General features: G+C 62.7%; 60 protein-coding genes and 1 pseudogene (2 of these 61 cut by a window edge). 39 read left to right on the forward strand and 22 right to left on the reverse strand.

Annotated elements, in window-relative coordinates; translation table 11 throughout:
• The 5 genes in view from AC0IX4_RS03535 to AC0IX4_RS03555 are tightly spaced (at most 40 nt apart) and all read left to right on the forward strand, a layout consistent with a single transcriptional unit that may run on beyond the window.
• A protein-coding gene (locus AC0IX4_RS03535) for an amidohydrolase family protein (protein ID WP_471828337.1) crosses the window boundary here: on the forward strand, nt 1-631 show its 3' portion. 401 nt of this gene lie to the left of the window's left edge; 631 of the gene's 1,032 nt are visible here — the last part of the coding sequence; its start codon lies off the left edge, out of view; its stop codon occupies nt 629-631.
• A gap of 40 nt (nt 632-671) precedes the next feature.
• Nucleotides 672-1,832 carry an amidohydrolase family protein gene (locus AC0IX4_RS03540; protein WP_471828066.1) on the forward strand — a complete coding sequence of 387 codons (1,161 nt, stop codon included), beginning with the start codon at nt 672-674 and terminating at the stop codon, nt 1,830-1,832.
• Nucleotides 1,832-2,233 (forward strand): Rieske (2Fe-2S) protein, encoded by a 402-nt coding sequence (locus AC0IX4_RS03545; RefSeq protein ID WP_471828067.1) that lies wholly within the window; start codon nt 1,832-1,834, stop codon nt 2,231-2,233. Before AC0IX4_RS03540 ends, AC0IX4_RS03545 begins: the two co-directional genes overlap by 1 nt.
• A 26-nt stretch (nt 2,234-2,259) precedes the next feature.
• Nucleotides 2,260-3,561 carry an NADH-ubiquinone oxidoreductase-F iron-sulfur binding region domain-containing protein gene (locus AC0IX4_RS03550; RefSeq protein WP_471828068.1) on the forward strand — a complete coding sequence of 434 codons (1,302 nt, stop codon included), beginning with the start codon at nt 2,260-2,262 and terminating at the stop codon, nt 3,559-3,561.
• Between the two features lie 11 nt (nt 3,562-3,572).
• Nucleotides 3,573-3,782, forward strand: a complete 210-nt coding sequence (locus AC0IX4_RS03555; RefSeq protein WP_471828069.1) for a ferredoxin — start codon at nt 3,573-3,575, stop codon at nt 3,780-3,782.
• An 89-nt stretch (nt 3,783-3,871) separates the two neighbouring features.
• Here AC0IX4_RS03555 and AC0IX4_RS03560 read toward each other — a convergent pair whose 3' ends face one another.
• Nucleotides 3,872-4,333 (reverse strand): hypothetical protein, encoded by a 462-nt coding sequence (locus AC0IX4_RS03560; RefSeq protein WP_471828070.1) that lies wholly within the window; start codon nt 4,331-4,333, stop codon nt 3,872-3,874.
• A 419-nt stretch (nt 4,334-4,752) separates the two neighbouring features.
• Here AC0IX4_RS03560 and AC0IX4_RS03565 point away from each other — a divergent pair, with 419 nt between their 5' ends.
• A complete protein-coding gene (locus tag AC0IX4_RS03565) occupies nt 4,753-6,336 on the forward strand; it encodes an MFS transporter (protein WP_471828071.1) in 1,584 nt (527 codons plus the stop codon).
• Between the two features lie 166 nt (nt 6,337-6,502).
• Nucleotides 6,503-7,423: a VOC family protein gene (locus AC0IX4_RS03570; RefSeq protein WP_471828072.1), complete on the forward strand. Its 921-nt coding sequence runs from the start codon at nt 6,503-6,505 to the stop codon at nt 7,421-7,423.
• Nucleotides 7,424-7,505: 82 nt separating this feature from the next.
• Here AC0IX4_RS03570 and AC0IX4_RS03575 read toward each other — a convergent pair whose 3' ends face one another.
• Nucleotides 7,506-7,631 (reverse strand): hypothetical protein, encoded by a 126-nt coding sequence (locus AC0IX4_RS03575; protein ID WP_471828073.1) that lies wholly within the window; start codon nt 7,629-7,631, stop codon nt 7,506-7,508.
• Between the two features lie 79 nt (nt 7,632-7,710).
• Between AC0IX4_RS03575 and AC0IX4_RS03580 the strand changes: the two genes are divergently transcribed.
• Both AC0IX4_RS03580 and AC0IX4_RS03585 read left to right on the forward strand, forming a co-directional pair.
• Nucleotides 7,711-7,941, forward strand: a complete 231-nt coding sequence (locus AC0IX4_RS03580; protein WP_471828074.1) for a hypothetical protein — start codon at nt 7,711-7,713, stop codon at nt 7,939-7,941.
• A complete protein-coding gene (locus AC0IX4_RS03585) occupies nt 7,941-8,726 on the forward strand; it encodes a 2-oxo acid dehydrogenase subunit E2 (RefSeq protein WP_471828075.1) in 786 nt (261 codons plus the stop codon). The genes AC0IX4_RS03580 and AC0IX4_RS03585 overlap by 1 nt, the downstream gene beginning before the upstream one ends.
• 79 nt (nt 8,727-8,805) lie before the next feature.
• Here AC0IX4_RS03585 and lpdA read toward each other — a convergent pair whose 3' ends face one another.
• The 9 genes and pseudogenes from lpdA to AC0IX4_RS03630 all read right to left on the reverse strand — a co-directional run bounded on the left by lpdA (nt 8,806) and on the right by AC0IX4_RS03630 (nt 15,646).
• The gene (lpdA, locus tag AC0IX4_RS03590) at nt 8,806-10,191 is read right to left on the reverse strand and encodes a dihydrolipoyl dehydrogenase (protein WP_471828076.1); all 1,386 of its coding nucleotides are present in this window, start codon (nt 10,189-10,191) and stop codon (nt 8,806-8,808) included.
• 172 nt (nt 10,192-10,363) lie between these two features.
• The gene (locus AC0IX4_RS03595; RefSeq protein ID WP_471828338.1) at nt 10,364-10,954 is read right to left on the reverse strand and encodes an SDR family NAD(P)-dependent oxidoreductase; all 591 of its coding nucleotides are present in this window, start codon (nt 10,952-10,954) and stop codon (nt 10,364-10,366) included.
• 14 nt (nt 10,955-10,968) lie between these two features.
• Nucleotides 10,969-11,286: pseudogene (locus tag AC0IX4_RS03600) on the reverse strand (hypothetical protein); the annotation flags it as partial.
• Nucleotides 11,186-11,797, reverse strand: a complete 612-nt coding sequence (locus AC0IX4_RS03605) for an MFS transporter (RefSeq protein WP_471828077.1) — start codon at nt 11,795-11,797, stop codon at nt 11,186-11,188. The pseudogene AC0IX4_RS03600 and the gene AC0IX4_RS03605, both read right to left, overlap by 101 nt.
• Before the next feature lie 11 nt (nt 11,798-11,808).
• Nucleotides 11,809-12,669, reverse strand: a complete 861-nt coding sequence (locus tag AC0IX4_RS03610) for an MFS transporter (RefSeq protein WP_471828078.1) — start codon at nt 12,667-12,669, stop codon at nt 11,809-11,811.
• A gap of 86 nt (nt 12,670-12,755) precedes the next feature.
• Nucleotides 12,756-13,253, reverse strand: coding sequence for a DoxX family protein (locus AC0IX4_RS03615; RefSeq protein WP_471828079.1), 498 nt, complete (start codon nt 13,251-13,253; stop codon nt 12,756-12,758).
• Nucleotides 13,250-13,576 (reverse strand): hypothetical protein, encoded by a 327-nt coding sequence (locus AC0IX4_RS03620; protein ID WP_471828080.1) that lies wholly within the window; start codon nt 13,574-13,576, stop codon nt 13,250-13,252. Before AC0IX4_RS03620 ends, AC0IX4_RS03615 begins: the two co-directional genes overlap by 4 nt.
• A gap of 58 nt (nt 13,577-13,634) precedes the next feature.
• A complete protein-coding gene (locus AC0IX4_RS03625; protein WP_471828081.1) occupies nt 13,635-14,402 on the reverse strand; it encodes an SDR family NAD(P)-dependent oxidoreductase in 768 nt (255 codons plus the stop codon).
• 77 nt (nt 14,403-14,479) lie between these two features.
• On the reverse strand, nt 14,480-15,646 hold the full coding sequence (locus AC0IX4_RS03630; RefSeq protein ID WP_471828082.1) for a thiolase family protein: 1,167 nt from the start codon (nt 15,644-15,646) through the stop codon (nt 14,480-14,482).
• Between the two features lie 105 nt (nt 15,647-15,751).
• Here AC0IX4_RS03630 and AC0IX4_RS03635 point away from each other — a divergent pair, with 105 nt between their 5' ends.
• The 12 genes from AC0IX4_RS03635 (at nt 15,752) to AC0IX4_RS03690 (ending at nt 27,945) form a co-directional block, all read left to right on the forward strand.
• A complete protein-coding gene (locus AC0IX4_RS03635; RefSeq protein WP_471828084.1) occupies nt 15,752-15,952 on the forward strand; it encodes a hypothetical protein in 201 nt (66 codons plus the stop codon).
• A gap of 426 nt (nt 15,953-16,378) precedes the next feature.
• Nucleotides 16,379-17,449 (forward strand): acyl-CoA dehydrogenase family protein, encoded by a 1,071-nt coding sequence (locus AC0IX4_RS03640; protein ID WP_471828085.1) that lies wholly within the window; start codon nt 16,379-16,381, stop codon nt 17,447-17,449.
• A 23-nt stretch (nt 17,450-17,472) separates the two neighbouring features.
• Nucleotides 17,473-18,642 (forward strand): acyl-CoA dehydrogenase family protein, encoded by a 1,170-nt coding sequence (locus AC0IX4_RS03645; protein ID WP_471828086.1) that lies wholly within the window; start codon nt 17,473-17,475, stop codon nt 18,640-18,642.
• Nucleotides 18,643-18,974: 332 nt separating this feature from the next.
• On the forward strand, nt 18,975-19,817 hold the full coding sequence (locus AC0IX4_RS03650) for an alpha/beta fold hydrolase (protein WP_471828087.1): 843 nt from the start codon (nt 18,975-18,977) through the stop codon (nt 19,815-19,817).
• On the forward strand, nt 19,810-20,118 hold the full coding sequence (locus AC0IX4_RS03655; RefSeq protein WP_471828088.1) for a hypothetical protein: 309 nt from the start codon (nt 19,810-19,812) through the stop codon (nt 20,116-20,118). Before AC0IX4_RS03650 ends, AC0IX4_RS03655 begins: the two co-directional genes overlap by 8 nt.
• A 68-nt stretch (nt 20,119-20,186) precedes the next feature.
• Nucleotides 20,187-21,629 carry a class I adenylate-forming enzyme family protein gene (locus AC0IX4_RS03660; RefSeq protein WP_471828089.1) on the forward strand — a complete coding sequence of 481 codons (1,443 nt, stop codon included), beginning with the start codon at nt 20,187-20,189 and terminating at the stop codon, nt 21,627-21,629.
• 27 nt (nt 21,630-21,656) lie between these two features.
• Nucleotides 21,657-23,330 (forward strand): thiolase C-terminal domain-containing protein, encoded by a 1,674-nt coding sequence (locus AC0IX4_RS03665; protein ID WP_471828090.1) that lies wholly within the window; start codon nt 21,657-21,659, stop codon nt 23,328-23,330.
• Between the two features lie 38 nt (nt 23,331-23,368).
• On the forward strand, nt 23,369-24,784 hold the full coding sequence (locus AC0IX4_RS03670; RefSeq protein ID WP_471828091.1) for a carboxyl transferase domain-containing protein: 1,416 nt from the start codon (nt 23,369-23,371) through the stop codon (nt 24,782-24,784).
• Nucleotides 24,785-24,945: 161 nt separating this feature from the next.
• Nucleotides 24,946-25,677 (forward strand): TetR/AcrR family transcriptional regulator, encoded by a 732-nt coding sequence (locus AC0IX4_RS03675; protein ID WP_471828092.1) that lies wholly within the window; start codon nt 24,946-24,948, stop codon nt 25,675-25,677.
• A 122-nt stretch (nt 25,678-25,799) separates the two neighbouring features.
• Nucleotides 25,800-26,690: an NAD(P)-dependent oxidoreductase gene (locus AC0IX4_RS03680; protein WP_471828093.1), complete on the forward strand. Its 891-nt coding sequence runs from the start codon at nt 25,800-25,802 to the stop codon at nt 26,688-26,690.
• 103 nt (nt 26,691-26,793) lie between these two features.
• A complete protein-coding gene (locus AC0IX4_RS03685; protein WP_471828094.1) occupies nt 26,794-27,576 on the forward strand; it encodes an NAD(P)-dependent oxidoreductase in 783 nt (260 codons plus the stop codon).
• Between the two features lie 144 nt (nt 27,577-27,720).
• The gene (locus AC0IX4_RS03690) at nt 27,721-27,945 is read left to right on the forward strand and encodes a DUF3263 domain-containing protein (protein ID WP_471828339.1); all 225 of its coding nucleotides are present in this window, start codon (nt 27,721-27,723) and stop codon (nt 27,943-27,945) included.
• A 13-nt stretch (nt 27,946-27,958) separates the two neighbouring features.
• On the opposite strand, the gene AC0IX4_RS03695 is transcribed toward AC0IX4_RS03690, so the two are convergent.
• A complete protein-coding gene (locus tag AC0IX4_RS03695; RefSeq protein WP_471828340.1) occupies nt 27,959-28,708 on the reverse strand; it encodes an SDR family NAD(P)-dependent oxidoreductase in 750 nt (249 codons plus the stop codon).
• A 278-nt stretch (nt 28,709-28,986) separates the two neighbouring features.
• Here AC0IX4_RS03695 and AC0IX4_RS03700 point away from each other — a divergent pair, with 278 nt between their 5' ends.
• Nucleotides 28,987-29,640 carry a TetR/AcrR family transcriptional regulator gene (locus AC0IX4_RS03700; RefSeq protein ID WP_471828095.1) on the forward strand — a complete coding sequence of 218 codons (654 nt, stop codon included), beginning with the start codon at nt 28,987-28,989 and terminating at the stop codon, nt 29,638-29,640.
• Nucleotides 29,641-29,691: 51 nt separating this feature from the next.
• Here the strand turns inward: AC0IX4_RS03700 and AC0IX4_RS03705 are convergent, their stop codons facing one another.
• Together AC0IX4_RS03705 and AC0IX4_RS03710 are read right to left on the reverse strand one after the other, a co-directional pair.
• Nucleotides 29,692-30,111, reverse strand: a complete 420-nt coding sequence (locus AC0IX4_RS03705; protein WP_471828096.1) for a hotdog family protein — start codon at nt 30,109-30,111, stop codon at nt 29,692-29,694.
• A gap of 14 nt (nt 30,112-30,125) precedes the next feature.
• Nucleotides 30,126-30,845 (reverse strand): FAS1-like dehydratase domain-containing protein, encoded by a 720-nt coding sequence (locus AC0IX4_RS03710; RefSeq protein ID WP_471828097.1) that lies wholly within the window; start codon nt 30,843-30,845, stop codon nt 30,126-30,128.
• Between the two features lie 68 nt (nt 30,846-30,913).
• On the opposite strand from AC0IX4_RS03710, the gene AC0IX4_RS03715 reads away from it, so the two are divergent.
• The 8 genes from AC0IX4_RS03715 (at nt 30,914) to AC0IX4_RS03750 (ending at nt 39,165) form a co-directional block, all read left to right on the forward strand.
• Entirely contained in the window at nt 30,914-32,143 is a 1,230-nt protein-coding gene (locus AC0IX4_RS03715) for a CaiB/BaiF CoA transferase family protein (RefSeq protein ID WP_471828098.1), read from the forward strand.
• 164 nt (nt 32,144-32,307) lie between these two features.
• Nucleotides 32,308-33,786, forward strand: a complete 1,479-nt coding sequence (locus AC0IX4_RS03720) for an aldehyde dehydrogenase family protein (protein WP_471828099.1) — start codon at nt 32,308-32,310, stop codon at nt 33,784-33,786.
• Nucleotides 33,787-33,825: 39 nt separating this feature from the next.
• Entirely contained in the window at nt 33,826-34,638 is an 813-nt protein-coding gene (locus AC0IX4_RS03725) for a mycofactocin-coupled SDR family oxidoreductase (RefSeq protein WP_471828100.1), read from the forward strand.
• Nucleotides 34,639-35,197: 559 nt separating this feature from the next.
• The gene (locus AC0IX4_RS03730; RefSeq protein ID WP_471828101.1) at nt 35,198-35,896 is read left to right on the forward strand and encodes a CoA transferase; all 699 of its coding nucleotides are present in this window, start codon (nt 35,198-35,200) and stop codon (nt 35,894-35,896) included.
• 137 nt (nt 35,897-36,033) lie between these two features.
• Nucleotides 36,034-37,506: an NAD-dependent succinate-semialdehyde dehydrogenase gene (locus AC0IX4_RS03735; protein WP_471828102.1), complete on the forward strand. Its 1,473-nt coding sequence runs from the start codon at nt 36,034-36,036 to the stop codon at nt 37,504-37,506.
• Nucleotides 37,507-38,055: 549 nt separating this feature from the next.
• Entirely contained in the window at nt 38,056-38,148 is a 93-nt protein-coding gene (locus AC0IX4_RS03740) for a hypothetical protein (protein WP_471828341.1), read from the forward strand.
• 239 nt (nt 38,149-38,387) lie between these two features.
• Nucleotides 38,388-38,834, forward strand: a complete 447-nt coding sequence (locus AC0IX4_RS03745; protein ID WP_471828342.1) for an ATP-binding cassette domain-containing protein — start codon at nt 38,388-38,390, stop codon at nt 38,832-38,834.
• 64 nt (nt 38,835-38,898) lie between these two features.
• On the forward strand, nt 38,899-39,165 hold the full coding sequence (locus AC0IX4_RS03750) for an oligopeptide/dipeptide ABC transporter ATP-binding protein (RefSeq protein WP_471828103.1): 267 nt from the start codon (nt 38,899-38,901) through the stop codon (nt 39,163-39,165).
• 122 nt (nt 39,166-39,287) lie between these two features.
• On the opposite strand, the gene AC0IX4_RS03755 is transcribed toward AC0IX4_RS03750, so the two are convergent.
• Complete coding sequence (locus AC0IX4_RS03755) at nt 39,288-40,733, reverse strand: amidohydrolase family protein (protein WP_471828104.1); 1,446 nt, start codon at nt 40,731-40,733, stop codon at nt 39,288-39,290.
• Nucleotides 40,734-40,767: 34 nt separating this feature from the next.
• Here AC0IX4_RS03755 and AC0IX4_RS03760 point away from each other — a divergent pair, with 34 nt between their 5' ends.
• The gene (locus AC0IX4_RS03760; protein WP_471828105.1) at nt 40,768-42,024 is read left to right on the forward strand and encodes a TetR/AcrR family transcriptional regulator; all 1,257 of its coding nucleotides are present in this window, start codon (nt 40,768-40,770) and stop codon (nt 42,022-42,024) included.
• Nucleotides 42,025-42,078: 54 nt separating this feature from the next.
• Here the strand turns inward: AC0IX4_RS03760 and AC0IX4_RS03765 are convergent, their stop codons facing one another.
• A complete protein-coding gene (locus AC0IX4_RS03765; protein ID WP_471828343.1) occupies nt 42,079-43,020 on the reverse strand; it encodes an enoyl-CoA hydratase/isomerase family protein in 942 nt (313 codons plus the stop codon).
• Nucleotides 43,021-43,205: 185 nt separating this feature from the next.
• Between AC0IX4_RS03765 and AC0IX4_RS03770 the strand changes: the two genes are divergently transcribed.
• The 6 genes from AC0IX4_RS03770 (at nt 43,206) to folE (ending at nt 49,819) form a co-directional block, all read left to right on the forward strand.
• A complete protein-coding gene (locus tag AC0IX4_RS03770; protein ID WP_471828106.1) occupies nt 43,206-44,075 on the forward strand; it encodes a TIGR03560 family F420-dependent LLM class oxidoreductase in 870 nt (289 codons plus the stop codon).
• A gap of 67 nt (nt 44,076-44,142) precedes the next feature.
• The gene (locus AC0IX4_RS03775) at nt 44,143-45,402 is read left to right on the forward strand and encodes an amidohydrolase family protein (protein WP_471828107.1); all 1,260 of its coding nucleotides are present in this window, start codon (nt 44,143-44,145) and stop codon (nt 45,400-45,402) included.
• A gap of 213 nt (nt 45,403-45,615) precedes the next feature.
• Nucleotides 45,616-47,097, forward strand: a complete 1,482-nt coding sequence (locus AC0IX4_RS03780; protein ID WP_471828108.1) for an MFS transporter — start codon at nt 45,616-45,618, stop codon at nt 47,095-47,097.
• Between the two features lie 132 nt (nt 47,098-47,229).
• Nucleotides 47,230-47,877, forward strand: coding sequence for a TetR/AcrR family transcriptional regulator (locus AC0IX4_RS03785; RefSeq protein ID WP_471828109.1), 648 nt, complete (start codon nt 47,230-47,232; stop codon nt 47,875-47,877).
• Nucleotides 47,878-47,947: 70 nt separating this feature from the next.
• Entirely contained in the window at nt 47,948-48,865 is a 918-nt protein-coding gene (locus AC0IX4_RS03790; RefSeq protein WP_471828110.1) for an LLM class flavin-dependent oxidoreductase, read from the forward strand.
• Between the two features lie 354 nt (nt 48,866-49,219).
• Nucleotides 49,220-49,819, forward strand: a complete 600-nt coding sequence (gene folE / locus AC0IX4_RS03795; RefSeq protein ID WP_471828344.1) for a GTP cyclohydrolase I FolE — start codon at nt 49,220-49,222, stop codon at nt 49,817-49,819.
• Between the two features lie 178 nt (nt 49,820-49,997).
• Here the strand turns inward: folE and AC0IX4_RS03800 are convergent, their stop codons facing one another.
• Nucleotides 49,998-50,420 carry an EAL domain-containing protein gene (locus AC0IX4_RS03800; RefSeq protein WP_471828112.1) on the reverse strand — a complete coding sequence of 141 codons (423 nt, stop codon included), beginning with the start codon at nt 50,418-50,420 and terminating at the stop codon, nt 49,998-50,000.
• 51 nt (nt 50,421-50,471) lie between these two features.
• Here AC0IX4_RS03800 and AC0IX4_RS03805 point away from each other — a divergent pair, with 51 nt between their 5' ends.
• Both AC0IX4_RS03805 and AC0IX4_RS03810 read left to right on the forward strand, forming a co-directional pair.
• Nucleotides 50,472-50,921 carry a zinc-binding dehydrogenase gene (locus AC0IX4_RS03805; protein ID WP_471828113.1) on the forward strand — a complete coding sequence of 150 codons (450 nt, stop codon included), beginning with the start codon at nt 50,472-50,474 and terminating at the stop codon, nt 50,919-50,921.
• A gap of 148 nt (nt 50,922-51,069) precedes the next feature.
• The gene (locus tag AC0IX4_RS03810; RefSeq protein ID WP_056071144.1) at nt 51,070-51,729 is read left to right on the forward strand and encodes a TetR/AcrR family transcriptional regulator; all 660 of its coding nucleotides are present in this window, start codon (nt 51,070-51,072) and stop codon (nt 51,727-51,729) included.
• Nucleotides 51,730-51,764: 35 nt separating this feature from the next.
• Here the strand turns inward: AC0IX4_RS03810 and AC0IX4_RS03815 are convergent, their stop codons facing one another.
• From AC0IX4_RS03815 to AC0IX4_RS03835, 5 genes are all read right to left on the reverse strand, one after another.
• Nucleotides 51,765-53,336, reverse strand: a complete 1,572-nt coding sequence (locus AC0IX4_RS03815) for an FAD-dependent monooxygenase (protein WP_056071140.1) — start codon at nt 53,334-53,336, stop codon at nt 51,765-51,767.
• Nucleotides 53,333-54,232: an alpha/beta fold hydrolase gene (locus tag AC0IX4_RS03820; RefSeq protein ID WP_056071137.1), complete on the reverse strand. Its 900-nt coding sequence runs from the start codon at nt 54,230-54,232 to the stop codon at nt 53,333-53,335. Before AC0IX4_RS03820 ends, AC0IX4_RS03815 begins: the two co-directional genes overlap by 4 nt.
• Entirely contained in the window at nt 54,229-55,086 is an 858-nt protein-coding gene (locus tag AC0IX4_RS03825) for an alpha/beta fold hydrolase (RefSeq protein ID WP_471828114.1), read from the reverse strand. The genes AC0IX4_RS03820 and AC0IX4_RS03825 overlap by 4 nt, the downstream gene beginning before the upstream one ends.
• 194 nt (nt 55,087-55,280) lie before the next feature.
• A complete protein-coding gene (locus AC0IX4_RS03830; protein ID WP_471828115.1) occupies nt 55,281-55,715 on the reverse strand; it encodes a nuclear transport factor 2 family protein in 435 nt (144 codons plus the stop codon).
• Nucleotides 55,712-55,860, reverse strand: partial view of a TetR/AcrR family transcriptional regulator gene (locus AC0IX4_RS03835; RefSeq protein ID WP_471828116.1) — the 3' end only. 532 nt of this gene lie beyond the right edge of the window; the window shows 149 of its 681 coding nt (coding positions 533-681); its start codon lies off the right edge, out of view; its stop codon occupies nt 55,712-55,714. Before AC0IX4_RS03835 ends, AC0IX4_RS03830 begins: the two co-directional genes overlap by 4 nt.

Here is a 55,860-nt window from a genome sequence, read left to right on the forward strand (position 1 = left end):
CCATCCGAAGATGGTGCAGATCGGGTTGCCGCTGCAGACGCAGGCACCATACGGTCGCCCCCACTACGCACCCCTCTGGCAGGCAGCCAGTGATGCCGGCCTGCCGGTGGCAGTGCACTGGGAGATGGGGCTCGGCATCACACATCCGCCGACACCGTCGGGCGTGGCGCGAACATACGCCCATCACGGGGCCTACGTCCCGATGACCTTCGTCTGGCACCTGCTCAACATGATCCCGGAGGGTGTGTTCGAGAGATTCCCGGACCTTCGAATGATCTGGGCAGATGGTGCCGCCGATTTGCTCACGCCGTTCATCTGGCGCATGGACACCTTCGGCAGGCCCCACCTGGAGCAGACCCCGTGGGCACCGCAGATGCCGAGCGATTACCTGCTGAACCGAAATTACTTCGTGCATTCGCTGATGGACGGTCCGGGCGACGCCGACTTCGGAGGCGAGTGGCTCCGCATGACCGGCAAGGAAGACATGGTGATGTTCGGGTCGAGTTACCCGGATTGGCAGCTTGTCTCACCCGAGGATCTGCCCTCCGCGTGGACCGACGAGCAACGCGCGAAGGTGCTCGGAGGAAATGCCCGGTCCGTATTCGGGCTCAACGAGTTCGCCACGGCCTGACACCGTCCGCCGTCCATCCGAACAGCGAAAGGACTAGATCATGACCATCGAATTACAGCGAGAAGAAGCAACGTTCGACGCAGCTACGACCGTTCCGGTCAGGATCGTGGACGGCGACGTCCACCCCGTGCCGAAGAATGGTGAACTGAACGAGTTCATCCCCGAGCCGTTCCGCGCCCGTTTCGAGGCTCGGGCCGAAGGTGCCGGAATGCCGGTGTACTACGACGCACCGGACTTCGCCCACTCCGGCGCGATGCGTACCGACAGCTTCCCGGTCGACGGTAATCCGGCCGGCTCCGATCCGGAATTGCTGTTTCAGCAGTTGATAATGGATGCGGGCACCGACATCGCGATCCTGGGCCCGGCGAATGGGTCGCCCGGTCAGACCGGCGAAGAGGTGCAGGCGCTTGCGGTCGCGACGAACCTGTGGCAGGAAGCATGCTGGCTCGACTCGAAGATCAACTGGCACAGACGGTTCCGTGCGTCAATCGTAGTGTCCATCGAGCAGCCCGAGGCGGCAGCGCGAGAGATCGAATACTGGGCGGAACACGAGTACTTCTCTCAAGTCCTGATCGATGCCGAGCCACGGCCGGCGTGGGGTGACCCCATCTACGATCCGGTATGGGCCGCGGCAGTCAAACACAACATCCCGGTTGCATGTCATCTCGGGCGCGGACGGCACGACCTGCTGCCGATGTCGCCGGTCGGCTTCATGACCTACAACCACGACCTGATGGTGAGCTACTCCATGCTCGCCGCCAATCAGGTCATGAGTTTGATCTTCGACGGTGTGTTCGACCGCTTCCCGACACTGCAGATCGTGTTCATCGAGCATGCGTTCAACTGGATTCTCCCCTTGATGTGGCGCATGGATGCGATGTACGCCAAGCACGGTGTCCCGGAGACCGGTTTGAAGAGGAAGCCGTCGGACTACGTCAAGTCGAATATCTGGTTCACGACCCAACCCCTCGACTACCCCGAGGACAAGCTGGAACTGACCAATGCGCTCGAGTGGATGGAAGCGGACAAGATCCTGATCTTCTCGTCCGACTACCCTCACTGGACCTTCGACGACCCGCAGTGGGTGTCCAAGCACATGCCGATGCACATGCGTGACGCGATCATGTTCGAGAACGGCCTGGATCTGTTTCATCTTCCGAGCGAGGTCCCAGCGCTGCCAGGCCAGAAGCGAGCCTACTGATGACAGCGGAACCCCTGACCGAAGCCACATCGCCACCCGCCCGCGGACGCGAACATATGGTTGCGAGCGTCTCGGAAATCGAGCCCGGCGAGCACAAGGTCGTCCCTATCGGTCGCCATGGCGTCGGGGTGTACAACGTGAACGGGAAGTTCTACGCGATCGCGAACTACTGCCCGCACGAAGGAGGTCCGCTGTGTAAGGGCCGAACTCACGGGCAGGCGGTCGTCGATGACTCCGTACCCGGCGGGCAAGCAGAAACGCGTTCGGGTGAGTTCATCTATTGCCCTTGGCACCAGTGGGGATTCGAGCTCGCCACTGGGACGACAGCGGTCAAGCCGGAGTGGAGTATTAGGACCTACCCCGTGCGTGTCGATGGTGACGACGTGATTGTCATCGCGTGACAGCCACCAGAGAAAGGAATCCCGAGATGACACTGTCCATAGGAACCCCGCTCCGGGGTGAAGGCCTGGCGTATCCGGGGCTCGAGCCGCGTTTGTTGGTCGGCGACGGAAGTGTCGAAGACCTCGCCTGCTACCGGTCACGCGGTGGATATCGCCCACTCGGTGACGAGGAGGAGTTCCTCGCAGACGTGGCGGCGGCGGGTTTACGTGGACGCGGCGGTGCGGCGTTCCCGGCAGCGATCAAGCTGGGAACCGTACGTGCCAATGCCGCAGACTCGGTGGTGGTGGCGAACGGTGAGGAGGGCGAGCCTTCGTCGGTGAAGGACCGGTGGCTGCTCCGCAACCGTCCGCACCTGGTTCTCGACGGACTGCGGTTGGCCGCCGAAGTCGTCGGTTCCAAGGTCGGCTACGTCTACCTGTCGGATAGCGTTGCGCAAGTACGTGTCGAAGAGGCGCTGGCCGAATTGGCTGCCGATCCGATCTTCGGCCTGTCGGTCCGCGTCGTCAAGGTCGACCCGGCCTATGTCGCCGGTGAGGAGTCGGCAGCGGTCCGTGCCATCAACGGTGGTCCCGCTCTCCCGACGGAGAAGCCGCCGCGCCCGTTCGAAGAGGGCGTCGGAGGTTTGCCGACGTTGATCAACAACGTCGAGACACTCGCCAACATCGCGGTCTTGCATCGGCTGGGTGTCGACGGGTATCGAGAGCAGGGTACGGACAAGTCCCCGGGAACCATGCTCATGACGCTGACCACGCCTTCGGGCTCAGATCTGCTCGAGATCCCGTTCGGTGTGACGCTGCGCGACGTTCTCTCCTGGGCAGGCACCGATCCGGACTCCGTGCACGGATTCCTCATGGGGGGCTATTTCGCCGGCGTAGTGGGGCCGCATGCGCTGGATCTGACCCTCGACTACGACGCGTACGCAGCCGCCGGAACCGGATTGGGCTGCGGAGCAGTGGTCGTACTCGATGCCGGTATGTGCCCGGTCGCAACGTCGGCCGCGGTCATGTCGTACTTCGGCAGAGAAAACGCATCACAGTGCGGGTCGTGCTTCAACGGCACGTCGGCAATGGCCACCGTTCTCGAGTCGTTGCGCGACGCTGCGGCGAACCGTGCGGAGATCGACAGGCTCGACTATTGGTCGAAGTTTCTGCGCGGTAGGGGTGCCTGCGGAACGTTGGACGGCGCCACGAACGTCGCAGCGAGTCTTTTGCGTGAGTTTCCCGCCGTCGTCGAGGCGCACCTGGCCGGACACTGTTCGGTATGTCAGATGAAGCAGTCCCCCTCCTACCCGCCGTACGGCATCGCTCTCGCCGACACACACGCGTAAGGATACCGACCATGAAGATCAAGCTGGATCGCACGCTGTGCGATGGTTTCGGAATGTGCGCCGAGTACGCGCCGGAGACGTTTTCGGTCGACGAATGGGGCTACGTATCGTTGTTCGAGGGCAAAGACAACGTAGACGTCGGGAATGAGGACGGCGTTCAGCGTGCTCTCCTGGATTGCCCAGTTCACGCAATTATCGATGTCACGTCGCGGGGCGCATGATCCGCGCGAGTAACTGAACGAGGCCGTATTTCCCATCGGAGGAAGTACGGCTTCGTTCTGTTCATCGGAGCACACCAGCCGGCGGCCGATCACAGAACATACTGCAACCGAACCTCTGCGTTGAGTGCAGCTTCCATGGCGGTGTGCAGGCGACTCTCCGGTACGCTTCGTCGAAGCTTCTCTGGCAGAGACACGGTGAACACTTCGTGGCCCGCTTCGATGGAAACAGCTACCTGCCCGGCGACGCCGAACCGCGTCAGTACTCCGTGGGCGTCCTCTTGGGTTCCCCTGCTGATGTAGGTGATCACGCCGAGCTCGGCATCTACGCCGAAGGTCGATCGACATTGTTCGAGGAGAGGTCCCGTCTCCAACCGAACTCCGTGATCCTCCACGATGAATTCGACCTCACGGTTCGGTCCGGGTCGGTCGATTGCGTCACTGGCAACAATTTCGAGTCCGGTGTCGAGAAGGCTACGCAGGCCGGCCCGATAAGCATCGGCCGAAAGCTGTTCGAAGGGATCCACAACAATACGAACAACTGCGGTAGCCATACCTCAATCTATCCGGTGAATGTCTACCGAAGCAACTGTCCGCGTCGGGGACGAGCGACCGGCGCCGACCCGAGTTCCGAAGGGCCCTCGAGACCGTTCCCAGCAAATCGGTGTCGTAAGGAATCGGTTCTGCAAATGGCTCGCGTGCCTACGTCGAACCATGTATCGTCAAATCGAATACTTGTTCAGTATGAGAGGGATCACGAGGGACCGCCGTCTGCGAGCAAGTTTGCCAGCAGCGCGTCGCCAAGTCGCACAGCGCAGCGCACGTGCGCGTTGCCCGTCGTGATCCCTCGGGTGGTGACCGATCGCTCCTCGCGGTCGGTCGGTGCGCAAGCCATGACAGTCCCCATGCACGGGGCGACAACCCGAGGGACTGCGCAGCTCGCGGCGTCCCCAGACGAATCGCGGAGAACTCAGTGGCATCATCGTCTCCTGGCACCGGTGGCAGTATCGCCAGCAACTTCCGAGGCGCGGGGTGGACTCCACGCCTCATTCTCTCGCTCGTCGGCCTCGTGCTGCTCATCGAGGCCGTATCCATGTCCTATATCAAGGCAACTACGGCGCTTCCGTTCATCGGCACGGAATTTCGGACCACGTATGCCGGCTGGATTCTCTCCGTGTACGCGCTGGCCGGCGCCGTGACGGCGCCGATTGCAGGCAAGCTTGCCGACAGGTTCGGAAAGCGGAGGATACTTCTCGCGATCACGGCCTTGTCGCTCGCTGGTTCTCTCATCGCGGCTACGGCGCAGAGCTTCGAGATCTTGCTGGTCGGGCGTTCGTTCGAGGGCGTCCTCACCGGCGCAATGTTCCTGAGTTACTCGCTCATTCGCGACACCTACCCGGTGAAGGTGGTCCCGTTCGCCGCCAGTATCACGGTGACCGGGGCGGGAGCCCTCGCAATCCTCGTACCGACACTGGTCGGCACGCTGATCGACAATTTCGGATGGCGTGCGGTCTTCGCGTTCACTGCGATCTGGGTCGGTGCGATGTTCCTCCTGATCTTGCTCACGACGAAAGAGACGACGGTCCGGGCGAAGTCGCGGATCGACGGACTCGGCGCATTCCTGATCGCCACGTCGATCGGCACGATGCTGACGGGTGTCAGCATGGGCAACACCTGGGGTTGGGGTGACGCCAAGACGCTGCTCCTCATCGCCCTCGGTATCGTGCTCGGCACCGTCTTCGTGACCACCTCGCTAAAGCGTGAAGACCCTATTCTGAACATCCGGATGTTCACCCGCCGTGGCATTCTCATCGCAGCGGTTGCAGCAGCCGTCATGTACGGCGCGTCGACGGTCGTCCTCACCATGGTCTCCATCATCGGCCTGACGCCGGAATCGCTGGGCGGAGGCTACGGACTGGGGCTCAGCGCAACCGGTCTGGCCAAGGTCACCACGACACAGTCGGTCGCCGCGGTGCTTGCCGGTGTCAGCACCGGCATCGTCGTCCGGAAAATCGGCCCCTGGCAGACTGCTCGTCTCGGCATGGTGATGATCGGTATTGGAACGCTGTATCTGGCGTTGCGCCACGACACTGTTGTCGACACGATCGTCGGTATGCTCCTGCTCGGTCTAGGTTCGGGCGCCTGTTCCGCGTCGGTTCCGAACCTCGTGATCGCTGCGTCACCCAAGAGTGAACAGGCATCGTTCTCCTCGGGTATCCAGGTCATGATCTCCGGTGTCGGCGGCATCACTCCGGTCCTGGCATTCGTGATCCTCGGACGCAGTGCCTTCTCTGGCCCCGGCGGTTCGATTGTCTACACGAATTCCGCGATTACGGTGTCGCTGTTCGGATGTGTCGCGCTGGCCTCCGTAGGCGCGCTGTTGTTGACGACCGTTCTGCAACCACGTCCGGATACGCTTTTCGCCGGTGACGAGGTGGACGAAGTGCAAGCCGAACTAGTGCAGGCGCAACTGGGCCGAACAGCTCCGGAGGGCGTCGTTCTTACTGACGGCGACGCCGCCGGGGTCGATCGAACGGCCGAGCCGGACCGAGCTTGACCGTGGTCGGGCAGCCCGACCTGCCACCAGCGTGGTGGCCCGACCATCGATCACCCTCGTGGTGACCAGTGCGATTGGCCCCGTCGATACCGGGGCCTACCGCACTGGGTTTTTCCCACCCCTGACAACGCCATGGTGCATACAGCGCCTTTGAGGAGTACATATCGTGAGTATTGGAAAGCTCTTTCACATCATCCATATGACCGGCGATCTGCCCGCACTGGAGGCGTGGTACGACGACGTTTTCGCCGTTCGTCGCGGGTTCCTCGACAACAATTACATGCCGGGCGAAAAGCGGGACGCGTCCTTGGTTCTGCTCGGGGACAGCGTTATCGAACCCCTCGCGCCTGCGTTCCGTATCGACGGATGGGAGAGCATGCCGATCGGGCGGTTCTACAACCGTTTCGGAAACCACTGGCATTCGATCGCGTGGTACACCGAGGACGCCGGCGAGATGTGGCAGAGGTGCACCGACGCCGGGGTTAGGGTGTTCGTCGAAGGCGGAGTCCTGACCGACACCAGGCCGGATCCAGGATCCGCCATCATGACCCACCCGAAGGACACCGTCACACAGCTCGAGTTCTTCAATCCGTACGGGGGACCGATGGAGCAGATGGATCTGCGACTGAACGGGAGCGACTTCGATTCGCGTTGGTGGATCGACAATCATCCTGTCAAAACGCCGGGACTGGCGTATACGACGGTCCTCACGAGGGATTTGGATCGAGCGGTCGGTGTCTACACCGACGTCTTGGGTGGAGAACTCCTGCACAAGAGTTCGTCGCATTTGACGGGAACGGACGACGTCTACGTTCGATTAGGAGACACGGTCGTCCAGCTGTCGACCCCGAACGCGGACGACACCGTGGCCGCTGCCGATATGGCGGCCAACGGCGAGATGCACCATGCGGCCGCGTTCCGGGTTCTCGACTTGGACGCAACCAAGGAGTACTTCGACTCTAAGGGCATCGCGACCATCGGCCGCGACGACCACACATTGGTCACCGACCCCGCGACCACTCATGGTGTCGCCTTCCGCTGGACCGTTGCAGATGTGCCCGGCAGCCCGCGCGAAGGGACGATCTGAGACTCTGTGGCGTGCGGACGAGCAGGCCACGGCGGTTTGGTCCAGTCAGCTCGTCGTCGACACGGTGTTCCGCGAGCACGACCTACGCTCCGTGTCGGGGACCGGGCAGGTCGTTGCCGCCGTCGAGGATGCCGATGACGTCGAGATGCTCGGCGACCCCGCAATTCGCGAGTCCGGGTAATATGCCGTTCTCCGTTGCCCAACGCATCGCTCTATTCCGAAGATACCGAAACCGGACATCCAGGGGCCGACAGGTCTCTCGGGTGATTCGGAGAGGAGTCAGAACAATGCCGATCGAACTCGAAATTCCTGAACCGGGCGTGACAATGCAGGAGGGCACCTTGATCGACTGGGTCTCCACGGCCGTCGTATCCCAGCGTGACCCACTGTATTTTGCGGAAACGGACATACGGGAGAACGTGATCGAACCGCCCGCTGACAAACCCTTGCGTGTCGACGCCGCGGTTGGTCGGACATACTCGACGGCCACTGTGGTCACCGAGATGGAGACGAACTGATGTCCGCGGACGGTGTTGCCGCAGGAAGCGCTGCGCCCGAGACGGTCTTCGACGTCGGAGTATCCGAGACCAAGCGGCTTCCCAGGATCCGCAAGCTCATCGCGCATCGGATGACGGAATCGCTTCGTCTCACAGCGCAGCTCACTGCGGTGCAAGAGGCTGATGTCACCGAGTTGGCGGCCCTGCGAACACGCGCGAGGGAAGCGTTTCGCGCGCGTGAGGGTGGATCGCTCACGTTCCTACCGTTCTTCGCCCGTGCTCTGACCGCTGCGGCCGTCGACTTCCCGGATTTCAACGCATCGATAAGCGAGTCCGGGAACGAGGTCGTGTACCACTCGGCAGTGCATCTGGGTATTGCTGTCGATACGCCTCTGGGATTGGTAGTTCCCGTCATTCGCAACGCTGAACGGCAGACCGTGCCCGAACTTGCTCGAAGCATCGCAGACCTCGCAGGCCGGGTGCGAAGCAACAAGATCGGACCCGATGAAATGAGTGGGAGCACGATCACGCTCTCGAACATCGGGGCAGCGGGCACGCTCACCGACACCCCGATCATCAACTATCCAGAGGTAGCAATACTGGGAACGGGCGCCGTCGTACGCAGGCCACGTGTCGTTGCCGACAATGACGGCGGTGAGACCATCGCCATTCGCTCGGTGTCTTCGCTTCCGCTGACATACGACCATAGATTGGTCGATGGGGCAGACGCGGGAAGGTTTCTGGGCGCGATCCGGAAGATTCTGGAAGCAGCGGATTTCGAGAACGAGCTTGCCGCATTCCTGTGACGAAACCGTAGGGCTCTCTTACCGCCGTGAGGGGCACTCGATTCTGCATCGAGTGCCCCTCACGGCGGATATACGTGGATCAGGAATGCGAGTGAAGCGGCTTGCCGGCCAGGGCGAGCACGGCCTCACCCAAGGCCTCGTTCTGCGTAGGATGCGCATGGACGACACGAGTGAGATCGTCGACTCGCAGGCCGAGGTGCACCATCAGTCCCGCCTCGCCTGCTTGCTCACCCATTCGTGTGCCCACCATGTGAACCCCGACGATCCGACCGTCCGCGTCCGAGATGAGCTTGACGAACCCGTTCGTCTGCAGGACTTGGCTCTTACCGTTGCCCACCAAGTTGTACTCCTGCACGGTGACGCCATCGCCGTGGGCATCGAGTGCTTCGGATTCGGTGAGACCGACGCAGGTAATTTCGGGATCGCAGTAGGTGACCCGCGGAAGTGCGCTGTCGCGAACCGGTTCGGGATTCAGTCCGGCAATCTCTTCGGCGACGAAAATCCCGTGGGCGAAGCCACGGTGGGCGAGTTGGGGACCGGACACGATGTCGCCGACCGCATACACGCCATCGACAGATGTGCGTAGCCGCTCGTCGGTCCGGACCCACCCCCGTTCGGTATCGACGCCGACGGAGTCGAGTCCGAGCCCCTCCGTGACGGGCCCGCGTCCGATGGCGACGAGTACGTAGTCTGCGGTGATGCGTGCGCCGTCCTGAAGGACTACGGTGGCCCCGTCGTCGTCCTGCTCGACGTCCGCCACCCCGACACCCGTTCGAAGTGCAATCTTGCGCTTCCGGAATGCCCTGGTCAACTGCTTGGAAACGCTACGGTCCTCCAGGGGAACCAAAGTGGTAAGCGCCTCGACGATGGTGACCTCGGCACCGAGTGAACGCCAGGCGCTGGCGAATTCGACGCCGATCACACTGCCGCCGATGATGACCACGCTGTCCGGCACGACGTCGAGCTGCAGGGCGGTGGTGCTGGTGAGTACGCGACCCACTGCCCGAGTGTTGGGCAGCAGGAGAGGTTCGGACCCGGTGGCCAACACGATGTCGGGGGCGGTCAGATGTTGCCCGTCGACACTGACAGTCGTGGAATCGACCAGTGTGCCGGTGCCCTCGATGAGGACGATGTTGTCCTGGCCGTCAATCAGTCCCTGCAGTCCGCGGTATAGACGTGAGATGATGCCCGCTGTGAAGGCCTGCATGGCGGGAACATCGACCCCGTCCAATGTGGAAACGATCCCCAGCTCGGTACTGCTCCGAATCGCCTCTGCAACTTCGGCGACGTGCAGCATCGCTTTGGTGGGAATGCAGCCGGCGTGTAGACACGTACCGCCGAGTCTGTCGCGCTCGACGAGCGCGACCCGACGCCCAAGTTGCGCGCACCGAAGAGCAGTTGCGTAGCCCGCACTTCCTGCGCCGAGTACGACTACATCGAAGTGCGAATTATTCTGTCCGGTCACATTGTTCCTCTCGCGGTGCGATGGCGTGCACCTGTCGAATTGCGAAGCTGATAGTTCTCGGATCTCCGATGCGGTAGCGGGGATCCGACGTTGGACGGATATGAGATACGCCCGTCGGCACGAACCCCTGACTGCTCGACCGAGCCCCCAAGGGGTCGTATTGTCGACGGCCCTACAGAATGTTGGCTGCGCCCCCGTCGACCGGCAACACGGTGCCGGTGATGAAACTGGCCTCGTCCGAGGCCAGGAAGACGGCGTAGGCGGCAACCTCCTCCGGCATTCCCATTCGACCCATCGGTACCTCGGCCTCCATGGATATACGATCTTCCGGTGACACGTGTTCTTTGATCACGGGTGTTTCGACGAGGCCGGGTGCGATGCTGTTGATCCGAATGTTGTGGGCGAGTCCCTCGGCCGCCAGGGCGCGCGAGAACCCCATCACACCCGCCTTTGCGGTCGAGTGCGCCAGTGTCGGAAACCCGCGGTTGGCCAACAAGCCTGCACCGGATGCGGTCACGATGATCGACCCGCCACCTCGTGCGACAAGGTGGACCCAAGCATATTGCGTCACGGGGAACACGATCTCGAGATCGTTGTCCATGGTGAACCGCCAATCTTCCGCACTGATGTCGGTGATCGGACCGAAGCGCTGGGCAGATGCGTTGTTGTACAGAATGTCGAATCCGCCGAATGCGTCCACTGCAGTGTCAACGAACCTCCGCGCGTCGTCGACCTTGGTGAGGTCGACAGGTTCCAGATTGATCTCGTGCCGCCTGCTTCGGCAACGAGCCGCGCTGTCTCTCGATTACCGTCCACCTTGACGTCGCAGCCGACGACCTTTGCTCCCTCGCGAGCGAACATCTGTGCTGCAGCGCGGCCTTGTCCGCCTCCGGTGCCGGTGATCAGTGCGATCTTGTCGTCCAGTCGTCCCACAATGCCTCCGCTTTCGTCGTCCAACTCTGCACCCCACGGCCCACCCGTGACGTGATCCGCTCTATTTACGGTGTTTTGCCTGCATTCGGCGATCCGACGGTTCGAGGCGCATCCGGAGCAGCGCGAGCGAACCAGCAACAGCCACGATCGAGACCAGTCCACCCAACACGAAGGCCGAGCGAATTCCATCGGCGTTCGCAACCACCGCATCGGAGCCCTCTGTTGTGGCAGTGCGTATTCCTCTCGCCATCATCGTGATGAAGAGGGCGGTGCCTGCCGCACCGGCGACCTGTTGCAGCGTGCTGACGATGGCGCTCCCCTGCGAATAGAGTTCGCGCGGAGGGGAGCCGAGGGAGGTCGTCATCAATGGCCTTAGCGCGAATGCTAGGCCGCAGCTGAGTATCACGTGACCGGCGATCACGTTGCTCAGCTCGGAGTCGGCGTTGAGCGTCGTCAATGTCCACACTCCACCGGCTAGGGCGAGAGTGCCCGGAAGAACGAGTCCGCGGGGACCGAACCGGTCGAAAAGGTTCCCGACGACAGGGGCGAGGAGACGCATGGCGATACCGCCGGGCAGTAAAGCGAGCCCGGTGGTCAAGGTGTCCTTCCCGAGAACGTTCTGCATGTACAACGGCAGGAGTATCAGGGAGCCGAACAGCGTCATCATGATCACGCACAAGAGCGTCACGGCGATACTGGACGGGAGTCGCGTGAACGGCCGCAGGTCCAGGAGCGCACGATTGATTCTCGCCAGAAACGCTGGCGCAGAACGAAAGCAGTGAGCGAAAGTACATCGGCAACGAGCGGCACGGCAGGCGACACCGGTGCGTGTCCTCCCGCCGATTCGCCGATCAGTGTCAAGCCGCACACGACTCCGCCGAATGCAGTCGCGGGGAGCACGACCGACGGAATGTCGAGGTACGACGGTTTCGGTTCGGTGACGTTGCGGACAACAATCGCACCGAGGACGAGCGCTGCGAGGGCGATGGGAAGCACGATCCAGAACATGGCACGCCAACTGAGGGTTTGCAGGACAAGCCCCGAGATGGTCGGACCGAGCGCGGGCGCAACCGAGATCACGACCGAGATCATTCCCATCATCTTGCCGCGGGAATGAGCCGGGACGACGTTCAGAACTGTGGTGATCAGCAACGGAAATATCAACCCGGTCCCCATTGCCTGTACCACTCTGCCCGCCAGGAGTACCTCGAACCCCGGGGCGACGGCGGAGTGGAGCGTGCCGCCGGAGAACAAGCTCATGGCGACGATGAAGATCGGTCGGATCTCGAACCGCTGCAAGATATACCCGCTGACCGGGATGACGATGGCCATCGTCAACAGAAATCCACTCGTCAGCCACTGGGCCGACGATGCTGTGATCGACAGATCGGCCATCAACCGCGGCAGCGCCACACTCAGAATTGTCTCGTTGAGGGTGACGACGAAGGTCGCGACCAGCAACACGCCGATCAGTAGGTGACCTCCGACTGCTGTTTCCTCGCTCCGCGTCGATGACGGTGCGTCGTGAGTCTGTCGCGTGTCCATCCTGGTCCATTCCCGGTCTGCGGTGACATCCGTCCGCCGGTCGATGGACAATCGTCCCCTCGGACTTCGGGTGTTGCGGCGTTCTATCAGGTGGTCGGGCGGTGAAACAGTGCGAGTTGCGCGCCCGCAGCGGCGAGACCGACACCGGCAGCCAGCGCGGCGGCACGAGATCCTGACACCGTGGAATCCAGACCGAGCGCGCGATCGACGCTCCAGTCGCCGGGGCCGATGGCGGCCAGAGCGACGGACGCCACTGCCAGGTTGGTGACGTACTCCCAACCCTCCGAGGTGATGAAGAAGCCGTTGGGCTGATGGACGGATCGGGCTGCAACCGCCATCGTCCCGACGACGGCTGCTGCAGCGAGAGGTGTTCCAGCGCCGGCAACGAGCGATGCGCCTGCGCCGACCTCGACGACTGCCGACGCGCGTGCTTGCAGCTTGGGCTGCTTGAAGCCGATGGACCCGAACCACCCTGCTGTGCCCGCGATGCTTCGCCCGTGTTTGACCCCATGGGCGATCATCGTGCCGCCGACGGTCGCTCGTAGGAGAAGTTGCACCGTATTGATCTTCGATTTCCTGTTCATCGCGCGGCGTACCATTCCATGGAACCGGACGCCGGGTCGAGCGTCGGCGATATATCGATGCGTCCACCGGACACGGCATCCAGCAACGCCGAGTTGGCCGCTGGAATGTCACCGTCCTCGATCTCGTATATGGCGAGATGCTTGGGTACGGAACTTGATTCGCCGTCCGCCGGGTCCACATGGACATAGCGAGATACTGCGGTCGTGGCTCCGATAATGGCGCTGACCTGGGGCGCGTGGACGTCGTTGTACCAAACGTCGAACTCGCTCAGAACCTCGGGGGAGGTCGGTTGCGACCACGCGATGAGAATAGCCTTGGGCATGTCAGATCTTTCTGTCGTCCTGGTCTCGATGGGGTCTCGTGCGCCCGAGCCGCACCGGTCAAGCGTTGAAACGCAGTGCGCCGTCGATTCGGATGACCGTCCCGTTGAGGTAGTCGTTCTCGATGATGTCCTGCGCGAGACGGGCGTACTCGTCGACGTGGCCCATGCGTTTCGGATTCGGAATTCCCGGCCCCCATTTGGCCTGGGCATCCTCTTCTGCCATCTGGAAAGCCGGCGTGAAGAAGGTCCCCGGCGCTATGCACATCACGCGCACACATGCGGGAGCGAGATCTCGGGCGGCAGTGAGGGTCAAACCGATGACGCCTCCCTTCGCTGCCGAGTAGTCGCTCTGTCCCACCTGACCTTCGAACCCGGCGATGCTCGCGGTAGTGACGATGACCCCGCGCTGACCTTGCTCCGTCAGCTCGGTCTGGCTCATCGCTGCCGCAGCCTGGCTCATCACGTTGAACGTGCCGGTGAGAAAAATTTCGACGGTCTTGCGGAACGTGTCCAGTGAGTACGGCTCGCCGGCACGGTTGATGATGCGACGGGCCGCGGCCGGCCCACCGTGGACGACTACCGTCGACCTCAGGGGCGCTGAGTCGGTTGCTACGCTCACCGCGTCCCGAACCGACTGTTCGCTGGTGACATCGGTGGGCACGAAGCGTGCTCGACCGTCGAGTTCGGCTTCGAGTGCTGCGCCTTTGTCTTCTGCCAAATCGGCGATCACGACGTACGCACCGGCGGCCACGAGCCGTCGTACGGTTGCTTCTCCGAATCCGCCCGCGCCGCCGCAGACGAGCGCGGAGGTGTTTTTCAGTTCCATGTTTCTCCTAAGTTCGGGCGACCGAGCTTGTCGTACGAGCGCCTCGTCACATCGTGGGTAGCGAGCGGCCTGTCGCGTCAGACCTCGACGACGACAGCGCCGCCCATGCCGCCGCCGGCACACATCGCGGCCACACCGATTCCGCCGCCGCGTCGCTTGAGCTCGTGGGTGAGTGTGACCAGCATCCGGGCGCCGCTAGCTGCAATGGGATGGCCGAGGCTGCAACCACTTCCGTAGATGTTGACCAGTTCCTCGTCCAGATCGAACTCCTGGCAGACGGAGACCGGGACGGATGCGAAAGCTTCGTTGATCTCCCAGAGATGCACATCGCGCATCGTGAGACCGGCCCGTTCGAGCACCATCGGGATCACTGCGATGCTGCCGTCGCCGGTGAACTTCGGATCCACACCGACCGATGCCCACGAGCGAATGGTTCCGAGGGTGTCCAATCCGTGCACCGCGGCATTGGATCCCGACGTGAGGGTCAGTGCGGCCGCGGCATCGTTGGTTCCACTGGCGTTTCCTGCCGTTATCGAGAATCCGTCGATTTCCGGGTGCACCGGCTTCAGGCTCGCGACCTTCTCGAGGGTCGTTGAACGCCGGGGGTGTTCGTCCACGGAGAATTCGACAACGCTCCCGTCGGGTCGGGCTACCTCGATCGGCGCGATCTCCGCTTCGAACTTGCCCGCGTCGATGGCTGCTATCGCCCGTTCGTGCGACCGAACGGCCCATGCGTCCATGCGCTCTCGGGAGATGCCGTACTTCTGCGCGATGTTCCAGCCCACCGACAGCGTTGTGTCGTCGGAAGCATCGTCGCGATAGGGGAAAGTGGGTGCGATACGGGTCTCGGTCTCGTCCCTACCCGGCACAGCCCATGTCACCATCGGCGACAGTGACATGGAGTTGACGCCTCCGGCAACGACGACGCGGTCCATACCCGATCGAATCGAGCCTGCGGCATTTGCCACCGCGGTGAGGCCGCCGGCGCAATGCCGGTTGACGGCTTGACCGGGAACTCGTACGAGGCCCGCGTCGACGGCTGCGTAGCGCGCCAAGTCGCCTCCGCCATACATCGACTCGGCGAAGATGACGTCGTCCACGGAGTCCGGCGTCAGTGACGATCGACTGATCGCTTCTGTGAGAATGTGGGTCGCCAGTCGCTCCGCGGGCGTGGCAGCAAGTGTACCCTTGCGGGCCGTACCGATGGCAGTTCGGACAGCGCTGACGATCACAGCTTCGGTCATGTGAGTTCCTCTGTTCGGTTGGGCCGCCCAGCAGTGACCGGCCCTCGCTCGGTTTGAACGCTAATTCAAGAGATTGAATTTATCAATGAGATCTGCCGTCGCTGTGTGACTGTCTCGGGTCTGTTGAAGGCTGTCGTCTCACAGCCAGTAGGGCTGCCCGAGGAAGTTGCAGGCAAGACCGCCCAGCGGGCGGGCGGCGGGGACGCGTCGGAACGCATCGCCGAGCAGGTGACTTCGAGCCTGCGGAACTGGATCGAGAAGACCGGACCGGCCGTGGTCTTGACGACGCTCGACCGGTTCCGATGACGAAGCCCGAAGTCAAACTCTACGGCGTGAGAACGCCGGAATCCGAAAAACCACGAATATGCTCGGGGCAGCGCAGCGTTCTTCGCAGCGGCGGAGGTCGACCGCCGCCACCTGCACCTCCACGGGGTCGACCCGGTCTGCGGCGTGGTCACCGGGCGCGGTCTGCGGATCGCCCGTCACCTTCCACGCGGCCTGCGCGGTGGGGCAGCGCGACCGGGTCTCGGTCGCTGCGCCTGCTGAGGCGTACACGACAAACGCTGTTCACGCGGTGTAGTGGCCGACCGGCGGCGCCACGGTGTCCGTACGAGATGGCACGTGGACGAATCGCGCAGGTCACTGTCGAAAATAGCGGATGTGCCGCAACCACACCCGTTCTTCCCGAACCTGTGATACATCTAGATGAACGGTAATTCAAAACGAGCGAACATGAAGTTGGTGAAATTGGTGAGTAAGGCTCTTTCGCACTCTCTGCGACGTAATGATTATTCCCTGGACGAGCAACAGGCTGCGGTACACGAAGCGTTCGTGGACTTCTTCAGTTCACTCGTGCCGAGTTCCGTCGTCCGTGCGGCCGAGCCGCTCGGATTCGACCCCGCCCTGTGGAAGAAGGCAAAAGAGGCCGGTGTGGTCTCCATGGCAGTGCCCGAGGCCAGCGGGGGTGACGGTGCAACCCTCGTGGACCTGGTTCTGGTTGCCGAGCAGTTCGGTGCCACCCTCGCTCCCATTCCACTCGTCGAGGCGATAGCGGCCGCTCGACTGCTGGCGGCCGTAGGAGGAGCGGCCGGCGAGTCGCTGCTGGCCGACGTTCTTGCAGACCGCACGCTGGTCACCTTGGCTTTGCGGCCGGCGACTGCAGAAACCCGCGTTCTGATGCCGGCCGGCGCGGTCGCCGACTCAGCCCTCGTGCTGCGGGGTGACGAGCTCGTCGTGGTCACGGCGCCAAGCGATCCGGTCCGAGTCGACAACTTGGCCAACGCGCCCTTGGCTTGGTGGGACACGTCGGAGGGAGAAACCGTTGCGCGCGGACCCGAGGTGGTCGCGGCGTACGACGATGCGGTGCGCGTGTGGAAATTGCTGACAGCAGCAGCCCTGTCCGCATCGGGTGCCACCGCGGTCGCTCTGGGTGTCGACTTCGCAAGTTCCAGGAAGGCGTTCGGACAGTTCATCGGAACTTTCCAGGCGGTGTCGCACTCGCTCGTGGATGCGAAGATCCTGGTCACCGCGAGCGCGAACCTCACTCGTAAGGCCGCGTGGTACATGGAGTACGAGCCGGAGGCCCAGCCTGCGATAGTGCTCAAAGCCTTCCTGTCGGCGAGCCGTGCCGCCGTCAAGGCATCCACTGTCGGCGTGCACGTTCAAGGCGGATTTGGTTTCACGAACGAATCGGACATGACCTTGCATTTCGGGCGGGCCAAAGGGTGGCCATTGATCGCCGGGCGCCCTACCGAAGATCTACTGGCCGTTGCCGCAACCCTTCCCGATCCAGCGAGTCTCTGACCCGCTGCCACTAAGGAGAGACCATGGATTTCGGCACAGTCGAACTCACCGACGACGTCGTGAAGTTCTGGCAAGACGTCAGTGACTTCTACGACGAGTACGCGACGGACGAGGTATTCGAAGAAGAACGTAATACTGGTTCCGGTCACAACCAGGGCCTGCACAAGGCCCTCGGCGAACGCGGTTGGGTGCTACCGGATGCTCCGGCAGCCGAGGGTGGTGCTGAACTGGACTTGTTGCGGAGCAGGATCCTTGAGATCGAGACCGCGCGCCGGAAAGTTCCCAACATCACGAAGTCCACGACGATGTTGACGATCCCGACTGTTCGCATGTTCGGTAGCCAGTACCTGAAGGACAAGGTCCTGGCGGGTGCCGCTGCCGGCGACATCAAGATGTGCCTGGGCTACACCGAACCGGATGGGGGCTCCGACCTTGCCGGCGTACGCACTCGTGCGACGCGCACCGAGGACGGCTGGGTCATCAACGGGGCGAAAATGTTCACGACCGGCGCGCACAACTGCCAGTACAGCATTCTGGTCACCCGGAGTGACCCGAACGCTCCGAAACACCGAGGTATCACCATCTTCCTGGTACCGCTCGACGTTCCGGGTGTCGAGATTCATCCCGTTCACACGCTCGGTGGTGAGCGCACCAATGCTGTCTTCTACGACAACGTCGTCATCAGTGACGAATACCGATTGGGGCCTGTCGACGACGGATGGCGTGTGATGAGTGCACCCCTGCACGCAGAGCACGGTGGGGGCGAGCCGGACGTCTACGGCGAGTTGAACCGCTCGTCGTACGGCTGGATCCTGCAAGATCTCTTGGCGCAGGCGACCGAGTGGGCGCAGACGCCCGGTCCTGACGGGACCGCGCCGTTCGACGACGTATCGATCCGTACCAAACTGGCTGAGATTTCGGTGGAAGTGGAACTGATCCGCAACGTGTCGGGACCGATGGGTCGCGTTCTGTCGTCCGAGCTACTGATCCAGCGAAGTGCCGAGTTGCTGGACTTGATCGGCCCCGAGGCGGTCATCGTGCGTGGCTCGGAGGGTGCCGTCCAGGACGGTGAGCTCGAACTGGGCCATCGTTTCGCGCAGGGAACCGCAATCTATGGCGGGACCACAGACGTCGCACGGAACATTGCCGCGCAGCACGACCTGGGTCTGCCGAGGCCGCCGAAAGTCGGCTGATTCACGAAAATCCGGTCCGTGGAATGTGTGCCGCGGGCCGGATTTTTGCTGTCCGGGGGCGGGTCGGGTGCCACGTCGACGCGGTCCTCGATCGGTCGCCCGGAGCCCGCAGCAAACTTTGGACAGACTGTGGTCCGCGCCACCCCGGGATGTTAGAGTTAAAAAAAATGAACCGCCGCTCACGCGATTGATCAGTCCTTCGCCCGAGTCAGAACAGGGGAGTGCTTGTGGCTGAGACACGCTCGGCTGTCGACAGTTTCGTGGCACCTCGGACGCACGACGGTGGCTTTCCCGCACCGACTCGCTTCGCGGTCGTCGTCGACGGGGTGCCGATGTCAGGTCTGGCCAGCTTCGTCGAGCAGCCACGAGCGGTCGTCGTTGCCTGGCATGGGGGCGCAACGTCTGCGGAGTACTACGATTCGCCCGGACATCCCTTGCACTCGTTGATGCGGGTCGGCGCGGCGCTCGGTTTCACGGTGCTGGCGCCGAGCCGGCCAGGCTACGGCAATTCCCGAGAAGTCCTCGGTGATCGAGTGAGCGCAACAACGCAGGTCGATCTGTCGTTCGCAGTGGTCGAGCAAGTGCTGGCAGGTAAGTCCTCCGGCGCAGGAAAGTTCCTGCTCGGACATTCGCAAGGATGCGTACTGGCGGTTCGCATGGCTGCGGACCCCCGTGGCTCAGAACTACTCGGCCTCGAGATCGCCGGCACGGGCGTCCGGCACAGCGAGCGGGCGTCGATAGGCCGGACCACCCCCGAACCGAAGACCGACCGGGCGACAGTTCGAAAATTGTTGTGGGGTCCGGATTACCTGTACCGGGACCACACCCGGGTCGTCGATTCCGCCCCTGCCTTCGAGGCCATTGACGCTTCGGCCTGGCCGGACGAGTTCACCTCGCTTGCCCGCGATATCTCGCTGCCGGTACGCATCACCCTCGGTGACCACGAAGGGTGGTGGCAACCCGGAGAAGTGGGGTTGACGTCAATGCGCGAATTGTTCGGATCCTCTGTCCGCGTCGTGTCGGACGAACAGTACGAGTCCGGCCACAACCTCAGTTCGGGTATATCGGCGCTGGCGTATCACCTCAAGGTGCTTGCGTTCGTCGAGGAATGCGTGCTGATGCGAGAACGCATCGACCACAACAACAGCAACGAAATGGAGATCGACAATGCCTGATTACAAGACCGGTGAACGTCTACGCAGCCAGGTTTCGGGGGCGCAGTTCGTCGTTGTACGAGCAGACCAAGGCATCGAGGACGTCATGTGTGGCGGTCTGCCGGTGGCCCGCGAAGGCGACGATGTCGGTGCCCCGGCCACTACTGCCGGTGATTCGCCCAAGATCGAGATCGGGAAGCGTTACGAGGACGAAGCAAGCACGATCGAGCTTCTGTGCGTATCAGGTGGAACCGGCGAACTGACCCTGGCCGCCGATCCCCTGCAGATCAAGGTCCCGAAGCCGCTTCCGGCTTCGGATTGACGGTCGATACGAGACCTCACCGATTCTGAACTGGAGAACCTGACGTGAATGTAGCAATGCTACTGGAGATGGCTGCCGCCACCTGGCCCTACGAGACGGCGGTGGTCGAGTGCTCCGAGCGCGTGCGGCGAATGACGTACGGAAATTTGGCCGAGTGGTCGTCCGGTGGTGCGTCGCTTGCGGCTGAAGAGGGTGCGGATGCGATCTTGTACGTCGGTACCAACGGTGTCGCAATGCCGGTCGCACTTTTCGCGGCCGCGCGCCTCGGCATTCCATTCGTGCCTCTGAACTATCGCCTGGCAGACGACAAGTTGGCCGAGCTGGTCAGCGAGTTCGAGCGGCCGCTGGTGATCGCAGACGATCGCGGTCGTATCCGATCGCAAGGAGTGAGAACTCCGCGGGTATGGCTCGACGATGCTGCGAAAGCGCCCGCGCTCGACCCGCGCGAGGTCGACCCGGAGGCCACTGCCATCCTCCTTTACACCAGTGGAACGACGTCGGCACCCAAGGCCGCGGTGCTGAGAAACCGCCACCTCGCGTCGTACATTCTGGGAACTGTGGAGTTTGCGTCGGCCGGCCCCGAACAGGCCAACCTCGTGAGCGTTCCTCCGTATCACATTGCTGCTGTCGCGAATCTGCTGTCCAACCTGTACGCAGGTCGGCGCCTTGTGTACCTGGACCGATTCGATCCGGAAATGTGGCTCGACATGGCCGATGCGGAGGGCGTGACGCATTCGATGCTCGTCCCGACCATGCTGTCACGGATATGCGACTACTTGGCCGAGCGCGAGCAGAAGGCTCCTCCGGTCACCTCGATCTCGTACGGTGGCGCTCGAATGCCGATCAGTGTCCTCGAGCAGGCTCTCGCCGCGTTCCCGAATACCGGTTTCGTCAATGCATATGGTTTGACCGAAACGGCGTCGACGATTGCTCTGCTCGGCCCGGACGACCACCGGGATGCATTTGCGTCCGACGATCCGGCGGTCCGCGCCAGACTGGGATCCGTCGGGCGGCCGGTCCCCGGAGTGACGATCGCGGTGTTCGACGAGCAGGGTAGCGAATGCCCGCCGAACGCACGGGGCGAACTCCGCGTGCGTGGTCCGCAGGTATCGGGGGAGTATCGCGGAAAGGGCAGCTTGTTGTCGGACGACGGCTGGTTCCGCACCCGTGACCAGGCTTACGTCGACGACGACGGTTACGTCTTCATCGAAGGGCGCATGGACGACACGATCATCCGCGGTGGGGAAAACCTCGCACCGGCCGAGATCGAGGAAGTCATCGTCGCTCACCCGTCCGTCTCGGATGCCGGAGTGGTCGGCGCCCCCGACGACGAGTGGGGCCAGAAAATCGTCGCACATGTCGTCACCTACCCCGGTCGGTCTCTCACCGCCGATGACGTCAAAGCGTGGGTACGAGGGCGGTTGCGTTCCTCGAAGACCCCTGACGACGTCGTGTTCCGAGATGAATTGCCGCGCACCGACACCGGCAAACTAGTGCGTCGCTTTCTGTGATCCGCCTACCACAGTTGAGGAAACCCCATGTCCCCGGCACCGTCCCGCCCACTTCCACTCGTCACCCCCGAAACCGAGTTCTACTGGACTTCGGGGCGGGACGGGAAGCTTCGCCTTCAGGAGTGCTCCGACTGCGCGGCACTGATTCACCCGCCGAAGCCGGTGTGTCCTTACTGCCGTAGCGCGGCAACCGGCATTCGGACGGTGTCGGGTCGTGGAACGCTCTTCGGCTTCACAGTGAATGAACGGTTCGCGCTGCCCGGCCTCGAACCTCCGTACGTCGTCGCACAGGTTGCAATCGAGGAGGACCCGCGGGTTCGTTTGACCACCACCGCGGCCGAACTCGGAACCGAGGAACTGGTGCTGGGAATGGCGATGGAGGTGGTCTTCCACAACGTCGAAGATGTGTGGCTGCCGCTGTTTCGGCCCATCGTCGACGGGCCGGCCCCCCAGGCGCTGCCCGAGGACGAGATCGATCCCTCCGAGTACGCCGCGTGGGTGCGCCCCATGGTCACCTCGAGGAAATTCGAAGACGAGGTCGCGATAAGCGGCATCGGAGCATCCCAGATCGGCCGGCGCTTGATGGTCGATCCGCTGAGTCTGACCATTCAGGCGTGCGAACGTGCGGTGGCCGACGCCGGGCTCACCTTCGACGACATCGATGGTCTCTCGACGTACCCGGGTGGGCCGGTCGACAGCGGCTACAGTGAGGGCGGCGTGACAGCGCTTGAGGCTGCACTGCGTATTCGCCCCACCTGGCACAACGGGGCGAGTGAGACGCCCGGCCCCGGGGGATCGGTGATTGCTGCGATGATGGCTGTCGCCTCGGGATTGGCACGTCACGTTCTGTGCTTCCGAACCGTGTGGCAGTCGACGCACGACTCTTTGACGCGCAGCGGGAAAATCGCGCCGCCCTCGAACGGGTCCCGCGTCAGCGGTCCCATGGGGTGGAGCATTCCATTCGGCGGTGTGTCTGCGGCTCATACACTCGCACAGACCGCTCAGCGGCATTTTCACAAGTACGGGACCACCCGTGAGACGCTCGGGTGGATCGCGCTCAACCAGCGGGCGAACGCAGCGCTGAACCCGACTGCGATCTACCGCGATCCATTGAGCATGGAGGACTACCTCACCGCCCGACCGATCACGACGCCCTTCGGTATGAACGACTGTGACGTGCCGTGCGACGGGTCTGTAGCGGTCATCGTTTCTGCGGTCGACGCCGCGCGCGATCTTGCGAAACCGCCGGTCTTGTTCGAGGCCGTCGGGACCCAGATCATCGAGAAGATGGACTGGGACCAAAGCACATCGACGCATGAACCGCAGGTTTTCGGTCCCGCGGCACACTTGTGGACGCGCACGGACCTGAGACCCGACGATGTCGACGTCGCCGAGCTCTACGACGGATTCACGTTCAACTGTGTGTCGTGGATCGAGGCCCTCGGCTTCTGCAAAGTCGGTGAAGCCAAAGACTTCCTGGACGGTGGGCACAACATCGCCCGTGACGGCGTGCTTCCGCTGAACACGAACGGAGGACAGCTGTCCCACGGTCGAACCCACGGAATGGGACTGTTGTACGAGGCCGTCGCCCAACTGCGCGGTGAAGCTGACGCCCGACAGGTGTCGAACGCTCGGGTGGCGGTCGTGAGTTCGGGCGGCTTGACGCCGAGCAGTGCCTTCCTGCTGAGGGCCGACCGATGAACGTTGCGACGACCTCGGAGGCTGTCGACGGTCCACCCGTGAGTTTCGACATCGAGTGGGACCGCGATCTGACTGCGGGGAACCCGCTCGACTTTCCGAATTACGAATCGGATCGGAAGCTGCACGACGGCGAGGCCGTGCGAACTGGTGTCGGCTACGTCGATGGTGTGCCTTGTGCGTTGATCGAGAGCAACTACGACGTATTCGGCGGAAGCATGGGGCTGGTCGTCGGCGAAAGGGTCTCGCGTGCCTTCCGGCGGGCTGCGGCGGAACGCTTGCCGGTCGTCGCGACAATACGGACGGGGGGCGCACGGATGCAGGAAGGCATGCTGTCTCTCATTCAGATGCCCCGGGTCGTGTCTGCGATCGACGCGCATTCGGCTTCGGGTCAGCTGTCGCTCGGTGTGCTTCGGTCTCCCACTACCGGTGGGGTGTGGGCGTCGTGGGCCTCGTTGCTCGACTTCCGGGCGGCCGAGCAGTCTGCCACGATCGGATTCGCCGGTCCTCGCGTTGTCGAGGAGATGACCGGCGTCGCGCCTCCGGCCGACTCACACACGGCCGACTCTGCCCTTGCTGCGGGTCTGGTCGATATCGTCGTCGAGCCGAACGGTGCTTCGACCTGGCTTCGTACCGCGCTCGGTACGCTGTCGACTCCGTTGTCCGTACCGGTGACGCGCAGTGTCGTCGACGCCGCCGCGAGTACTCGAGCGCCTTCCGACTCCTCCTTTCCGTCCCTGTCGCATGTTCGGTCACCCCACACCATCTCTGGGCTGGGGTGGGCTGCTCTCCTGTCCGAGAGTTGGACCGAGATCAAGGGTTCCGATCCGTCGCTGCGAGCCGGTCTGGCTACGGTCGCCGGTGTGCGATGTGTCGTCGTGGCCATGGATCGCCACGCTCACGGCGACGCATCTGCGCGCCAGACACCTGAAGCGTTCGTCCTGGCTCAACGCGCGATCGATCTGGCTGCACGGATGGCGTTGCCGGTATTGACACTGATCGACACTCCTGGAGCCGAGCCATCCCCCAGATCCGAGGCTTCGGGCATCGCGCGCGAAATAGCCAGAACGCTGCGTGCACTCGATCGATTGCCGACCGGCAGTGTGTCCCTCTGCGTCGGCGAAGGAGGCAGCGGCGGCGCGATGGCTCTGGCCCACGTCGATCGGTTCTTGATGTTGGAACACTCCGTCTTCTCTGTCATCGGGCCGGAAGCAGCGGCAGTCATCCTCTGGCGGGACCGCACACGAGCCGCCGAGGCGACTCGCGCGCTGATGATCGATGCGCGGTCGTTGCTCGATCTCGGTGTCGCCGACGGGGTGCTTCCGTCGCATATATCGCCGCGTGCACTGCGTGACACCCGGACAGGGATTGCCAGAGCATTGCTCGAAGCGGTTCCGGGAGAACGCCATCAGCGAGTCGACAGCGCCTCGCACAGGTGGCTGCACGCGCCCGGGTAGGTCGGCAACTCCTGCCGAGTACACGTCGGCTTCGACGGCGGAACGTGGCCCCGACAAGCCGCACCGAGCCGATGGGCTATCGACAAGAAACCGAGTTCGACTGCGTCTTCGTTGCCGCAGCAGAGCGTAGACGAGTGAGCGCCGAACCAGAGGGGAGCCGGATGACGCAAGGCGATGGCGTCAGCGAAGTAACACGTCGGCCCACTGGTCCGACTCTGTCTTCCGGGTCGAAGTCCGAAGGCGGACGAAGCCCCCGCCAAGATCGTCGCCGGCAGCGGATCGAGTTGGCGCGCGAGCAGATACTCGAAACTGCCGAAAGACTCTTCGCAGAACGTGGCTATTACGATACCGGATTGAAAGACGTGGCGGCCGCGTGTGAATTCTCGGTGGGTTCCATCTATTCGTTCTTCGAGAGCAAAGACGTGCTGTACGAGCAAGTTTTGATGCGGCGAAGTATCTCGATAGAAACCTTGAACGTGATGGTGCCGGACACTCTGGACGCCGACGTCCGTTTGGTGGAGTTGGCCAGAATATGGATCGATCACGCCTCGGCGCACCCCGAATGGGGGGCATTGACGGCCGAAGTAACTCGGATCACGCGTTCGCCGGGGGCAGCAGTACCGGAGGCGTGGATACATCATGGGCAACAAAACCAGAGGTTCCTGGTGGACCTCATCAAGAGTGGGCAGCATCGAGGGACGCTTCGCGCCGGGTCTGCTTCCACTCTCGGACAGCTGTACTTCGCGCTGGTCACGTCGTTCATCGTGGTCACGTCGATGGGCAGGATGCACGAGGCCGACCCCCCGCACGACGCCGGAGAATTTCTCGCGTTTGTCCGCGACACATTTTCCACGGGCGCCTACTTCGATTCAGGTGACATCGACCTCGGGTGACAGGGTGACCTCCCCGACCGATCCATGACGTATCCCACGAATCGAACGTACTATCGAATCAGAGTACAACCGCCTCCAGGCGCGAATATCCCTGACAAACAATCCGATCCGGATGGAGAATCATGAACGACGCGACAACCACCGCGGTATCCGGCTCTCGCAGCGCGGCCGATGACTCCCACCGATCTCGCGTCGGCTTCATCGGACTCGGTAGCCAGGGCGGTCCGATGGCGCGCAAGATAATCGAGTCCGGCTTCGAGACAACGCTGTACGCGCGACGACGAGCTTCCGTCGAGCCATTCGGGGATCTGGGCGTCGACTGTGTGTCGTCCCCTGCGGACCTCGGACGTGTCAGCGACCTCATCTGTATCTGCGTCGTGGACGACGCTGGTCTCGAGTCCGTTGTGCTCGGCGAGGACGGCGTTCTCGCCGGCATGGCGGCGGGAGGGGCGATCGCCATCCACAGCACGGTGCGGCCCGAGACGTGTCGTCGATTGGCCGATGTGGCCGCAGGCATCGGGGTCACCGTCATCGATGCTCCAGTCAGCGGGGGTGGGCCGGGCGCGGCAGCGGGAACCTTGTTGGTCATGACCGGGGGGGACAGAGCGACCGTCGATCGATTCCGACCCGTTTTCGCGGCGTTCGCGAACTCGGTTGTATATCTGGGCGCACTGGGCGCAGGCCAGAACGCGAAACTCCTGAACAACACGTTGCTGACCGCGAATCTTGCGACGGCCGCTGGGATCCTGTCGGCAGGTTCGACGCTCGGCATCGATCCACGAAGCTTGTGCCAGGTCATCGCGCGGGGGAGTGGTGCAAGCTTCGCCGTCGACGTGATCGGCGACAAGGCTGGTGATCTGGCTGCAATGTCGGATACTGCAGGGCCGCTGCTGCTCAAGGACGTGGAAATTCTGGTGGAGGTGCTGGGAGGCAATGACGCTCTCCGTGGCCCTGTCTGGTCTCTGGTCGACTCGGCACTGGCGGAAATGCAGCACCCCCGTACGCTGCCCTGAATTGAATCATTGTTCAAATCAATGTACTTGTTACTCAGCATAGTGGTAGCGTAGGTACGAGTGATGCACGTCTCTCCACACGGTGTCACCGAAAGGAACTGCCATGGTCATCGGCTTCGTAGGCGCAGGTCGGATGGGTTCCACCATGGTGTCACGCTTGGCTGGTGCAGGTCAGCAAGTTCGAGTGCTCGTACGAGCAAGGGATGCGCCGGAAACGCCGACGACGTCGTACGACGTCGTGAGATCGGCCGCCGACGCCGCCGGCGGGGCCGATGCAGTGATCGTCTGCGTTCACAGCGACGACCAAGTTCGGCAGGCGTGCATCGACGACGGCGTGATCGAATCCATGCAGCCGGGGTCGATTCTGATCGTTCATACGACGGGCAGTCCGTGCGTCGTCAGAGAACTCGAAGTGGCCGCGTCACCCCGTGGGGTGTCAGTGGTCGACGCCCCCGTCAGCGGTGGACCCGACGACATCGCCCGCGGTGCCATCACGACTTTCGTAGGCGGGTCGGAGTCCGATTTCACACTGGCCGCGGACATTCTGCGGCACTATTCGGACCCCATGATCCACGTCGGCCCGCTGGGTTCGGGGCAGCTGACCAAACTTGTCAACAATGCGGTTTTCGCGGCGAATGTTGCTGTGCTCGAATCGGCAACTTGCATGGCCGTCGAGCTCGGACTCGACGAAGTCGCGCTGCTTCGCTGTCTACAGCGGGGTAGCGCAGCCAGTACCGCGCTCGATGGTGCCGTCCGAGCGGGCTCGACGGGTGCGTTCGCTTCCACGGTCGACGAGTTCCTGGCCAAGGATATTGCTGTCGTGCGTCGAGTCGCTGCTGATCTCGAGGTCCAATTGGGTTCGTTCGGGGCTCTTCTCGCTCGATGAACCGTGCCCGGCGTGCCGCGCGTTCCCACAGGTGTGGCCGATTAGTTCGATCAAGATCATGCGCCTCGACGCATTCGCCCGACAGTGGATGCACGCAGAAAGAAAGGAGTCGATGTTGTGGGTGCTGGACAACAACAGACCGTCATGGACAACGAGAGCCGTCAGATGTTGGACTTCGCGTTACGTTGGGTCCACTACGGAGGGGGGTCCCAGGACGACATTTTCGTCGAATTCGGAATCTCCAGCGCGAAGTTCTTTCAGAGACTTTCGCGACTCCTCGAGCGCAGTGATTCCTTACCGGCCGACAAGCGTCGATTGCTCCGGGCGCTGTGTGACCGTCGCATGAACGGCAGGCCCGGCGAGGCGTAGAAGTCGGGTAGCGTCAGCTCGTTGTATAGCCGCCGTTGACCGGGATCGTCTGCCCGGTGATCCATTCGCTCTCCGGTGATGCCAGCCAGAGTGTGGCAGCAGCCACATCTGTCGGCGTGCCCAGGCGGCCTACGGGGTAGCGACGGATTTGCCGAACGAACTGCTCGTCCGTGCTCATTGTCCCGGGTGGTTGAATTGTCCCCAACGAGATTGTGTTGCAGGTAATGCCATCAGGACCGAGCTCTTTGGCCAGCGATTTTGTAAAACCTATCCCAGCTGCCTTCGACGCAGCGTAAACCGCCATTCGAGCTTCACCGTTCCTGCCGGAGTCCGACGAGATGGTGATGATCCGACCCCATCCCCGCTCGGTCATCCCGCCGATCACTGCATGGCAGCAGTTCAGGACCCCATCTATGTTGATTGTCAAGACGTCGGTCCAGCCCTCTGGATCCGAGTCCGAGAACCTGGACAAAGTGAGTCCCGAAGCCGGAAGTCCTGCGTTGTTCACGAGGATGTCCACACTGCCTACAGTGCGACTGATTCGCGACACCATGTCGACGACGGCTGACCTGTCGGTGACGTCCGCCACTGCAGTGACGGCCCGCCCACCGATGCGTTCGACCGATTCGCGAGCCTCCTCGGCCCGCGTCTCGTCTACATCATTGATGACGACCGCGGCGCCGGCGAGCGCCAGTGTGCGTGCGATCTCGGCTCCGACGCCGCGGCCGGATCCGGTCACCAGCGCAATTCTGCGTTCGAGCATCACGGTGTGTTCCTTTCCTGAGTGCCCCCGCGCTCGTGTTCGCGGATCGAAGTACTTCGGGCTGTTCAGCCGCTGGCGGAACGGTGGCGGTGGTGTCGCGCTTTACAATGGGTTCAACGCACAGAACAATAGTTCGAATCAGCTGGCGGCCGTCCGAGGTGGACTAGTCAGCGCGAGGATGGGGAGGGGCCTGGATGGCCACGGAAGGTTCGAGTACGCCGGTTCGGCGGCGAAAGGCCGCAGTTGCGTCGGGGGGTGCGGCGGGGAAGAAGTCTCCCGTGAAGACGAGCCCGCGGGAGACGCGACGCCAGCAGCGGATCGAACTGTCCCGCGAACAGATTCTCGACACGGCCGAGGGTCTGTTCGCCGAACGCGGCTATTACCAGACGGGTCTCAAGGATGTGGCGGCTGCCTGCGAGTTCTCCGTCGGTTCCATCTACAGTTTTTTCGAGAGCAAAGATGAACTGTACGAACAGGTTCTGATGCGGCGCAGCATCGGCGTCGAGGCCTTGCAGATGATGGTTCCTGAGTCCGTTCCAGCCGACGAGCGGCTGGTGAAGCTGGCCGCGATCTGGATTCAGCACGCGGACGAACACCCCGCGTGGGGCTCTCTCACCGCTGAAGTGACGCGCATCACACGGTCGCCTGGTGGCGTCATCCCTGACGCGTGGATCCACCACGGCCAGCGGAACCAGAAGTTCCTCGTCGACGTTTTCAAGAAGGGCCAATCGAGCGGAGAACTCAGGCCTGGTTCTCCCTCCAGCCTCGCACGACTGTACTTCGCACTCGTCACGTCGTTCATCGTCGTGACCACGATGGGTCGGATGTCCGGCAGTGACGAACCGTCCGACACGGAGGAGTTTCTGTCATTCGTTCAGGACACGTTCTCGACACGACCGAATTCCCATCCGAGTCATCAGGATTTGGATTGAACGGGTGATACGGGATGCGCCGGGTCGGAAGTTCGGAACCCGACGGTGACGTCAAGGCGCGACGGTGACAGTCGCCGTTCCCGGCGTCAGTTTCGTACCGTTATGGTCTTCGATCCATACGTCCAACTCGACCCGACTACCGTCCGGCACGGTGACTACCGATGTGACCGTGCCGTGGGCGGTGATCGTCATGCCCTTGGTGTTAGGACTTCGAAATTGGCACTGCAAGCGGTCGATTCGGCCGTTCTCTCCGGCCCAGTCGCGAAGCAAGCAGTGCAAGTACGACCATAGTAAGTTCCCCATGCCGAACGCGGAATCGAAACCCGCCGCGCGCCCGGCATCGTCGTCCATGTGAATGTCGACGAACTCATCGTTGACCGCGGCAAACCGATTCCAGTTGGCCAGGCCGGTCGTCCGGACAAACGGCGGGAGAGTGTCGCCGACGGCGACCGTGAATGTTTCGGTGAACATGGAGCGGCCTCGTTTCAATATCGGATGATCGTCATACGCTGAACACGGACTCGGTCCATGCGCTGGTTCGTCCAGACATCTTCGGTGGTCGTGAACAACATTGCGCCGAGCCGACCCTTGCGTTCGGTCAATTCAGAGATCGCCGTCTCAGAGGTGATGACATCTCCTGCTCGGATCGGAACACCGTACTCGACTTCGAGTCCGCCGTTGACCTGATGTCCGAGCGATGGTCCATCGACTCCGAGTGTCTTGAACGGCGCATTCGGGTCGTATTCCGCTGCGTCCGCGGGTCCGGACGCTGTCATCCACGCGAAGGGATTGAAGTCCTGTGGCGCCGTGATCGCTACCTGCGTCGACGATCTCCAGAACTGTGCAGGCGGGGCGTCTGGGTAGTAGACGGCTATCGCCCACCGGCGGATGTCCGAGTCGCTGACCGGAAAACTCGTGGAACTGTCGAACGTGCGCCCGACAACGGATCGCATCGCGTCCGTGATGATTCCATCTGTCATTTTTCTCCTCGACTGCGATCCGAACCGGGCCGGCCGCGTCATGTCAGCAGCGTGTGTGATCGCCATCAGTACTATCACAATCCTTGGTGGGGAGATCATATTTATGAACGTCAGTTCAGCGTAGTCGTCGAAGGTGACGCCGGAGATCGAACGTCGGGTGCGCCGCTTGAGAAGGTTGAACGAACGTTCAGTCGAACGAACTATTGTGCGTTTGACTGAAACCACGTACGTTTCAGTGACGCACATCTCACGGCGAGGTGGATTGCGTCATACGCGACTCGAAGGAGCAGACAATGCCAGCTAGGCCTATGAGCGGTGTGCGAGTGGTAGAGGTCGCCCAGTTCACCTACGTCCCCGTCGCCGGCGCCGTTCTCGCAGACTGGGGTGCGGACGTCATCAAGGTCGAGCACGCAGTCCACGGAGATGCGCAGCGCGGTCTCGGGAACCTCGGGGGAACCGAATCCATCAACGGTTTTGCGCCACTGATGGAGCACCCGAACCGCAGCAAGCGCGGAATCGGGCTGGCCTTGGAGAACCCGGAGGCGCTCGAGGTCCTGTACGAAATCGTTCGAAACAGTGATGTCTTCGTCACGAACTTCCTGCCTGACGCGCGGACGCGGCTGAAGATCGACGTCGAGCACATTCGCGCGGTGAACCCGAACATCATCTATGTCCGGGGAAGCGCGTTGGGGGCGCGCGGTCCCGAGGCCACGAAGGGTGGATACGACCAACCGTCGTTCTGGTGCCGCGGTGGCAGCGCCATGGGAGTGACGCATCCAGGCGCGGGCGGCGTGGTGTCGCAGCCGGGCCCCGCGTACGGCGACACCATCGGAGGCATGAACATCGCAGGCGGCATCGCCGCGGCGCTGTTCGCTCGGGCGCAGACAGGAGAGCCGTCGATCGTGGACGTGTCGCTGTTGGCCAGTGGTGCCTGGGCGAACGCGCTGGCGATCGACGTGGCGCTCAACAGCGGGAATGTGCTGGAGGGTCGTGATCCGGCAACAGGTCCCGGTGCCCCGGGCAATCCGACCATGGGTAACTACGTGACCTCCGACGGTCGATATCTCAACCTGTGCATGCTGCAGCCTGGACGCTACTGGGCCGATTTCGTCACGCACCTGAACCGTGAAGACCTCATCACGCACCCGTCGTTCGACACGACTGAGAAGCTCATGCGCAACTACGAGGAAGCGGTTGTGATCGTCGCGGCGGAGATCGCCACGAAGACGCTCGCTTACTGGACCGAGCAGTTCGCCACGATGGAAGGCCCCTGGGCTCCGGTGCAGAACGCGCTGGAGGCAGGTAACGACGCCCAGTTACGGGCCAACGGATATGTAGCAACCGTGACGGACGTCAACGGAGTCAGTCGAGAGTTGATCACTTCTCCGGTTCAGTTCGACGAGACACCGGCCGCACCCGGGCGCGCACCTCAGTTCGCGGAGCACACCGATGCGATCCTGAAGGAAATCGGCGCCGACGACGATCGAATCATCGAGTTGAAGCTCGCCGGCGCAGTCACCTAGTCGCGAGCGTCCCGCGCGACCACACAGGTATGGGCAACGTGGGGAACCAGAATCGCAAGCTAACGAAACCGCAATAGCTGCAACAACGTCGGGTCGGTGCACTTCCGGTGGCAGGACAGTCGCATTGCTCTAGCTCGTGCTCACAACGGAAACACATAACCAGGATGGCTCAAATGAAACCTGAATACCTCATGCTGATCGACGGTGCACTCGTGCCGGCCTCGAACGGTACCCTGTTCGACAACATCAACCCTGCCGACGAATCCGTGATCGGGACGGTTCCGAACGCCACCGCCGATGACGTCGAGCAGGCAATACACGCGGCGCGTCGGGCGTTCGACACGACGACGTGGGCGACGGATCACGCGTTTCGCCGCCGATGCCTTCAGCAGCTTCAGGCAGGACTCGAGAAGAACGCCGAACTGTTGCGACCGATGATCGTGGCGGAAGCGGGCGCCCCGGTCTACGCGACTCGCGGTATTCAACTCGACGATTGCATCGGGTACATCGCCCACTACGTGGACCTCCTGGAAAAGTACGAGTTCGAGCACGAACTGCCCGACAAAGTCGGCGAGCTGCCACCGACGCGCCGGTATGTACGCAAGGAGGCGGCAGGCGTCGTCGCGGCCATCACTCCGTGGAACGTTCCGCTCTACCTCAATATCTGCAAGGTGGCAGCGGCTCTGGCTGCGGGATGCACTGTGGTCCTCAAGCCTGCACCGGACACGCCGTACAGTGCGCTGGCCCTCGGCGAGATCGCCCATGCCCACACCGACATTCCGCCCGGGGTGTTCAACGTGGTCACACCGAGCGACAACGAAGTGGCGTCGCTGCTGACCTCGCACGCCGACGTCGACGCAGTCACGTTCACGGGGTCGACTGCGACGGGGCGGCGGGTTATGGCCGCGGCCGCGCCGACGGTCAAGCGTGTCACCCTCGAGCTCGGTGGGAAATCGGCCGCGATCCTGCTGGAGGACGCAGATTTCCAAGCAATCGTGCCCCAGATTGCCGGTGGACTCTGTTACCACGCCGGCCAGGGATGCGCGTCGTTGACTCGACTTCTCGTTCCTCGAAGTCGATTCGACGAAGCCGTTGCGATCGCCAAGGCGACGATGGAAGTGATTCCTTGGGGCGATCCGACCGACCCGAACAACATCATGGGTCCCGTGGCGAACAAGCGGCAGCACGAATCCGTGCTTCGCTATTACGACATCGCTCGGGAGTCGGGCGCCCTCGTGCTCGGCGGAAATCGTCCCGATGAAGGCACCAAGGGCTTCTGGGTCGAGCCGACGTTGGTGGCGGGCATCGATGAAAATTCGCCGATCGCTCAGGAAGAAGTCTTCGGCCCGCTCCTGGCGATCCTTGCGTTCGACGACGAGGACGACGCGGTGCGCCTGTCGAACAATTCCATCTACGGCTTGTCCGGCGCGGTTTACAGCAATGACACGGATCGGGCGCTGAAGGTCGCGAGTCGTCTACGTACCGGAACCGTCAGCGTCAACGGTGGGTTGTGGTTCGACACGAACTCCCCGTTCGGGGGGTATAAGCAGAGTGGACTCGGCCGTGAATGGGGCACCGAGGGGCTCGACGACTTCCTCGAGCTCAAAACGATTGCCGTGCCGCATCCGTCGCAGCCGGTCTGAGTTCGAATTCTCCCAGCACCGGCAAGAAGGGAACACACGATGGCAAGATTGGACAACCGAGTAGCGTTCATCACCGGCGTTGCTCGCGGCCAAGGGCGTGCGCATGCAGTGCGCCTCGCCAAAGAAGGAGCCGACATCGTCGGCGTCGACTTGGCAGGCACACTGCCAGGCGTGCCATACGATTCGGCGACGCTCGACGACCTGGCCGAGACCGCGCGTCTCGTCGAAGCAGAAGGCCGTCGGTGTCATCTGGTGCAAGGCGACGTGCGGAATCTCGACACACTGAAGCAGCTGTGCGCCGAAGGTGTGACGCGTTTCGGTGGTCTCGACATCGTCGTGGCAAATGCAGGTATCTGCGTGCCTGTCGTGTGGAGCGAAACCACGTCGACGACGTTCCAGGACACGATGGACATCAATGTGACCGGCGTATGGAACACGGTGATGGCTGCCGCTCCCCATCTGGTCGAGCGGGGCGGCGGATCCATCATCCTGATCAGCTCGTCGGCTGGTAAGAAGATGCAGCCGTTCATGGTGCCCTACACGACGAGCAAGCACGCGGTCACCGGAATGACACGTGCTTTCGCTGCCGAGCTGGGCCAACACAGTATTCGGGTCAACAGCGTCCACCCGGGTGCTGTCATCACCCCCATGGGTTCGGGCTCGATGCAAGATCGCATTGCCGAGACCGCGGGGTCGTATCCTCGGTTGGCGACCATGAACACTCCGATGCTGCAGCAATGGGCGGCCGAACCGGACGAGATCGCCAACGTCGTGGCGTTCCTGGCTTCGGACGAATCCAAGTTCATGAGCGCTGAGCACGTCACGATCGACGGCGGCGCTCAGTACTTCTGAGCACGCGATCGAGCGAGACACGATGGGCAGACTCGACTGGGTCTCCGTTGGCGGGCAATCGTATCCTGGGGGCGTGAACACCCCTGCCGTTCAGGATGATTGGATCGCCAGCGGGGTACCTGGTCTGACGGGACGCCCGGCCGGTCCCGCAGTTGTCCCGGTCGGGTCCGCTGCGACGGTTGCGCGAGACTGGGCCCGGTTCGTTTCCGAAGATTTCCCGCTCGGCAGCGAGGTGGACGGGCGCCAATTGCTGACGGAGCGTGTGCTGTACACCGGTTGGAACCGCCGCGGAAAAGAATCGGTCGGTCGGGGGTCCAGATTACTGCCGACTGCGAATGGTTGGGCCGCGGTGTCGTGCGTGCGTGCGGACGATGCGGCTCTCCTCGGGGCATTGATATCGAAGCCGTTGTCCGACGAGCCGTGGCTCCCGGTCGCGGATTGGCTCTCGACGCGCGGTCCAGAGGAAATCGACGCCCGTATGGATCTCTTGGGGATTGCTGGGCGGTGCGTGCAGAGCCGGGGAGTGCCACTGCTGCCTGTCCCCGGTCGCCCGCGTTCGATGGTAGGAGCTACCGTCGTCGACTTCAGTGCTCTGTGGGCTGGGCCGCTGTGCGCACATCTGCTGGGTTCGGCCGGAGCGCGCATCATCAAGGTCGAGACACCACAACGTCCGGACGGCGCGCGTCGAGGTGATGCCGGGTTCTACGAACTTCTGCACGCAGGACACGAGTCGGTGGTGTTGGATCCCACGAGATCCTCGGAACGCGAGGCACTTCGTGCCCTGGTCGCATCGGCCGACGTCGTCGTCGAGGCGTCGCGCCCCCGCGCTCTCCAGCGGTTCGGACTCGATGCAGAACACTTCGCCGCCGGGGGATGTACGTGGGTTTCGATCACTGCCGACGGCCGCGCCTCCAATCGGGTCGGATTCGGCGACGATGTTGCGGCCGGCGCGGGATTGATCGGACACGACTACGACGGGTCCCCGATGTTTGCCGGAGACGCGATAGCCGATCCTTTGACCGGCATGTACGCCGCGGTGTGCGCAATGGACCCGCAGAACGAGGTCGGCGGCCGAGTGTGGGACGTGTCGATGACGGCAGTGGTGTCCTCGACGCTGTCGGGAGAGCCGGGCGGACAACAGCAATCCCTACGGAGTGATGAGGCGGTAGATCGGCGTCGTCGCGGTGCGGCAGGCGACGCTCCGGACTTCGGGTCGAGCACCCAACGCGTGTTGTCCGCTCTGGGGTTCGACATCTGAAGGACATTGGTGAATGTTCGTTCATTTTGTTGAAGGTAAAGTTTCCAGGCGCTATGCTGTGGTGGCGACCATAGAGGTCGAACACCATTGCTGCCGGCTCAGAGTTCCGGCTGTACTACTCGATTGGGAGTGCTCCAATGTCGCTACCGCTCTTCGAAGATCCGTCTGAAGCGAGCAGCTCGCTGTTCATCGACGGAAAGTGGCGATCGGCTGCCTCCGGAGAAACGTTCAGCGTCAACAATCCCGCGACCGGAGAAATCCTGGCGGAGGTCTCCGCCGGCGAGGCGCAGGACGTCCGAGATGCCATCTCCGCAGCGGACGGTGCATTCGAGGACTGGGCTTCGCGTACGGCGTACGAGCGCGCAGCTGTCTTGCTCGAGGCTCACCGGTTGATGCTGGAGCAGGCTGACGATCTCGCAACTCTGATGACGATGGAGCAAGGCAAGCCACTCAAAGCCGCAAGGACCGAGGTGAAGTACGCGGCGGACTTCCTCATCTGGTTCGCCGAAGAGGCGAAGCGTGTGTACGGGTCCACCATTCCGTCGGCGCGCGCTGATCAGCGCTTCGTCGTAGTGCGCCAGCCTGTGGGAGTGGTCGCCGCGATAACGCCGTGGAACTACCCTATCTCGATGATCACCAGAAAGGTCGGTCCGGCTCTGGCCGCAGGTGCGACCGTTCTTCTCAAGCCGGCCAAACAAACCCCCCTCACCGCTATCGCCATGATGCGGATCTTCGAGCAGGCGGGCGTGCCGTCCGGTGTGGTAAACATGGTCACGACCAAGAACCCCCGCTTCTTCAGTGACGAGGTGCTGGCAAGCAAGGTCGTTCGCAAGATTACGTTCACCGGATCGACCGAGGTCGGTAAATTGCTTGCCCGCGAGGCCGCTTCGACCGTCAAGCGGGTGTCTCTCGAGTTGGGCGGACATGCACCCTTCATCGTTTTCGAGGATGCCGATCCCGTACACGCGGCCAAGGGTGCTGCCCTGGTCAAGTTTCTCAATACCGGCCAGGCATGTATCAGCCCCAACCGGATTTTCGTGCACCGATCGATCGCGGATACGTTCCTCGAGACCCTGGTCGCGAGGTCGTCGAAACTGCAAGCAGGCAACGGTCTCGACCCAGCCAGTGGCGTGGGCCCACTCATCGACGAACCGTCGATGGAGCGTATGCAGAATCAGGTCGACGACGCAGTTGCACGCGGCGCACGGGTGTTGACCGGTGGACAGAAGCTGACCGAGGCTCCGTACGACAAGGGCAACTTCTACCCGCCTACGGTCCTTGCCGACGTCGACTCGGACATGCTGATCTACCGGGAGGAGACCTTCGGGCCCGTAGCGTCGGTGACCGTGTTCGACGACGAAGCCGAAGTCATCCGCATGGCGAACGACACGGACTACGGTTTGGCGTCCTATGTCTATACTCGTGACCTTTCGCGAGCCATCCGGGTGTCCGAAAAGCTGCGTTTCGGCATGGTCGGCGTGAACGACATCAATCCGACGTCGGCTGCCGCCCCCTTCGGCGGTGTCAAAGAGAGTGGTCTCGGCCGCGAGGGTGCCGCCGACGGCATCGGCGAGTACCTGGACACAAAGCTGATCGGGATCAGCGTCTGAGCGCCAACTCTCCCTGTTTTCGGCCCCCCAACAGTGAAAGTATCTGCTGGGGGGCCGTTTTCATTGCGCGAGGCGAAACGAATATTCGGTCTGTTCGCACGGTTCCATTGTGAACCGCAATGACATGGCGTTGAATGATGCACGACACGTCGACCGATAGAAGTGATGTGTTACAAACTTCGGTTGCCCATCGGCCCGGATCAGCCCTGCGTCTCGTGCCGTTCGGCGCGCGCGAGGAAGGTCGAGACATGGTTCTCACAGTTTTCAACCGCGTCGGTAGAAGCCTGCTGGTCGTCTTTCTGGTGACGGTCGCAGTGGTGGTTCTGCTCAGCTTCGCGCCCGGGTCGGTAGCTCCTCGATGATGCTCATAAGTCACGATCTCGCGGTCGTCGCAGGCCGCACCGATCGAGTCGCAGTGATGTATGCGGGCCGCTTGGCCGAAATCGGATCCACACTTGGGGTGTCTGCCTCGCCTCGACACCGGTACACCCACGCCTTGCTGGCGCAACCCACACCATCCACCATCCGCGACACACACCACTCAGGCTGATCGAGGGGAGCCTGCCGAAGCCCGTGAGTCCGCCGGCTGGGTGCAGATTCGCTCCGAGATGCGGGCATGCCCTCTCGACGGCGCAGAAATGAGCCCGGAAATGGAGTCTGTCGGCACCGACCACGACGTTGCATGCTTCGCGCCAGTAGCCGACAGAAGACCGATGACAACAGGTGGTGGCGGTAATGGCCGGTAGTGGAACTGCTCCTCTTCGCGGCGGCGACGCGTTGTTGAGTGTCGAGAATCTTGTCGTCGACTCTCCGACGTCGGCGGGGGTCGCTCAGGCGGTCTCCGCCATCAGTTCGACGTTCTCGGGGGAGAGACGCTGGGCATCGTCGGCGAATCCGGATGCGGTTTATCCACGACCGGCCGCGCAGTCCTGCGCTTGGACCGCGTCACGTCGGGAACCATCCGTTTCCCGGGCGAGCACATCGAAGCTGTCGGCGAACGTCGGATGCGAGAACTGCGACGCGACATGCAGATGATTTTCCAAGACCCGGTCGCATCTCTCAACCCGCGGCGCGCGGTCAGGGATCTGGTAGTCGAAGGGTTGGCGGTTGCAGGCGCATCGAAGGAGGAGCGTCGGGAGAGATCGACTGCAGTGCTCGATCAAGTGGGCCTCGGGGAAGACAGATTTGCCGAGATGTTGCCCCGCCAGCTGTCGGGTGGGCAGGCACAGAGGGTCGCCATCGGCCGCGCTTTGGCCCTGGAACCCGGGCTGCTGTCTGCGACGAGCCGGTGTCCGCGCTCGATGTTTCCGTCCAGGCCCAGATCTTGAACATCCTCGAAGCTCTGAAGCGGAACTGGACCTCACCATCGTGTTCATCGCCCACGATCTAGGCGTGGCGAGGGCTGTCAGTGACGACGTCATGGTGATGTATCTCGGCAAGGTCTGTGAGTTCGGTAATGCTGTCGAGGTGTACGACGGTCCGGCCTATCCGTACACCCGCGCATTGCTCGATTCCGTCCCACTGACCGATTCCGAGGAGGGTTTCGCCGGCCCGGCGCTGGAGGGCGATGTTCCGTGGGCACTGTCACCGCTGCCCGGCTGCAGGTTTCAGACGCGGTGTCCGAAGGTCGAAATCGCTGCAAGACCGAAGAACCCGTGATGAGGGAAGTAGAATCCGGTCACTACGTCCCGTGTCATTTCCCGCTCACGCCGACACCGGTTCCGTCGCCTGAGTAGTCTCTCGCACGTACCGGAGCCATCGCCGAGTTCACCCCGACGTGGTCAGTGATCAGCGTTGTCGTACATGACCGCACCGGCGATGATCGTCGTCCGCACCAGTTCCCGCGACAACTCGTCCAGGACCGTGCTCGGGGGTGCTTTCAGGATGCACAGGTCTGCCGGTCGGCCGACCTCCAGACGCCGAGGTATGTGCGGACTGGGTCCGCTTCCCGTGAACAACGCCAAAGCCTCTGCCGCGCCGATGGATTCGGACGGCGAAATCGATCGTCCCGACGGCAATGTTCGATCGACTGCGGCTCTGATGCTGCGCCAGGGATCGATGTTGCCGAACGGGGAGTCGGTGCTCGACGCCAGCGGAATACCGGCGCGAATCAACGAACCGACCCGCCAGATGCGATGGTGTTCCTCCGGGTGGATGTCCGCGAGATACTGGTCTCCGCGTTCTGCTACGAAGTTGGGCTGAGTTACGACGACGACCCCGAGAGCTCGTAACTGGTCGACTATGTCGTTCGGGACCATGGCGGCGTGTTCGATTCGGTCACCCTCGCGAACACCGGTTTCCGTCAAAGCGGTGGTCGTCAAAACCAGCTGAGCGACCGTGACGCAATGAATCGCTACCGATTGTCCACCGGAATGTACGCCGTCGATCCATCCCACAAGTTCGTCCAAGTTCAGATGTTCGTCGTCGAGTATTTTCTTGACCGCTCCGAATGTGAATTCGTGCGGTCGGCCGTCGTCCCGCGCCAGGACGTGAAGTCTCTGCTGAAGACGTCCTGCATGAATCTCGGTGTCGAAGTAGTCGAGGTCCGATCGACTCGCGTCCGGCGTGGCATCAGTACATCCGGTGACACCGAACGACGTCAGCGTTTCACTGACGTTGTGCAATGTGCTGTGGTGGTCTGGCGACAGTCGCCGCAGGGCCGAGTCGAGCCGAAACAACCTGCCATCCGATCGCTCGTCAAAGTCGAGTGCACGGAGAGCCGGGGAGTTGAGGAACCACATGGCACCGCTGCGATGCTGTATCCGTATCGGCACATCCGACCGAAGCCGGTCGAGCACGGACCGATTCAGGTGACCGGCCATGGAATCGTGGTACCCGATCACCCGGACCCACCCGTCCGCGCCGATCGGCGCTGTACGCACCGCCTCCTCGAACCTCGAGCCGGGCGCAGTCGACAGAACGCTCAGGTCGACGGACTCGAACGCGGCGGCCGTGGCCCTGAGATGGAGGTGGTGGTCATGCAGACCGGGAACGATCGTGCCCCCGCGCGCATCGATGACCTCATCGTTTTCCGCGGGGTCGATTCGGCGAGATCGCCGTTCGATACGTCCCCCTCGCAACCGTAGAGAAAGGGGGCCATCGGTGAGCGTTCTCCCGTTGACGACCAGAACACTGGGTGCGTTGTCGGGCGGTACCCCATCACGCCGCAGGGTCGTAGGAATCCCGTTGTGCATGCTATCGACTGTAGTTCCGGCTGCACAGAGCATACTACTGGGTGTGAGATCGGCGAGAGGGCGCGGAGTGGCAGGTTCCAGCGATGTGGCCGGTAGCGAGGGGCACCGATTGCGGGAGGTTCGTGAAGGAGCGGCGAAGCTGTTCGTGGAGCGGGGCTACGCGGCCACGACGATGAGCCACATCGCGGGGGAGCTGGGTGTCCTACCCGGTAGTCTGTATCACCATTTCGATTCCAAGGAAGATATTGCGGTCGCTGTTCTCGAGCGTTTTGCGAGCGATCTGGATGGCCTCGGGACGACGCTGCGGAACAGCTTCTCCGATGTGGACGCGATCGACTCCTTGCGTGAACTCGTGACCGGGGTGGTGAGCGTGAGTCTGGAGAACGGGGCCGCCGTTCGATTGCGGGCATTCGAGCCGCCTACCGTTGCATCGAGTCGGTTCGTCGATGCCCGCAGTTTCGACATCACGGTCTTGGATCGGCTGTGGAAGCGCGCCGTGGACAACCTGGCTGAGAACAAGCCGGCCCGCAGACGTGAATCGGGCCTGCTGCGGTTCGCGCTCACTACCATGTCGGTGGACGCCGGCGCTCATTTTCCCGGTCGTCGGGATGCCCGCCCACTTGCCGACAACCTGTGCGCGTTGACGATGCACGGCTTGGCAACGAACTGCCCGCCCGACGACGAGTTGAACCGTTCTGCGGCCGTTCTCGCGGCCAAACAGGCGGTGGCTTCGTGGCCCGAGCCCGAGTCCCTCGACGACGTCGACATCAAGGCGCGAATCGTGACGGCCGCCCGAGGTGAGTTCGCTCGACGGGGATACCACGCAACGACTATCAGGAACGTTGCCGACGCCGCCGGAGTCCGGATGCCGACCCTGTATCGCCGGTTCGACTCCAAGGAGGCAATTCTGGTCGATACCGTCGAAACCTTCACAGCCGCTATCAAGTCTGCTGTCCAGACGGCGCTCACGACAGGAACGTCACCTGTCGAGAGCCTCGATGCGCTGGGTCTGGTGTCCTTGCACGCGCGCCGACGATTTCGGCAGGAAACGGATATTTTGCGTTTTGCGCCTCCAACGGATTCTAAGAATGGACCTCTGACGGCGTATTCCGCGGAGACACAGAAGCGCCTCGAACTTGTGCAAAGGGTGGTGGCAGCGGGTCAGGCCGATGGATCGATCAGGAACTTCGCCGGGCCGCGTGCCGTCGCGCCCCATGTTCGATACGCGCACTGGGTTTGCTATGAGGGCTACGCGCGCACATCGGTCCAGCGTTCCCACAGCTTCTTGCGGAACGTCGTGCTACGGGGTTTCCTCAACCTCTAGGTGAGTTCGTCCGGCAGTCTGAAAGCGGCCGGGTGATCGAGACGGGGACCGGTCTCAGTTCACGCGATCGATCAGTCCCCACGCCGCTGCGGTGGCCGCATCGATTCGGCTCCCACTGATAACGAGGTAGGCCGTACGCCACCGACCGATTCGGCGCGAGACGCTCACGGTGCCGCCCGCCCCGGGGATCAATCCTAGATCGAGCTCGGGCAGACCGAACACACTGTCGGAGTGAGCCTCGATGTCGGTGCAGAATGCAGCCATCTCCAGACCGCTACCGAGGACAGCCCCGTGTACGCGTGCCGAGAGCCCTCCGGGCAGCGAGTTCGCCAACGAGTCCAGTGCGAGCGCGGGGCTGTGGTCCATGCGCGCAGCATGCGCACTCCCCGGGTCCTCGAACAATCCGAACTCGGCGAGATCACCACCGCTGCTGAAGGACGGGCCGGCCCCGGACAGGTGAACAGCTCGTATATCGGCGTCCAGGAGTGCGACCGACAATGCATCGAGAAGTTCTGCACGGAGCACGTCGCTGAACGCGTTGTGTCGGTCAGGCTGGTTCAAGGTGATCGCCAGTCGGTCGCCGTCACGATCCAGCAGCACGCAACCCGTCCCGCTTCGACGTCTTTGCGGCTTCTGTGTCGCCAACCAGTGCTCGAATTCGACGCCGGCTTGAAGAGTCGAGTAGCCGAGTGACTCGAGGATCAGGCCTGCGGACGTTTCGGAGTAGGTGGACCGTAGAACATCGGACAGCACCCGTGCCGACGTCGGATGGTCCGACAACCGACGACGGCAGTCGTCCACCACCGCAGCAATGTCATCTACGCGGATGAATCTCGGATCGTCGCTTTCTGCGACCGTGAGGCTGAAATCTGCACGATCGAGCCATGGTTCCCCCGCAGTCGACACCGAGCCGGAGCTGGAGATGCCGATGACACACGACGGACTTCGAACATGTTCCGGCCGGGGCAGATCGGTACGGTCGAGTGCGACGATCAGGGCCGGATCGGACATGAGGGTGATCCTCGCAGAGGGTCGTCGGACACGGTGCGGTTCACGACGTATCGAATAAAATATCAGAACATTGAACCAAGTTTCACTTGTGTGAACTGCATCTCGCATCTACGCTCGGCTAACTTGCAAGTTGCCCTCGATGCCCGACCCCGGGCGGTACGGAGCGCAGTATGAAACTCGGTCTACACCTCAACGACTACTCACATCTGGGTCCGCCCGATGCGATGGGCCCCGCGCTCGTCCACATCGCCAAGACGGCGGAGGACGTGGGCTTCGAACGGTTGAGCATCACCGATCATCTTTGGCAGATCAGCCTGATCGGTGAAGAGAACGAACCGATGCTCGAGGCCTACACGGTCCTTGCGTTTCTCGCAGGGAGCACCTCGAAGATCGAGCTGCAGACGTTGGTCACCGCCGCAACGTATCGAGCCCCCGGTTTGCTCGCGAAAATCGTCACAACCCTCGATGTGTTGTCGGGCGGACGCGCCTGGTTGGGCATCGGGACCGGGTGGAACGAGCAGGAGGCAACGGGCCTCGGACTGCCGTTCGATGATCACGACGGAAGGTTTCGTCGACTCGAGGAGACCCTGAAGATCGTCCTTCAGATGTGGAGCTCCAGTGAGGACAAGTACGTGACCGAGAATTACCAGCTCGGTCAGACGCTCAATGTGCCCGCGCCGGTGTCGAGTCCGCGCCCCCGCATTCTGCTCGGCGGCGGTGGCGAACTCAGAACCTTGAAGCTCGTTGCGAAGTATGCCGACGCGATGAACGTGTGGGGCGGGGAAGAAGCGGCACAGAAGATCACGCGCTTGAACGAGCGTTGCGAAGAGATCGGTCGCGACCCCTCCGAAATCGAGAAAACTGCACTGGTCAACTTCGATATCGAGAACGACGGCGGGGTCGACGCGTTGCTCGGCGATCTACGTCGACTGCACGACTTGGGGTTCACGACCGTCTACGGCGCGGTTCCCGACCTCGGTGGTCCGGAACCATTGGAGTTGCTCGGATCCAAGGTCATTTCCGAGGTCGGTTCTTGGTAGTTCCGGACCGATCGTCACAGAGCCTCGACAGCGCCCAGCATTCACAGATCGACCGAAAGGAACAGCAATGAAGATTGAAGACATGATCATGCTGAGTATCGACGATCACGTCGTCGAACCCCCGGACATGTTCAAGAACCACGTCCCGGCAAAATGGAAAGATCAGGCGCCCAAGAGCATCGTCGACGAAAACGGTTACGAGCGTTGGTGGTTCCAAGGTAACTCGATGGGGACCATCGGGCTCAATGCCGTCGTCGGGTGGCCGAACGAAGAGTGGGGTTTGAACCCTTCCACCTTCGCTGAAATGCGTCCGGGTGCCTACGACATCCATCAGCGGATCCGTGACATGAACCGCAACGGCATCGTCAGTTCCATGTGCTTCCCTTCGTTCGCCGGCTTCAGCGCTCGCTACTTCCAGGAGGCGAAGAACAAGGACATGGCGTTGATCATGCTCAAGGCATACAACGACTGGCACATCGACGAATGGTGCACGGCGTACCCGGGTCGAATGATCCCGTGCGCGATCATTCCGGTGTGGGACCAAGAGGCCATGGTCGAAGAGGTCAAGCGCGTCGCGGCCAAGGGCGTCAAGGCCGTGACGATGCCGGAACTGCCCCATCTGCAGGGTCTGCCCAGCTACCACGATCTCGAGTACTGGGGCCCGTTCCTCCAGACCATCTCCGACCTGCACATCGTGATGTGCCTGCATATCGGGCAAGGCTTCGGCGCGATCAACGGTGCTCCGGAGGCGCCGTTGGACAACATGATCATTCTGGCGACCCAGGTGTCGACGTTCGCGGCTCAGGACCTGCTGTGGGGCGGTGCGATGCACAAGTACCCGGATCTGAAGATCGCCTGGTCCGAGGCGGGCATCGGGTGGATTCCCTTCTACCTGGACCGGTGCGACAGGCACTACACGAACCAGAGGTGGCTCGGCCACGATTTCGGCGGCAAACTTCCCAGCGAAATTTTCAAGGAGCATTCCCTGGCGTGCTACGTCACGGATCCGACGGCGCTGAAGGTTCGTCACGATATCGGGCTGGACATCATCGCGTGGGAGTGCGACTACCCGCACTCGGACGCGATCTGGCCCAACGCGCCGGAATTCGTCAACGCCGAGATGTCCAATGTCGGCATTCCGGACGACGAAATGAACAAGATCCTCTGGCAGAACACCTGCAGATTCTTCGACATCGATCCGTTCAAACACATTTCGAAGGCGGATGCGACGGTGGGCGCGCTCCGGGCATCGACACCCGACGTGGACACGACCATTCGGTCGAAGCACGAGTGGCGGAAGCTCTACGATCTGGCACACACCAGCTGATCGGAGACGAACACAGTTCTACGGCAAGCCAACCAAGGTCCCGCGCAGCTATCGGCTGCGCGGGACTTGCTTGTTCGGTGACTCAATGGGAGAGGCGAGGATGACTCGCATATCGGGGCGATCGCGATTGCTTAATTCGAGCACGTGGTTTAATTTAAATTAGGTGCTTGATCGGCCGTTGGATCTGATATCTCATTATGCGAGGAGCGCCCCATGAACGTGACGGATGGTTCTGCCGCCGCTGCCGAGGCACCGGCAACCGGGAGAGTCGTCGCCGTCCTCGCCTTCGCGGGGATCGTGGTGTCGTTGATGCAGACCCTGCTGATTCCGGTGATCCCCGAGCTGCCGAGACTGCTGAACGCAACCGCTGCGGATACGGTGTGGGTAATCACCGCCACGCTGCTTGCGGGCGCAGTAGCCGTGCCGACCATGGGCCGGTTGGGGGACATGTTCGGGAAGCGGTTGATGTTGCTGACGGGGCTGGGCCTCCTGGTCGTCGGCTCCATTGTCGGTGCCATGAGCGACAGCTTGATCCCGATGATCGTCGGCCGCTCACTTCAAGGGTTCGCGGCGGGCGTGATTCCGCTCGGCATCAGCGTGATGCGCGACGTCCTCCCCGATCGCAAACTGCCCGGCTCGGTCGCGCTGATGAGCGCATCGCTCGGTGTGGGCGGTGCGCTGGGCCTTCCCGTGGCAGCAGTGATATCCCAGTACTCGGACTGGCACGTATTGTTCTGGACCGCGGCTGTTCTCGGAACCATTGTCGCCTTCTTGGTCGTCAAGATCGTGCCCGAATCGGAGGTGCGGTCGGGGGGTAAGTTCGACTTCGTCGGTGCACTGTCGCTGTCCGCCGCGTTGCTCGGACTGCTGCTCGCCATTTCCAAGGGGGCCGCCTGGGGTTGGTCGAGTTCGGCAACCCTGATCTCCTTCGCGACCGCCGCCGTCGCCTTCTGGCTGTGGGGCTGGTGGGAGTTGCGTGTGGCGCGGCCGCTGGTCGATCTGCGCGTAACTGTGGGACGGCAGGTCCTCTTCACCAACCTCGCATCGATCGTGTTCGGTTTCGCTATGTTCGCGCAGAGCCTGGTCTTTCCGCAGGTACTTCAGCTCCCGGATTCGAATGGATTCGGGCTGGGGCAATCGATGTTGGTCGCGGGCCTCGTCATGGCGCCGTCCGGCGTGGTGATGATGTTGTTCGCTCCGATCTCGTCCAGGATCACGACGACGGTGGGGCCAAAGATCACCCTCATGTCGGGGGCAGTCGTTGTTGCCATCGGATACGGCGGTGGGATTTTCATGATGAGTCAGGTGTGGCAATTAGCCATCGTGTCGATGGTGATCGGTGCGGGAACCGGCCTGTCGTACGGCGCAATGCCCGCTTTGATAATGGGCGCTGTGCCGGCTTCCGAGACTGCTGCGGCGAACGGCTTCAACACGCTGATGCGTTCTATCGGTACGTCTTTTGCGAGTGCTGTGGCCGGTGTCATCCTTTCCCAGATGAGCGTTGGGGCCGGCTCGGTCTCGATGCCGTCCGAGGGTGCGTTCAAGGTGGTGATGGGTATCGCGGCAGGCGCGGCAGTCGTCGCATTCGTACTGACCTCTTTTCTTCCCAGCGCAAGAATCAGATCGGAGGAAGGGCGCGCGGTCCTCGCCGGCGCAGCGAACGAGGTCGGCACACCCCTGGTGGCACACCGCTGATCGGCACAGCCTCGATATTCCCGCTGTGCACAGCGTTGGGCGGCGGATCGATCTGTCGGACAGTCGAGGCGCACCGGGTGGGGCCGACCGGCTCCACCGTCAACCGTACGAGCGGCTCTCGAGGTGTCGATTATGGACGTGAAAGTCAAAACCGTGCGTTCGGTGGATACGCGTGAAGTCATACTTGCAGTCGCCGAGCAGCTCTACGCCGAGCGCGGCGTGTTCGCCGTGTCCAACCGCCAGGTGAGTGAGGCTGCCGGGCAGGGAAACAGTGCTGCCGTCGGTTATCATTTCGGGACGAAAACCGACCTCGTCCGAGCGATCGTTGCCAAGCATGCGATGAGGGTGGATGCGTTGCGAAGGTCGATGCTCACCACGATGTCCACCTCGAACGACCTTCGCGACTGGTTGTCATGCCTGGTCCGCCCTTCGACGGATCACCTTGCAGGATTGGGAAACCCGACGTGGTACGCCCGCTTCAGCGCGCAAATCTTGACCGACCCGACGCTCCGGTCGATCATGTACGAGGAGGCTCTGGCGTCGTCGGCTCTGAAGTCGACGGTGGCGGGTTTGGAAATGTGCTTACCCGACCTTCCGGCGGACGTACACGCAGCGCGGGGAGACATGGCGCGCACCTTGATGATCCATGTGATCGCAGATCGAGAACGGGCGTTCGCGCGCAGAAGTGCCAACGGGGAGAGCGCCGACTGGGGTGCTGTGAGCACAGATCTGATCGACTGTCTCTGCGGGCTGTGGCTGGCACCGGTGACACGCCAGTAATTGTCCGAACTAGCGTTCGTCGCTCTGAATTTCTTGTCATCGAGCGGGCCAAGAACTACCGTTGTCTCCTATGGACAGGGGATCGTCGAGGACGAGCGCGCGCAACACCCAGTTCGGACTCTATGTCCCGCAACTGAATATGACACCCGAACATTCTCTCGAGTGCGCACGACGGGCCGAGAAAGCCGGGTTCGATTCCTTCTGGTTGATGGATCATCTGTTCGCCCCCGCAGCCACCGAGGTCGACTCCCTGGAGAGCTGGACATTGCTTTCGGCGATTGCCGTATCGACGTCTACGATACGCATCGGCAACCTGGTCTCATGCAACCCGTTTCGTCATCCTTCGCTCCTCGCCAAGATGGCAGCGACCGTAGACCGGCTTTCCGACGGCAGGCTCGATCTGGGCATCGGATGGGGTTCCATCGAAGCCGAAATGTCGATGTTCGGCTTCGAGTACGGTTCGCGCCGGGCGCGTGCGCAGCAGCTCGCGGAGACGATCGACATTCTCAGGCTCATGTTCGCCGGCGAGCGATTCGACTACAGAGGCCAACACTTTCGGCTCGAGGGTGCATTCGGACGTCCGACCCCCGTCCAGGGGCACATTCCGATTCACATCGGCGGTGCCGGAACGTCGTTGACGATGCCGTTGGTGGAGCGGTATGCGGATTGGTGGAACTGTCCGGGCGCGTCACGTCCTCTGTTGGAGGAGTTGATGCCTCGTCGAGGCACGGCAAAGGTGTCGGCGCAATATGCCGTCGGGATCGTAACCGACGAAACGATGCGGGCCAAGGTGGCCGAACGCACCCTCCGTCGTCTACCCGAGTCGGGCTGGGGGCCCGCGATGATCGGGACTCCAGACGAGTTGGTCGAGATGTTCGATGCCGAAGGGGCACGTGGGGTGGATCTCTGTATCATTCGCACGCACGACCTGGCGGACCTCGATGCCATCGACGTCTTCGGCCGAGACGTCATACCCGGGGTTCGATGATCGGCGAGTTCTCACGCGGCCGGTAGATGTCCTCTGACCGGGGCAAAGTGCTTCTACTCGTCCTCCGGCTGATCTTGCGGCCGGGGCGCCTCCGTACCGTTTACGAACACTCGACTGCCACCTGCGCACTCGGCGCCGACGGCGACAACATTCGACAAACCATCGCGGAAAGTGTCCAACTCACGACCCGTCATCACTTCGGGTACTCGACGATCTGCATCACCACGGTGAACTTTTATTCATTTCGTTGCGATAGGGTTGGTGTTCCGGACGGAAGCGGGTCGGCTCCAGGTGTCCATAAGAGGTGAGACGTTGTCGGAGAACGAAAGAGAACAAGACAGCAAGACGCGGGTACTGGGGTACGGGAGCTACTTGCCGAGGCCGGGCGCTACTTTCGATCGGTCGAGGGCGGAGGCAGCGGTCCGAGAGCTGCTGGTTGCTGTGGGTGAGAATCCCGACCGAGACGGTCTGGCAGACACTCCTGGCCGCGTTGCACGTGCGTACCGCGAACAGTTCGAGGGCCTCTTCGTCGATCCGGACTCTGTACTGGACGCAACGTTCGACGAGGGGCACCGCGAGCTCGTACTGGTCCGAGACATACCGATGTTCTCGACCTGCGAACATCACTTGGTGTCCTTTCACGGAGTCGCTCACGTGGGATACATACCGGGTGTCAGCGGTAAAGTCACCGGGCTGTCGAAACTCGCACGCGTGGTGGACTTGTACTCCAAACGCCCACAGGTCCAAGAACGGTTGACAAGTCAGGTGGCCGATGCGGTCATGCGAAAGCTCGAACCCGACGGAGTGATCGTCGTAATCGAAGCAGTGCACCTGTGTATGTCCATGCGTGGTATCAGGAAGCCAGGCGCGAACACGGTGACATCGGCGGTCCGTGGTAGCTTTCGGTCGAACCCATCATCTCGCGCCGAGGCGCTCAGCTTGATTTTTCGTTGATCGTAGGCCGATACCTCAGGCTGGCTGAGCTCATCCGCGCGGCAGAGTGGACTCGGGTGGACGTCAGTGGCTATGGATGCAGTTCAGCGCAGGAATGTCCACTACCGGCGGTGGACTTCCAAGGACTTCTGTGGACGGAAACCGATCGCTTCACGTCGGTCGTCGGAGATTCGCGGCGTCAGATCGTGGTGGCGGATTGCGCGGTGTCGATGTGGGGAATCCCGAGCAGGTACCCCTGGGCGAGGGGCACTTCGAGGTGGCGCAGCATGTCGAGCTGCCCCGGCCGTTCGACACCTTCTGCGATGACCACGGCGTCCAGGCTTTCGGCCATCTGCCACAGGGAGTGGACGATGGTGGCCATCCTGGGGAGTCGATCGAGTGCGTCGGCGAGTACCGGTCCGAGTTTGACAATGTCGACGTCGAGCGCCGCGAGCATCGACAGGCTGGTGTCGGTGCTGCCGAAGCCGTCGAGGGCGATCCGCACGCCGAGGGCTTGCATCCTCGCGATGCCGCGGCGGACGTCGTCGTGATGCGGTGCGATGGCGTTCTCGGCGATTTCGAGGACCAGCTGGTGGGGTCGGAGGAGGCCGGTGTCGAACACGGAGCGCAGCGCGCTTCGAGGTGCGCAGTGTCGAGTTCGACAAGGAGAACGTTGACGTGGATGTTTCCAGGGTGCGGAGAGTCGCCGGCGCCGGGTGAGATGCGCCGACAGAACATCTCTCGACGCTTCGGAGGGATCGACGACGACGGCGGCGACGCGGACGTGATCATCGACTTCACCGGGGCAGCGGCGGCCCTGCAATCCGCACTCCACCGGCTCGACATCGGGGGCCGGTTCGTCCTGGCCGGATCGGTGACCCCCGGCCCGCCGATCTCCGTCGACCCCGAGGCTGTCGTCCGGAACTGGTGGGCCATCACCGGAGTGCACAACTACGAACCCCGTCACCTCTCGCAGGCTGTGGCGTTCCTCGACGCGACGGAGGGACGGTACCCGTGGGCCGAGGTAATCGACACTCCCGTGCCGCTGGCAGATCTCGCACGAGTGCTGGTGCCGACGCGCCCCGGCATCCTGCGGTCATCGGTGACTACACACGTGCGCTGACGTCAGGAGAAGGACCGGCACTACCCTCGGGCGGTGTTCGAGTCGATGTCATCGCGCTTCTCCGCCACAGCCGCGGCGGATGTCGAGACCAGGACGGTGAACGAGGTGCAACGTCGGACACGCTCTGTGCCTCGGCGATAATGGGGTCATGTCCCTGTCAGGTCGGTCTCCAGGTCGGCCACCCGTCGAGCTGGACCGAATCCTGTCGGCCGCGGTCGCACTTGTCGACGATGACGGGGTCGACGCGTTGACCATGAGGGGTCTTGCGAAGCGGTTGGGGTCCGGAACGGCGACGTTGTACCGGCATTTCGACAGTCGCGACGATCTGGTGGCGCAGGTGGTCGACTCTGTGATGGGCGAGGCCGTCACGTTGAGCGAGTCGGCCGAGGGTGACAGCTGGCAAGTGGCGCTGTCGGTGAGCGCGCGGGAGATGTTCGCGGTGTTGCGTCGTCATCCGAACATCGCACCGCTGATGCTCGAACGAATACCGGCAGGGCGGAACGCCGTACGCCTGCGTGAACGCTGTCTCGCCCGGTTGCTGCATGCAGGTTTCGAACCACCTCAGGCTGTGCGGGCATGGTCGAGTCTGGCTCGATTCGTGTTGGGCTTCGGTGTCCAGTCGTCGCGTCCCGGGGGTGTCGATCAGCGTCCCGATGTGTGGTCGACACTCGATCCCGAGGACTTTCCGGCATCGTCGGCCGTCGACGCCGAGGAAACGGTGAGCTTGGACGACGAGTTCGCCTTCGGTCTCCAATTGTTCGTCAGTGGGCTCGACACGCACGCGCGAACCTGGGGCATCGGGAACTAGCGTCCCAAGAGACTGCTGGGCGAGACAGACATCGATCACGCTGTGGTGCGGAGCATTCCGGTGACGGTACGCACCGAGGCAGGCAGCGTGGTCGGTCGATCGACTCGGACGATGCCGGCGATGTAGCCATCGGGCCGGATGAAGAGGGTGGTGGGTCCGTCGAGGCCGTAGGTTCTGCGGAAATTTCCGCGGGTGTCGGAAGCCTGATGGTCGGCGATCTGCCCTGGCGCGTCGATGGCGACGGTGTGGAGTGCGGCGCCTCGCCCGGGCCAGTCGAGAGCCGGGGACGTGCCCGTGGCGACGAGTCCGTAAGTGATGGCGGTGAAGTGTGTTCCGCGGAAGAAATCGAAGAGTCGTGCCGGGGTGCCGGCGACGTCGAGCACGGCATCGGGTGCTCGGTCGCCCACGGACAATGTGGAGGTGCGATCGGAGTCGGCGGGTGCGAGCGGACCGCCGTGGTAACTCACAGCCAGTTGATACTCGTCCTTGCCTCGTTTCAGGCTGGCCGGACTTGCCGAAGCGATACCGGCGTACTTCTGCGCCGAGATGCCGAGAACGGTGGCGGCGATGGGTTGCCGTTCGTCCTGATAGGTGTCCAAAAGCGCGTCGTCGGCACCGTCGAGGACTTGTGCGAGCTTCCACGCGAGGTTGTAGCTGTCCTGGACTCCGGTGTTGAGGCCTTGGGCGCCGGCGGGCGGGTGCACGTGTGCGGCGTCGCCCACAAGGAAGACCCGGTCCTGTCGATACGACTGCGCTATGCGGATGTTGGGTCGGAAGACGCTGCGCCACGCGATCCGGGTCAGGGTGATGTTCTTCTTGGTGCGCGTTCGAATGCGTGCGGTGATGTCCGCGGCGGTGGAAGGGGCTTCCTCGTCCGGGTCGAGTGTGACCATCCACTGCATGAGATCGCTGTCGGGTAATGGGCAGGCTCCGACGAATGCGCCGCCGAGAGGCCAGATGTGCCAACGGTTACGGGTGAGATCGCCGTCGACTTCGGCGTCGACGATGAGCATGCGGTCGGTCTCGTCGGTGGTGCCCTCGAACTCGATGCCGAGGGAGCGGCGGACGATGCTGGATCCGCCGTCTGCGCCGACCACATAGCGCGCGGAGACGGTCTCTTCGCCGTGTGGCGTCGCCAGGAAGACAGTCACCCTCGTGTCGTTCTGGGTGAGTGTGAGCACGTCGTGGTCGTAGTCGATGCGCCCGCCTAGGGCGGCGAGCCGGTCGTGCAGTACCTGGTCGGTGCGGAACTGTGGGATCAGCCAGGTGCTCGGGTAGGGCACGGCGTCGGTGGGTGTGTTGGTCTTGATCGACGCCCACGGCACCGTGATCGGGCCGGCGTGGATGCCCATTCGGGGGTAGGTCGATCCGCCGGAGTGGATCCCGGCGAGCAGGCCCATGTCCTCGAAGATTTCCTGTGTTCGGGGTTGTATACCCTTGGCCCTCGATCCGGGGAATCCGCCGGGGGCCTTGTCGACGACTCGGACGGTGAGTCCGCGGCGGATGAGCTCGATGGCCATGGTGGTTCCGGCGGGGCCGCCGCCGACGATCAGGACATCGAGAGTCGTGGCGGGGTGCTCGGTGTCGCACGGTGTGGTGTCGTTCATCGTGTGGTCCTCTCGTGGTCGATGGTGAGGAATGCGGAGATGATGTCGGCGGTGGTCTCCGGGCGTTCGTACGGGGCCATGTGGCCGCACATGTCGAGAGCCTCGACGGCGATGGGGCGCAGCAGATCCCGCGCGGTATCGAGCCCGGCGATCGGGGTGACGGTGTCGAGGGTTCCCCACGCCAGCAGTGTCGGGATGCCGAGGTCTCCGGTGAGTCGGAAGAGGTCGTGCCTGCCGGAGAGTGGATAGTTCTGCAGCGTGGAGAAGAACGAGTACATCGATCCCTCGTAGTGGTAGCAGTCCGCGATCATGCGGGTCAGGGGTTCGACGAGCATTTTGTCGGCGACATTGTGTTCGAGGTGACCGAGAAGTAGCCACCGTCCGAGCAGCTGGGCCACGGTTCTGGCGGCCGGGTCGAGTTGCAGTATTTTCTGCTGGAACGCGGTGTCGGTGGACAACCCTGCCGGTCCGAGCAGCGTGAGGGTGCGTACCGCGTCCGGACGGTGGAGGGAGAATGCCATCGCGATGAGGGCGCCCATCGAGGTGCTGACCAGGTGAACGGGCTCGTCGATCTGCAGATGGATGAGCAGATCCCGGAGTTGCCGGACGAACATCGCCTCGTCGTACCGTCCCTCGACTCGGTCGGAGTAGCCGCGTCCGTAGGCGCTGAAGGTGAGTGTGCGCAGTCCGCTCGCGTGCAGGTGCGGTAGCACGTGATCCCAATAGAAGAGGGGGATGGTCAGCCCGGGCACGCAGACGATGAGATCGCCGGCCGGGGGTCCGGTCAGTTCGTAGTGGGTATGTCCGTCCGGCAGTCGTGCGAAGTCTCCTCGTAGCGTGGCTCGTGCGGCGGCGTCGAGGCGGAGGTGCTCGTCGCGCGTGACGAAGAACTTCACCGGATCGACTCCTCGACGTCGATGTCGGTGTCGTTGCCCTGCTCGTCCGACCGGTCGAGGAACGTGGTGACCGCACGCAGCACCCACTCGGGATCCTCTTCCGGCAGGAGGTGCCCGCTCGTGGGGTTGATCCGTTCGCGGGCACCGGGAATGTCGACCGCGAATCGTTGTGGCATCGACGCGCTCGACAGGATGAGTGTGGGTGCGGTGATGGTGGCGAGTTCGTCGGTGCGGTCGGTCTGGTCGGTGTTGACGAAGTCCACGAATGCGGATTTGTTTCCCGGCCGCGACCACAAGCGGTGCACCCGGTCGATCATCGCGTCGTCGACGATGGTGGACAGTGGGCCCACTGCTTGTCGGAGATTCTTCTCGACCATGGTCCGTGGCAGCCACCGCCGCAGGAGTGGACGAATCCAGGGTTTGCGTGCGAGCTGCATGCCTCGGGGGAGCTCCTTGGAGGGGTACCCGGTGGCGTTGACCAGAATGAGCGCACGAACGAGGTTGGGTCGGTCCAGCGCTAGGTTCCACGCAACGTTTCCGCCGAGGGAGTTTCCGAGGACGACTGCCTGCTTGATCTCCAGGCCGTCCAGAGAGGCGGCGATCGTGCGCGCATAGGTGGTGATGCGGTAGTCCCGGTCCGGGCGTGGTCCGGTCATCCCGAAACCCGGGAGGTCGACCCGCACGACGTCGTAACGCCGAGCGAGCATGCGGGCGAGACGGTCGAAGTGTTCGAGTGACGACGTGGTTCCGTGCAGGAGCACGATCGTCGGCCCGGTACCGGATCGTCGGTACCGCAAACGGATTCCATCGGCGGTGTGGTGCAGGTCAACGCTGCTGCCTGTTTCGTAGCTCATAATGGATACAGCGTATCCGTTATGAGGCACTGCGCAAGCGGCTCCTTCAGTTTTGTGCGCCAGGATGATTTTGGATACGATGTGCTCGTAATCTGACCAACCGTATGCCGGCGATCGATCTGGATCGGTGGGCGGTATGTGTTCCGGACGCTGAGGGCTTACCCGCCCTTGTCGCTCCGCGATGTCATGCGTTCTCAGCGATCGACGTTGACTGCATCGAGGAAGATCGGCGTAACTCTACGATGATGAAATAGCCACTGTCCGTTGCCGTCTCGGCGATAGGTGTCGGCGTAGTCGGCGATCATGACCGGGTCGAGGGGGAGGGGTGCTACGCCGGCGTGGGCATGAAGGGTGAGTACGCAGCTCCCTGTCACTGTCTCCGCCGTGAAGGTGGGGTCGAGGCGTAGGCCGGTGAAGAGGTGGCGGGAGGTTCGCGGTCCGCTGTTTCTGCGGTCGTCGTAGAAACGCTTGATCTGCTCGTGGCCGGTGATGGCCCATCCGGACAGGTCGTAGGTGCCGTCGGCGGTGAACAGTTCGTGCACCGTGTGTCCGCCCTCGTGGTCGATGCGGTACGCGAATTCGGCGACGAGCGCGTCGATCTCGGATCGGAAGGTGGCGAGCGTGGTCATGGCTTCTCCGTGGGGTGGGTCGTCGGTGGTGACGAATCGGGGTCTGTAAGCAAGGTGGGGAGCCTGTCGATGGCGAGCTCGGCCATGATCGTCACCAGCGCGAGCGTGGCGTCGAGATCGCCTGCTTCGCTGTCGAGTTGGTGAG

This window comes from Rhodococcus sp. AC861, from assembly GCF_979256035.1.

What these genes read in the sequence shown, in the direction of transcription:
- AC0IX4_RS03620 (WP_471828080.1), bottom strand. Translation starts at nt 13,576, where the DNA reads ATGCCCAAGGCTATTCTCATCGCGTGGTCGCAACCGACCTCCCCCGAG.
- AC0IX4_RS03625 (WP_471828081.1), bottom strand. Translation starts at nt 14,402, where the DNA reads ATGGAACTGAAAAACACCTCCGCGCTCGTCTGCGGCGGCGCGGGCGGA.
- AC0IX4_RS03680 (WP_471828093.1), top strand. Translation starts at nt 25,800, where the DNA reads ATGAACGACGCGACAACCACCGCGGTATCCGGCTCTCGCAGCGCGGCC.
- AC0IX4_RS03580 (WP_471828074.1), top strand. Translation starts at nt 7,711, where the DNA reads ATGCCGATCGAACTCGAAATTCCTGAACCGGGCGTGACAATGCAGGAG.
- AC0IX4_RS03755 (WP_471828104.1), bottom strand. Translation starts at nt 40,733, where the DNA reads ATGCTCTGTGCAGCCGGAACTACAGTCGATAGCATGCACAACGGGATT.
- AC0IX4_RS03825 (WP_471828114.1), bottom strand. Translation starts at nt 55,086, where the DNA reads ATGAGCTACGAAACAGGCAGCAGCGTTGACCTGCACCACACCGCCGAT.
- AC0IX4_RS03540 (WP_471828066.1), top strand. Translation starts at nt 672, where the DNA reads ATGACCATCGAATTACAGCGAGAAGAAGCAACGTTCGACGCAGCTACG.
- AC0IX4_RS03770 (WP_471828106.1), top strand. Translation starts at nt 43,206, where the DNA reads ATGAAACTCGGTCTACACCTCAACGACTACTCACATCTGGGTCCGCCC.
- AC0IX4_RS03720 (WP_471828099.1), top strand. Translation starts at nt 32,308, where the DNA reads ATGGCTCAAATGAAACCTGAATACCTCATGCTGATCGACGGTGCACTC.
- AC0IX4_RS03560 (WP_471828070.1), bottom strand. Translation starts at nt 4,333, where the DNA reads ATGGCTACCGCAGTTGTTCGTATTGTTGTGGATCCCTTCGAACAGCTT.
- AC0IX4_RS03785 (WP_471828109.1), top strand. Translation starts at nt 47,230, where the DNA reads ATGGACGTGAAAGTCAAAACCGTGCGTTCGGTGGATACGCGTGAAGTC.
- AC0IX4_RS03660 (WP_471828089.1), top strand. Translation starts at nt 20,187, where the DNA reads ATGGCTGCCGCCACCTGGCCCTACGAGACGGCGGTGGTCGAGTGCTCC.
- AC0IX4_RS03615 (WP_471828079.1), bottom strand. Translation starts at nt 13,253, where the DNA reads ATGAACAGGAAATCGAAGATCAATACGGTGCAACTTCTCCTACGAGCG.
- AC0IX4_RS03725 (WP_471828100.1), top strand. Translation starts at nt 33,826, where the DNA reads ATGGCAAGATTGGACAACCGAGTAGCGTTCATCACCGGCGTTGCTCGC.
- AC0IX4_RS03790 (WP_471828110.1), top strand. Translation starts at nt 47,948, where the DNA reads ATGGACAGGGGATCGTCGAGGACGAGCGCGCGCAACACCCAGTTCGGA.
- AC0IX4_RS03585 (WP_471828075.1), top strand. Translation starts at nt 7,941, where the DNA reads ATGTCCGCGGACGGTGTTGCCGCAGGAAGCGCTGCGCCCGAGACGGTC.
- AC0IX4_RS03695 (WP_471828340.1), bottom strand. Translation starts at nt 28,708, where the DNA reads ATGCTCGAACGCAGAATTGCGCTGGTGACCGGATCCGGCCGCGGCGTC.
- AC0IX4_RS03780 (WP_471828108.1), top strand. Translation starts at nt 45,616, where the DNA reads ATGAACGTGACGGATGGTTCTGCCGCCGCTGCCGAGGCACCGGCAACC.
- AC0IX4_RS03630 (WP_471828082.1), bottom strand. Translation starts at nt 15,646, where the DNA reads ATGACCGAAGCTGTGATCGTCAGCGCTGTCCGAACTGCCATCGGTACG.
- AC0IX4_RS03640 (WP_471828085.1), top strand. Translation starts at nt 16,379, where the DNA reads ATGAAGTTGGTGAAATTGGTGAGTAAGGCTCTTTCGCACTCTCTGCGA.
- AC0IX4_RS03830 (WP_471828115.1), bottom strand. Translation starts at nt 55,715, where the DNA reads ATGACCACGCTCGCCACCTTCCGATCCGAGATCGACGCGCTCGTCGCC.
- AC0IX4_RS03815 (WP_056071140.1), bottom strand. Translation starts at nt 53,336, where the DNA reads ATGAACGACACCACACCGTGCGACACCGAGCACCCCGCCACGACTCTC.
- AC0IX4_RS03690 (WP_471828339.1), top strand. Translation starts at nt 27,721, where the DNA reads ATGGACAACGAGAGCCGTCAGATGTTGGACTTCGCGTTACGTTGGGTC.
- AC0IX4_RS03730 (WP_471828101.1), top strand. Translation starts at nt 35,198, where the DNA reads ATGGTAGGAGCTACCGTCGTCGACTTCAGTGCTCTGTGGGCTGGGCCG.
- AC0IX4_RS03655 (WP_471828088.1), top strand. Translation starts at nt 19,810, where the DNA reads ATGCCTGATTACAAGACCGGTGAACGTCTACGCAGCCAGGTTTCGGGG.
- AC0IX4_RS03575 (WP_471828073.1), bottom strand. Translation starts at nt 7,631, where the DNA reads ATGCGTTGGGCAACGGAGAACGGCATATTACCCGGACTCGCGAATTGC.
- AC0IX4_RS03735 (WP_471828102.1), top strand. Translation starts at nt 36,034, where the DNA reads ATGTCGCTACCGCTCTTCGAAGATCCGTCTGAAGCGAGCAGCTCGCTG.
- AC0IX4_RS03715 (WP_471828098.1), top strand. Translation starts at nt 30,914, where the DNA reads ATGCCAGCTAGGCCTATGAGCGGTGTGCGAGTGGTAGAGGTCGCCCAG.
- AC0IX4_RS03810 (WP_056071144.1), top strand. Translation starts at nt 51,070, where the DNA reads ATGTCCCTGTCAGGTCGGTCTCCAGGTCGGCCACCCGTCGAGCTGGAC.
- AC0IX4_RS03675 (WP_471828092.1), top strand. Translation starts at nt 24,946, where the DNA reads ATGACGCAAGGCGATGGCGTCAGCGAAGTAACACGTCGGCCCACTGGT.
- AC0IX4_RS03550 (WP_471828068.1), top strand. Translation starts at nt 2,260, where the DNA reads ATGACACTGTCCATAGGAACCCCGCTCCGGGGTGAAGGCCTGGCGTAT.
- AC0IX4_RS03775 (WP_471828107.1), top strand. Translation starts at nt 44,143, where the DNA reads ATGAAGATTGAAGACATGATCATGCTGAGTATCGACGATCACGTCGTC.
- AC0IX4_RS03685 (WP_471828094.1), top strand. Translation starts at nt 26,794, where the DNA reads ATGGTCATCGGCTTCGTAGGCGCAGGTCGGATGGGTTCCACCATGGTG.
- AC0IX4_RS03665 (WP_471828090.1), top strand. Translation starts at nt 21,657, where the DNA reads ATGTCCCCGGCACCGTCCCGCCCACTTCCACTCGTCACCCCCGAAACC.
- AC0IX4_RS03610 (WP_471828078.1), bottom strand. Translation starts at nt 12,669, where the DNA reads ATGGACACGCGACAGACTCACGACGCACCGTCATCGACGCGGAGCGAG.
- AC0IX4_RS03545 (WP_471828067.1), top strand. Translation starts at nt 1,832, where the DNA reads ATGACAGCGGAACCCCTGACCGAAGCCACATCGCCACCCGCCCGCGGA.
- AC0IX4_RS03555 (WP_471828069.1), top strand. Translation starts at nt 3,573, where the DNA reads ATGAAGATCAAGCTGGATCGCACGCTGTGCGATGGTTTCGGAATGTGC.
- AC0IX4_RS03650 (WP_471828087.1), top strand. Translation starts at nt 18,975, where the DNA reads ATGTCAGGTCTGGCCAGCTTCGTCGAGCAGCCACGAGCGGTCGTCGTT.
- AC0IX4_RS03705 (WP_471828096.1), bottom strand. Translation starts at nt 30,111, where the DNA reads ATGTTCACCGAAACATTCACGGTCGCCGTCGGCGACACTCTCCCGCCG.
- AC0IX4_RS03645 (WP_471828086.1), top strand. Translation starts at nt 17,473, where the DNA reads ATGGATTTCGGCACAGTCGAACTCACCGACGACGTCGTGAAGTTCTGG.